Here is a 56,364-nt window from a genome sequence, read left to right as displayed (position 1 = left end):
GCCGAAGCGATCAACCGGGATCCGCGGGACACTGAACAGGTTTTGAGCGTCGAACGCGAGGTTCCGCCCAATCGGCTGCGCGTACTGCTGGGGCTGGACGAGAACGTGTCCGCGCTGCATCGGCGGGTTCTCGTCCACCACGAGGGGGAACCGCTGGAACTGCTCTCGACGTGGGTCCCGGTTGACTACGCGGCCGGTACCGACCTTGAGGCCCAAGAGCCGCTGAGTGAGAGTCTGCGCCGGCACCTGGAGACCAGACGAGGGGTCAAGTTCGACCACGTTGTGGAACAGATCACGGCGCGGAACCCGACCCCCGACGAGGCGCGAACGCTCACGATGCCCGCAGACGCCCCCGTGCTGGTGGTCTACGCCTCGTTCCGCGAACACTCAGGCCAGCCCGTCGCCGCCCTTTGCGTAGTGCTGCCCGCGGATCGTCACGAGTTGGAAGACGCGTACTCCCTGGCGTAGAGACGAACCCCAAGAACCCCGCTTGCTCACTTGACAGAGCAAGTGGGGTTTTTTACTGTGGAGCAACTTGGTCAGTCAGGTGACCAGGCAATTAAGTTATCTGGAGAGGATCACTAATGGCGATTCAGGGTGCGTTGCCGGTGGAGTTCGGCACGGTGTTCCCGCATGGGGCCTACGCCCTTGGGGTGGAGGCGATCACCGATTTTGAGACCAAGCGGCCCCAGATGGACAAGGAGACGGGCCTGCCGTTGTGGGCGGTGGATGTGATCGACGCCGACCCGGAAGCGCGCGGTAAGGCCAAGTCGGTGAAGGTCAAGGTGGCCGCTGAGGTGTGTCCGACCTTGCCCGATGAGGTGCCGGGGTTGCCGTTTCGCCCGATCGAGTTCGAGTCCATGTCGGTGATGCCCTATGTCGATGACAACGGGCGCCGCCCGAGGGTGGCCTACTCGCTGCGCGCCCGTGGGATCAAGGCTCCTGGCGGTGGTGGCTCGCGCAAGGCTGCGGCCGCCGCATCCGGTGCGGCCAAGGACGGTGCCTGATGGGTGGGCGCTGGACGGCTGCGGCTCCGGGCGGGCCGGAGGCCTCGCGGGGATCGCTGGGCTTGCGTGTCGCTCCGATGTGGCGGTCTACTGCCACACCTACGCCGACAGTAAGCCGATTTTGGCCCTGGCCTCGCGCGGGATCTATGTCTCGGTGACCTGCCGCGACCACGACGGCGCGGTGACAGCGGAGGATCTGGCGTTCGCTGGCGAGCTGGCCTCGCAGGCGAAGCACTTCCTGGCCGCGCTGGAAGAGCTGCACGCGCGCACCGCCGCCGAGGGAGATACCGGCGCGGCCTGACCGACTGACAGGCGGGGCGGCCTGGTGCGCCAACACCTTCGGCCGCCCCTTACCCCCTCCCGAACCTCGCTAAAGACCGTGGAAGAGGTGTGTTCAGCTTATGTTGCGTGACAGGAACGCCGGGGCCACTCAGGTGCAGCCCACCACTCCGGTTCCGGCGCAGAGCATCCGTTTCAGGACACCGGTCGTGGAGACGCCGGGCATTCTGATCCTTATCCGGTGGATCTACCGACTCCTGCGGCTGGTGGCGCTGCTGCCCTTCCGGTTCCCCATCGCGGTCGCCTCGGCGACATTGGCCGTGCTCGTCGCCTCCCATCTCGGCTGGGTGCCGCTGGCCATCCTGGCCACGCTGGCCGGTGCGGGGCTGATCGGGTGGCGGTGGCGCTGGCCGCACACGTTCCGGTCCCTGGTGGTGTTGCGGGTGTTGGCCGCCTGGCGGTGGTTCTGGAATTACCGGCGGCACTGGCAACCGGTGCTCGTCGTGGCGGGGTTGGCCGAGTCCTATCAGGAACGCCAATACCTGCCCCAGATCAGGAAGGTCACCTGCACCGAGTGGGCGGATCGGGTCCGGGTGAAGCTGGTGGCCGGTACCGCCCCGGCCGACTTTGAACAGCGGGTGGTCGAGCTGGCGCACGGCTTCGCCGCCCCGTCGTGCCGGGTGACGGTGCTGGGGCCGCGTGAGGTGGTGTTGGAGTTTCCTCGGCGTGACACCCTGGCCGACCCCCTCGATGCGCTGCCCGTGCCTGAGGAAGTGGATCTGACGGCGCTGCCGATGGGGCTGCGGGAAGACGGCCAGACGTGGCGGATGCGGCTGCACGGCACGCACGTGCTCACGGTCGGGGTGACCGGGGCCGGTAAGGGCTCGGTGATCTGGTCGGCGATTCGGGCGATGCTCCCGGCTCTGGCTGATGGGACGGCGCAGGTGTGGGCGATCGATCCCAAGCGCATGGAGCTGTCCTACGGCCGTTCCCTGTTCGCCCGCTATGCCGACACCGCTGAGGCGGCGGTGGCCCTGCTCGAAACCGCTGTAGCGGAGATGCAGGAGCGGGCCGCGCGCTACGCCGGGAAACAGCGCACGCACACTCCCACCACGGATGATCCGTTCGTGGCGGTGGTGCTCGATGAGGTGGCCTTCCTGACCGCCTACCACCCCGATCGCGACATCCGCCGCCGCGCGGAGAACGCCATCGCCACACTCACCTCTCAAGGCCGTTCGGTCGGGTTCGCGGTGCTGGCGGCGTTGCAGGATCCGCGCAAGGAGGTGATGAACCTGCGCAACCTCTTCCCCGACAAGGTAGCCCTTCGCCTGGACGAGGCTTCCCAGGTGGACATGGTGCTCGGCGAGGATGCGCGTGATCGCGGCGCCAACGCCCACCTGATCGCCCCTGAGGTTCCCGGTGTGGCCTTCGTGCGCCTGGAGGGATCCCCGGTGCCGGTGCGGGTACGCGCCGCCTACGTCGCCGATACCGACATCGAGGCGATGGCAGACGAGTACGGACCGCGCCGGCTGTGTTCGGTGTCGGGGGAGGGGGTTGCCTGATGCCCACCCCGACCGGCAAGAGCACCCGGGCCGAACGCCAGGCGCAACCCCTCGCCCGCGAGGTGGCCGAACAAGTGGCCACCGACAAGGGGGTGTGCATCCGGCCGGTGTCGCTGCGGCGCACCGACACCGAAACCGGGGCCTCCGAGATCGTGGACGTGCCGTGCGGCTCGACGCTGGAGTCGCGGTGTCCGGCCTGTGCCAAGCGTAAGCGCTCGATTCGGCGCAGCCAGTGCGAGGAGGGCTGGCACCTGGCCGAAGAACCGGTGAGCGAACCGGACGACCCCTCCGAGGTGCAGCGCTCCTGGGTGGAACAGCGCGCCATGGTCACCGCCCAACGCGACCAGCTCGCCGCCTCCGGTGCCGCTGACCCTGACCAGCTCGCGGCGCTGGATGCGGTCATTGCTGACCTGGACGAGGAGATCTCGGCCTCGGGGTTGCGCGGTTCGGTGGCTCCGGGCTCCTCCTCGGCGGGCTCGTCCAAGCCGCGGCGGGTGCGCTCCACCAAACGGCGCCAGGATGCCCCGGATCTTCCCAAACGACCCATGGTCCGGCGCACCGTGGGCCGCGCCTTCGAGGATCCCGCCTCGGGCAAGGTGTTCCGCCCTTCGCTGTTCCTCACGCTGACCCTGAACTCCTACGGGCGGGTGAAAAGCGATGGCACCCCGGTGGATCCGGCGACCTATGACTACCGGCGTGCCGCCCGGGATGCGCTGCACTTCGCCAAGCTGGTGGACCGGTTCGTGCAGAATTTGCGGCGGGTGGCCGGCTTCGACGTGCAGTACTTCGCCTCGGTGGAGCCGCAACGCCGGCTGGCCCCGCACCTGCACATGGCAACGAGGGGCACCCTCCCCCGGGCCGAACTCCGGCAGATCGCGGCGGCGACCTACCACCAGGTGTGGTGGCCCAAGGCGGAAGAGGTGAAGTACGAGGGTTCACACGTTCCGGTCTTTGATGAGGCAACGGGGAACTATGTCGACCCGGCAACCGGTGAGGTGTTGCCCACCTGGGATGAGGCCCTGGACGCCCTCGACGCCGATCCGGACGCCGAACCCATGCACGTGGTGCGCTTCGGACCCCAGGTGGACGCAAAGGGCGTCCTTGCGGGTTCGGAGGATGCGGACCGGTGTGTGCGCTACCTGGCGAAGTACCTGACCAAGGACATCGCCGAATGCCACGAGATCAAGACGAATGCCCAACAGCACCACGTGGACCGGCTGACCGAGGCGCTGCGGTTCGAACCCTGCTCGCCCCGGTGCTCCAACTGGCTGCGCTACGGCATCCAACCCCAAGAGCCCAAAGAGGGCCTGCGCCCCGGCTTCTGCCGCTCCAAAGCCCACAAACGCGAACACCTCGCTACGCCGGGCGCCGCGTGCTGGTCTCGCGCAAGTGGTCCAACAAAACCCTCGCCGACCACAAAGCCGACCGGCTGACCTGGGTTCTCGAACAACTCGGCGTCAACCCCGACGGCGACACCGAGCACGACCAGGACCAGGCCGCCGCCGTCCCTTTGCGCGTTCCGTCCGGCAATGAGGTCTGGGAGCTGGCTCGCCCCACGGATCCCGATGTGCCTCCCCGCGAGCAACGCCTACTACGCGCCGTGGGTGAGGCCTTACAACGGCGCGCGCAACTCGACACCGCTCGGCAACACCAACACTCGGCAATTGGAGAAGCAGCATGACCCCCTCACGACTGCTGTTGACCGTCCCGGAAGCAGCTCGGGCGCTGGCGATCTCCCGGAGCAAGCTCTATGAGCTGATCGCTGTCGGCGTCGTGCGTTCGCTGAAGATCGACGGCTCTCGACGTGTCCCGGTCGAAGCGCTGGATGTCTACATCTCCTCGCGCCTGGACGCTGAGGAGGTCGCGGCCTGATGGCGAAGACGGCGATCGCGACTCCGGACGGGCCGGAGGACAACGGAACCGGTAGCGGAAAGAAGCGGCCGAAGCTCCGCGACGGCGTGATGAAGAGGGGGAACACCTGGTCCTACGTCATCCGCGTCACCGACCCCGAAACCGGCGTGAGCAAGCCGAAGTGGGTCGGCGGGTTCCCCACGGAGGAGGAGGCCAAAGCGGCGCGCGACGAAGCCCGGGTCAAGGCCCGCCGGGGCGAGTACATCGACCGCAACCGCGTCACGGTGGCCGAATACCTCGAAGAGTGGATCGAGACACATGGGGTCGAGATCAAGCCGAAGACGCTGTACATGTACCGCTTCCTGATCAACCGGTACGTGCTTCCGCGTCTCGGTGAGCATCGGATCCAGGCGGTCCGTCCCGCCACCATCACGAAGTTCTACCGCGAGCTTTCGGCAACCGGTGGACGCGACGGTAAGGGGCTCTCACCGCGCACGGTGGAGTACGTTCACGCCGTGCTGCGCCGGGCGTTCCGGGACGCGGTTGAGGTCGAACAGCTCATCGCGTCCAATCCGGTCGAACGCGCGAAGCGTCCGCGCAAGCAGTCCAAAGAACCAGGATCGGTGTGGACACCGGCGCAGCTTCGGCAATTCCTCACCGAGGTGGCGAGCCGTCACCGGCTGCACGCTTTCTTCCACGTGGCCGCCTACACGGGGGCTCGCCGCGGCGAACTGCTCAACCTGCGCTGGTTCGATGTCGACCTGGAGGCGAGCGAGATCCGCATTACCGGAACGGCGTCGTTCATCGACGGCAAGCGGGTCGAGGGCACGACCAAGAGCGGCCGTTCCCGGGTGGTGAGCATCGACCCCGACACCGTGGCCGTGCTGAAGGCGCACCGGCAGCGGCAGATCGAGGACCGGCTGGCGGTGGGGGAGGAGTGGCGCGGGACAGAGGACTACGTGTTTACCACCGGGTGGGGCGAGCCGGTGCACCCGGACACGGTGTCCTCGCTCATGTCCACCATGCTCCGGCGCTACAACGAACCGGCCAAGGGGCCCAAGCCGGCCGAACCGCTTCCGCGTGCCCGGCTGCACGACCTTCGGCACATCCACGCGACCACGCTGCTCCTCGCCGGGGTTCCGGTCCACGTGGTGGCGGCCCGATTCGGGCACGGGGATCCGTCGATCACGCTGCGGGTCTACGCCCACGTGATCGACGAGCAGGCGGCGTCGGTGGCCGAGACCTTCGCGGGCATCCTCCGGAACGCCGGGTAGCGCGTGTTAGCAAGCCTGTTAGCAGAAAGCCCGGTTCCGCGATCGGGACCGGTCCACACAAGAAAAGGCCCGGCCTGTTTTCGCAGGTCGGGCCTTATCTTCGCTGTCTCAAGGCGGCGCGCTCGGGAGGATTCGAACCCCCAACCTTCTGATCCGTAGTCAGATGCTCTATCCATTGAGCTACGAGCGCTGGTTCGGTTGTCCGGCCTCGGGATGTGTGCCGCCCCCGCTGGCCGAGTAAGACTCTACCACGCAGAATGGAGCGCTTTCACCGTCTTATCCGGGCGGGGTGAGGGAGCCGACAGGGGCCGACAGGGCGGCGACGCGGCGACGCGGGCCCCCGCGCGGCCCCCTCGGTGGGCCGCTGTGACGGCCAATGGCCGCCCTGCCGGGCGGTATTCCTGTCAGGCCTCCTCGACGAGGACTTCGAGGGTGCGCGGGCCGTGTACGCCCTCCACCCGGTCCAGTTCGATGTCGCTGGTGGCCGACGGCCCGCTGATCCAGGTCAGCGGGCGCTGCGGATCGAGGCGGGAGATGGCCTCCGGGACGCCGTTGACGACCTGGTCGGCGCGTACGACGCACAGGTGGTAGTCGGGGACGAGTGAGATTGCGCGCCGGCCCTGCGCGGCACCGGCGTCCAGGACGATGGTCCCGGTTTCGGCGATGGCCACGGCGCAACCGGTGATGACGCCGTCGACCGAGTCGAGTTGGGGGATGCTCAACCCGTCGTCGCGCACGAGCGTCACCGGGGCTGATGCCGTCCACTCGGCGGGCAGGTCCGGCGGGACGGCGATCCGTTCGAGTGAGCGGCGCTTCAGGGCCGTGGCGATCGCGTCCGGCAGGTCGCCGGCCGAGACCTGGTGCACGACCGCCTTGTAGTCCTCAAGCCGGTCGGTCAGGAGCGGGATCGTGTCGTCGCTGTGCGAGGGGGCGTAACCGCGTGGCACGTCCACGTCTTCAGGCCGCTCCTCGCGCGGCACGTCGGCCAGCGCCGCACGGATCTTGCCCAGGACCTTCTCGCGCGAGCCGGTCATGGCCGCTCACCTCCCTTACCGTCGTCTCGCCGCTGTCTCTCCTTCTCCCGCGCCCGCCACCACTGGCGGAACGACTCCTTGGGGATGTCGGGCAGGTCGCGGGTATCGGTCCAGGCCGAGGCCGGGCCGGGCATCCGTTTGGGCGCCAGGGCGCGCGTCGCCGACAGCACCCGTTGGGCCAGGCCGAGCCGCCGGTCGCCGCCGAACATCCACCCGGTGGCGCTCATCGCGGCCTTCTCCGTTCGGTGTCCGGGCCCGGAGGCGACCTTCTCGCGCAGGTGCACCAGCACCTCCGGGATGTCGATGGCCACGGGGCACACCTCGTAGCAGGCCCCGCACAACGAGGACGCGTACGGCAGCGAGGCGTCCACCTCACCGGAGGTCCCGTGCAGTTGCGGGTTGAGGATGGCGCCGATAGGGCCGGGGTAGACCGAACCGTAGGCGTGGCCGCCGGTGCGCTCGTACACCGGGCAGATGTTCAGGCAGGCCGAGCAGCGGATACAGCGCAGCGCCTGGCGGCCCACCTTGTCGGCGAGGACGTCGCTGCGCCCGTTGTCCAGCAGGACGAGGTGGAACTCCTGTGGACCGTCACCCGGGGTGGGGCCGGTCCAGGTGGAGGTGTAGGGGTTCATCCGCTCGCCGGTGGAGGAGCGGGGCAGCAGTTGCAGGAACACCTCGAGATCCGACCAGGTGGGGACGATCTTCTCGATGCCGACCACGGAGATCAGCGTCTCGGGCAGGGTGAGGCACATCCGCCCGTTGCCCTCGGACTCCAGGACCACCAGGGTCCCGGTCTCGGCCACCGCGAAGTTCGCCCCGGAGATCGCCACCTTGGCGTCCAGGAACTTCTGGCGCAGGTGCACCCGTGCGGCCTCGGCCAGCGCGTCCGGCTGGTCGCTCAGGTTCTCGGGGGCGGGCACGCCCCACTCGCCCATCTTCCGCAGGAAGATCTCGCGGATCTCGGCCCGGTTGCGGTGGATGGCCGGGACCAGGATGTGGGACGGCAGGTCGTCGCCGAGCTGGACGATCAGCTCGGCGAGATCGGTCTCGTAGGCGCTGATCCCGGCCCGCTCCAGGGCGTTGTTCAGCTCGATCTCCTGGGTGGCCATCGACTTGACCTTGACCACCTCGCGCTCGCCCGTGTCCTGGATCAGGCCGGTGACGATGGCGTTGGCCTCCTCGGCGTCGGCGGCCCAGTGCACGGTTCCCCCGGCCGCGGTGACCGCCTCCTCCAGCCGTTCCAGGTACACGTCGAGGTGGCGCAGCGTGCGGTCCTTGATCGCCTTTCCGGCGGCGCGCATCTGCGCCCAGTCATCGAGCTCGCCTACGGCGCCGTCCCGCTTGTCGCGGATGGTGTGCGTGGCCTTGCGCAGGTTGTGCCGCAGTTGGGAGTCGCGGAGGGCGTCCGTGGCGGCGGCGGGGAAGGCGGGCATCCCGATAAAGGTTCTGCTCATATGCGTGCGGGCTCCTTCTCAGTGCTGGCCAGGATCTCGGCCAGGTGCATCGCGCGTACCCCGGAGTGCTGGCGGTTCAGTGTGCCGCCGATGTGCATCAGGCAGGAGTTGTCCACCGCGCACAGCACCTCCGCTCCGGTCTGGGCCACCTGTCGTGCCTTGTCCCATCCCATGGCGGACGACACGTCGGCGTTCTTCATCGCGAAGGTGCCGCCGAAGCCGCAGCACTCGGCCGCCCCGCCCAGCTCCAGCAGTTCCAGGCCCCGGACCGCCCGCAGCAGCCGGTAGGGGCGGTCCCCGAGGCCGAGCAGGCGCAGCCCGTGGCAGGTGGGGTGGTAGGTGACGGTGTGCGGGAAGTAGGCCCCGACATCGACCACCTCGAGTACGTCCACCAGTAGTTCCGAGAGGTCGTACACCCGCGGTACCAGCTCCGCGGTCTCGCGTTCCGGCAGGCTGCCCTCGGTGCCCAGCCGGGGGTAGTTGTCGCGCACCATCGCCGCGCACGACCCGGAGGGCACCAGTACCGCGTCGGCCTCCTCGAAGGTCTCGACGAACCGGGCCGCGAGGCGCTGGGCCTCCCGGCGGTAGCCGGTGTTGTAGTGCATCTGCCCGCAGCACGTCTGCGCGCGGGGGAAGACCACCTCGTGCCCCAGCCGCTCCAGCAGCCGCACCACCGCCCGCCCCGTGTCCGGGAACAGGGTGTCGTTGAGACAGGTGACGAACAGCGCGATGCGCATGCCCGGTCTCCCTTCCAGCCGGCGAGTTCGAGTGCGGTCCGGGAGAGTGATCCATCCTCGGGCCGCCTCGGTCCGGTAAACAGTTAACCGAAATCTGAGAACTGATCTCCGTTGACAAGTTCTAGCGTGGCACAGATCATACACACCCAGAGATAAATGACGAAGCGAAAGGTCGCGAGCATGCGACTCATTGGTCCGCAGCACTCCGAGCTATGGGCGGAGGTCTTCGCCGAGCTACGCAAGCTCATCGTGCTCGGCGAGCTGGTTCCCGGCCAGCGTCTGGTCGAGGCCGATCTCGCCCAGCGGTTGGGAGTGAGCCGTGGCCCCGTCCGGACGGCTCTGTCAGAGCTCGCGCGGGTGGGGCTCGTGGAACTGAGCTCCCGGCGCAGCGCCCGGGTCGTATCCCTCACGACCAAGGACGTAGCGGAGATCTACACGGTGCGTAGCGTGCTCGAACGGCTTTCGCTTCAGACCGCTGATCACGAGGACGTGCGCGCGATGCTTCCCGAGCTCAGCGAGGACCTCGACGCCCTTGAGATGGCTCTGGACGAGGGTGACCGTTCCTCGGCCACCGAAGCCGACCTGGCTTTCCATCGCAACATCGCCTCGATAGCGGGCAACGGTCGGCTGCTGGCCGCCTGGGACATGCAGGCCGACCAGGTCCGGCTGGTGATCGGCTGGGTGCAGCGGCACGATCCGACGGTCGCCGCGAAATCGGGCGAGCACCGGGCCGTGCTGGAAGCGCTGCAGAACGGCGACTGCGATCGTGCGTGCGCCGCGCTGGAAAAACACCTCGCCGCGTCCGAGGCGGTCATGCGTGCCGGAGCCGCCAGGTTGTGGTCGCAAAGCGGTCGATCCCCGACAGAAGAAGGACACCCGTGACGCGCTAGTGGTGGCGTGTCGCGCGCCCGGAGAGGAACACCATGCTGACCGACAATCTGGCGGTCCTGAGCCTATTGGCGCTGCTGCCGATCATCACGATCGGTGTGCTGCTGGTAGGCCTGCGATGGCCCGCGAAGTACGCAATGCCCGTGGGGTACGTCGTCGTCGTGCTCATCGCCGCCTTCGTCTGGCAGGTGGGGTGGCTGGAGATCGCGGCGTCGACCATCGAGGGCTTCATCATCGCCCTCGGTCTGCTCTACATCGTCTTCGGTGCACTACTGCTGCTGTCGACGCTGAACGCCAGCGGGGCGATCCGGTCGATCCGCGCGGCGTTCACGCGCATCAGCCCCGACCGCCGGGTGCAGGCGGTGATCATCGCCTGGCTGTTCGGCAGCTTCATCGAGGGCGCCTCGGGCTTCGGGACCCCGGCCGCCGTGGCCGCGCCGCTGCTGCTCGCCCTGGGCTTCCCCGCGATGGCCGCGGTGATGGTCGGTCTGATCATCCAGAGCACACCGGTGAGCTTCGGCGCGGTCGGGACCCCCATCCTGGTCGGGGTGCACGACGGCCTCGCGGGTGCGCCGAACGTCCAGCAGAGCCTGGATGCCGCGGGAACGGACCTGACCGCCTACGTCACCGGCGATGTCACGATCGCCGTCGCGGGCATGCACGCCACAGTGGGGACCCTGATCCCGCTGTTCATGGTCTGCATGCTCACCTTCTTCTTCGGGGAGCGGCGCAGCGTCGCCGACGGCCTGAAGGTCGCGCCGTTCGCGCTGTTCGCGGCGTTCGCCATGACGATCCCCTACGTGCTCGTCGCCTGGCTGCTGGGGCCGGAGTTCCCGGCGCTGCTCGGCGGTCTCATCGGGCTCATGGTCGTGGTGTTCGCTGCGCAGCGCGGGTTCCTCGTGCCCTCCCAGCCGTGGGACTTCGCCCCCCGCAAGAGCTGGGCGCCCGAGTGGATGGGCCGGCTGGTCCCGGACACCCGCGAGGTCACCAGCGAGGACATGGGGATCGTCCGGGCCTGGACCCCCTACGTGCTCGTCGCGGTACTGCTGCTCCTGACGCGCCTGCTGTTCGCCGAGCCGCTGCAGGCCGTGACGCTGGAGTGGGCCAACATCTTCGGCACGGACGCCGGCGCGGACTTCGCTCCGGTGTGGTCGCCCGGCTTCGTGTTCCTCGTGGCGGTCGTGCTGACCTACCTGATCCACCGCATGTCCCCGCGCCAGATCAGCCAGTCCCTCATGACGGCCGGCACGCAGATCGGGATCGCCGCCGTCGCGCTGCTCTGCGCCGTGCCGATGGTCCGGGTCTTCATCAACTCCGGTGCCAATTTCAACACCTCCGACCTGGAGAGCATGCCGCTGTCGCTGGCCGCGGGAGCGTCGGCGCTGGCAGGGGAGTCCTGGCCGGTGTTCGCCCCGTGGATCGGCGCCCTGGGGGCGTTCGCGGCCGGGAGCAACACCGTGAGCAACCTGATGTTCTCGCTGTTCCAGTTCTCCACGGCCGAGCAGATCGGCGCGCCGACCAACATCGTCGTGGGCGCGCAGGCGGTCGGCGGCGCGGCGGGCAATATGATCACCGTGCACAACGTCGTCGCGGCGTGCGCGACGGTCGGCCTGGTTGACCGCGAAGGCGCGCTCATCCGCAAGACCATCATCCCGATGGTCTACTACTGCCTGACCGCCGGCATGCTCGCTACGTGCTCAGCTTCGGGCTCGGCTTCAACGTCGGCTCGATCGGGCTGGCGACCGTGCTGGTGATCCTGCTGCTGCTCGCCGTCTACTTCTGGCGGCGCCGTGACGAGGTCCCGCAGTCGGTGACCTACACGGAGCGGTAGCCAGGGCGGCCGCTGAATGGCCCCGGCCGCCGCCTCCCCCCTTCCTCCCCGGGCGGCGGCGCGGAGCGCCGGGGGACACGCCGAACAGGGCGTGTCCCCCGGCGTCGTCAGTTGGTGGCCTCGGCGACGGCGTCCGACCAGAGTTCCAGGGCGGCGTCGATCTGCTCCGCTGTCACGATCAGCGGCGGGATCATCCGCACGATGTTGCCGTGCGGGCCGCAGGTGAGCAGGAGCAGCCCCATGTCCGCGGCGGCCTTGTGCGCGCGGGTGGCGGTGTCGACGTCGGGGGAGCCGTCGCGGGCGGTGAACTCGTTGCCGAGCATCAGGCCCAGCCCGCGCACGTCGCCGATCACCTCATGGGAGTCGGCGATCTGGCGCAGTCCCTTCTGCAGCCGTTCGCCCATCTGGGCCGCGTTCTCCACGAGGCCCTCCTCCTGGATGACGTCCAGGGTGGCCAGGGCGGCCGCGCAGGCGACGGCGTTGCCGCCGTAGGTGCCTCCCTGGGAGCCCGGCCACGCCTTCTCCATCAGCTCGTGCGGCGCGGCGATCGCCGACAGCGGGAATCCGCTGGCCAGGCCTTTGGCGGTGATCACGATGTCGGGCCGGATCCCGGCGTGGTCGTGGCCCCAGAACCTCCCGGTGCGGCCGAACCCGGTCTGCACCTCGTCCGCGACGAGCAGGATGCCGTGCTTGTCGGCGTGCTCGCGGAGTCCTTCGAGGAAGGCCGGCGGCGCGGGAACGTAGCCGCCCTCGCCGAGCACCGGTTCGATGAAGATCGCCGCGGTGTCCTTGGGGGAGCTGACGGTGGCCAGCAGGTAGTCCAGCTCCTGGAGGGCGTACCGGGTGGCCTCGGCCTCGGTCATGCCCAGCCGGTAGGCGTAGGGGAAGGGGGAGACCGCGACGCCGGGCATCAGCGGTCCGATGCCGGCGCGGATCTTCACCCCGGAGGTGGTCAGCGAGGCCGCCGCCATGGTCCGTCCATGGAACGACCCCTGGAACACGATGGCGTTCTGCCGTCCCGTGGCCTGGCGCGCGAGGCGCAGCGACGCCTCCACGGCCTCGCTTCCGGAGTTGACGTAGAAGAGCCGGTCGATCCCTTCGGGCAGCACCGATCCCAGTCGCTCGGTGAGTCGGAGCAGCGGCCGGTGCATCACGGTCGTGTACTGGCCGTGGACCAGCGTCCCGACCTGGCGCTGCGCCGCCTCGACCACTTTGGGGTGGCAGTGGCCCGTACTGGTGACGCCGATCCCAGCGGTGAAGTCGAGATAGCGGCGGTCCTCCTCGTCGTAGATGTAGACGCCCTCACCCCGAGCGGCGAGAACCGGCGTCGCCTGCTTCAGGATCGGGGAGAGCCCGGCCGGCTGCTCAGCCATTCTCTGACCTCATTCCGTAGGATTGTTGACAATCGACGGCGCTATGGAATCATCCGCCATGTGGCGGTGTCCATTGCCAGCTCGCATCCTTCCCCTGCTTACCCCGGGGACACCGTTAGCGAACGCCGAGATGGGGAAGGCGTACCAATGGGGTTCCGCTGTTCGGGCGCGCACGCGCGCGGGTGACCGAGGCAGGAACACCAGACGACGCTCCAGCCCGGAAGGGACGTGGAAGATCATGGTCTTGGCAGGTCACGAGGAACGAGTCGTCGAACAGGTCGCCAAGCGGCTGTTCATCGGGGGAGAATGGCGCGACGCCGCCTCCGGCGGGACGTTCAAGGTCGAGGACCCCTCTACCGGATCGGTGCTGTGCGAGGTCGCCAACGCCGGGACCGACGACGCCTTCGCTGCTCTGGACGCCGCGGTACGGATCCAGCCCACCTGGGCCAAGCACGCGCCGCGCGAACGCGGGGAGATCCTGCGGCGCGCCTATGAACTGCTGATGCAGCGCCAGGAGGACCTCGCCCTCCTCATGACGCTGGAAATGGGCAAACCGCTGGCCGAGGCGAAGGGGGAGATCGCCTACGCCGCCGACTTCCTGCGCTGGTTCTCCGAGGAGGCCGTGCGCATCGAAGGGGGCTTCTCCATCTCGCCCAACGGCCAGGCCCGGTTCCTCATCATGCAGCAGCCGGTGGGGCCGTCCATGCTCATCACGCCGTGGAACTTCCCCATGGCCATGGGCACGCGCAAGATCGGCCCGGCCATCGCCGCCGGCTGCACGTCGATCCTCAAACCGGCCCAGCAGACGCCTCTGTCGGCGCTCGCGCTGGCCGACATCCTGCGCGAGGCGGGACTGCCCGAGGGTGTGCTGAGCGTGCTCCCCACGACCGACGCCGGTGGTGTCACCGAGCCGCTGCTGCGGGACGGCCGGATCCGCAAGGTGTCCTTCACCGGATCCACGACGGTCGGCCGCAAGCTGTTGGAGCAGAGCGCCGACCAGGTGCTGCGGACGTCCATGGAACTGGGCGGGAACGCTCCGTTCCTGGTGTTCGACGACGCCGACCTGGACGCGGCGGTCGACGGCGCGATGCAGGCCAAGATGCGCAACATCGGTGAGGCGTGCACCGCGGCGAACCGGATCTATGTCCAGGCGGGCATCGCGCCCCGGTTCGCCGAACGGCTCAGCGAGCGGATGGGCGCGCTCACGGTCGGACGCGGCACCGAGGAGGGCGTCCAGGTCGGCCCGCTGATCGACGGCAAGGCGCGGGAGAAGGTGCAGCACCTGGTGGACGACGCCGTGAACCGGGGTGCCCGGGTCATGGTCGGCGGCGGACCCGACGAAGGCGCCGGGTACTTCTACCGCCCCACGGTGCTCGCCGACGTCCCGCAGGAGAGCGAGCTCTCCAGCACCGAGATCTTCGGACCGGTGGCGCCGATCATCACGTTCGAGACCGAGGAGGAGGCCCTCGCCGACGCCAACGACACCGAGTACGGCCTGGTCAGTTACGTGTACACGCGTGACCTGAACCGCGCGTTCCGGGTCTCGGAGGGACTGGAGACCGGGATGGTCGGGCTGAACCAGGGCATCGTCTCCAACCCGGCCGCACCGTTCGGCGGCGTCAAGCACTCGGGGCTCGGCCGCGAGGGCGGCCAGGTCGGCATCGACGAGTTCCTGGAGACCAAGTACGTCGGTATCGGCGGGGTCTGAGCCGTGCGGCCGCCGTCCCCGGGTGGAATGCCGGCATTCCACCCGGGGACGGCCGGTGCCTCTGCGCGGTTACGAGAGGCCGCTGATCCGGCCTTCGTCGTCGAGGTCGATGTGGAACGCGGCGGGCGACCCGCTCAGGCCGGGCATCGTCTGCATCGTCCCGCAGATCAGATACACGAATCCGGCGCCCGCTGACGCCCGGACCTCCCGGACCGGCAGCGTCCAGCCGGTCGGCGCCCCCCGGAGTTGCGGGTCCGCGGAGATCGACAGGTGGGTTTTGGCGATGCACACGGGAAGGGTGCCCAGGCCGTTGCGTTCGCAGGAGTCGATCTGCTGGGCGGCGAGCTTGCTGTACTCGACCCCGTCGGCTCCGTATACGTTGCGGGCCACCGACTCGACCTTCTCCCGCAGGGGCGCGTGGTCCGGGTAGAGCAGGGTGAAGTCGCTGGACTCCTCTGCCGCCTCGGCCACGGTCGCCGCCAACTCCTCCGCTCCCCGGCCGCCGTCGGGGACGTTCGTGCACACCGCGCTGCGGGCCCCCGCCTCGGTGGCGATCCGTCGCACCTCCTCAAGCTCCGAGGGGTGATCGGTGGGGAACGCGTTGACCGCGACCACCGGCGAGACCCCGTGCAGCCGGCAGTTCTCGATCTGCTTGCGCAGGTTGGCCGCGCCGGCCCGGACATCGTCGGGGTTCTCGGCGAGGATCTCCTCGGGGAGCGGGCGGCCCGCCACCACCTTGTGCCTGCCGGAGTGCGTCTTCAGCGCGCGCACGGTCGCCACGACGACGGCGGCGTCGGGCGCGTTGCCGGAGATCCGGCACTTGATGTTGAAGAAGCGCTCCGCACCCATGTCGGCGCCGAACCCGGCCTCGGTGACCAGGAAGTCCCCTGACCGCAGACCGATGAGGTCGGCGACCACGGAGGAGTTGCCGGTGGCGATGTTGCCGAACGGACCGGTGTGCACCAGTACCGGTGTGTGCTCCAGGGTCTGCAGCAGGTTCGGTTTGATCGCGTCGCGGAGCAGCGCCGCCATCGCACCGGCCGCGCCCAACTGCTCCGCGGTCACCGGCTTCCCGGAACGGGTGTTGCCGACGATGATCCGGCCGAGCCTGCTGCGCAGGTCGCGCAGTGATGTGCTCAGCGACAGCAGAGCCATCACCTCCGACGCCGCGGTGATGTCGAAGCCGGTCTGCCTCGGCGTTCCGTCGGTGCGTCCCCCCAGGCCGGTGATGATGTTGCGCAGTGAGCGGTCGTTGACGTCCAGCACCCGGCGCCACGTGATGCTGTGCGGGTCGATTTCGAGGGTGTTGCCCTGGTAGAGGTGGTTGTCCAGCATCGCGGCCAGCAGGTTGTGCGCGGCACCGACCGCGTGGATGTCCCCGGTGAGATGCAGGTTGAGTGTCTCCATGGGGACGACCTGGCTGTAGCCGCCCCCGGCCGCTCCGCCTTTGATGCCGAAGACCGGTCCCATGGAGGGTTGGCGGATCGCCACGGTGGTCTGCTTGCCGATGCGGTTGAGCCCGTCGCCGAGCCCCACCGTGGTCGTGGTCTTGCCCTCGCCGAGCGGGGTCGGGGTCACGGCGGTCACGACCACGTAGCGCGCCCGCGGCCGCTCGGCGAGTTCGTCGGCGGCCTCCAGCCGCACCTTCACCACGCTCTCGCCGTACTGCTCCAGGAGATCCGATCTGATGCCCATCCTCTCAGCAATGCTGGTGAGAGGCTTCAGTGCCGCCTCACGGGCGATCTCCAAGTCACTGGGAATTTGCATGCCACCACCCCTGGCGTGTCGCGTTCGGGGAACCCTCTGCGTGGAACGTGCCTATGGCTGTGGGAGGACCGTCAACGAGTGTGGCGGAGGAACTCCCACCTTCCATTGTCAGGGTGTGTTGGGTATTACGCAAAGGGTTGGGCATTACGCAATACTGTGGCGTGTCTTTCCGCTGTTCGGCCCCTCCCTGCGGGAGGCGGCCGGCCGGTGCCGTCCGGATCGTTGATCCGGGCGACCGTTTCGAGCATGTGCGACTCGATGAGGTGCAGCAGGAGTTTCTCGTCGCCGTCGGCGATGGCGTCGACCAGCTTCTGGTGCTCCTCCACGAGCTCGGTGGGCTCGGGATAGACCTCCTGCATGACCGTCAGGCACATGCGGGTCTCCACGAGCAGGGTCTGGGTCATGCGCTCCAGCCGGGAATTGCCCGAGCAGCTCACAAGGGCCTGGTGGAACGCCTGGTCGGCATCGCTCATCGCCACACGGTCGCGGGAGTCCGCCGCCCGCACCAGGTCCTGGAGCACGGCTGTCAGCCGGGCCAGTGCCTCTCCGCGGTTGCCGCGCATGATCAGTTCACATGCGGCGCGTTCGATGGCGAGCCGGGAGACGTAGATGTCGCGGACGTCCTCCGCTGTGAGTTCGCGGACGAACAGGCCTCGGTGCCGCTCGCTGCGCAGCAGGCCCTCCTGCACCAGCCGCTGCATGGCCTCCCGCAGGGGGCCGCGGCTCACTCCCAGTTGCCCGGCGAGGTCGGTTTCTCCCAGTTGGTCGCCCGGAGTCAGGGCGCCGTACATGATCGCGGACCGGAGCTGGTCGGCGATGACGGCGGCGGTGGATTTGCGGGGTACGGGTTCGAGCTGGCCTGGGATACTCATCGCATCCGCGCACCTCTCTGTCGAACGGACAGGGCGGCCAGGAGTGGGTTCTACTCCTGACCGCCCCATTTTCCCTTACTACTGTCAGTCATCGGCGGCGGTCGGCACCTCCGCGTCCGCGCGGAACAGGGAACCCAGGCCATCGCGGGGCGCGTCCGCCCTGGCCAGCCGGAGTCCTTCCCACACGCTCACCTGGTTGGCGGTCAGTACCGGTTTACCCAGTCGCCGCTCCAGATCATCCAGGATCCGCACGGTGTGCAGCGCGGTGTCGGGAACCAGAACCGCCTCGGCGTCCTCGTGGTCGTTGAGGGCCACGAAGTCCAGTACCTCGGCCGGGGCGAGCGTCCCCACCTCGGCCGCGGTGATGATGTCGCGGCTGGCGGTCGCCACCACCTCGATTCCGCCGTCGCGCAGGAACTCCACGAACCGCAGTGTCACGTCGTCCGGGTAGCTGGCGGCGATCGCCACGCGGCGCAGGCCCAGGTGCCGGACGGCGTTGACGAACGCGAACGACGTACTGGACGCCGGCACACCGGCGACGCCGTGCACCCCGTCGACCTGCTTCTTCGCGCCGTCCCAGCCGAACACGAAGCTGCCGCTGGTGCATGCCCACACGACTGATTCCACGCCGAGGCCGCGCAACTCGCGGGCGCCGTCAGCGAGGACGTCCGCGCCGCCGACGTCCAGCAGCGCGTCGACACGGTGCGCGTCCTCACGCATCAGGGTGTGCGCGACGTGCAGGGTGACGTCGGGGCCGAGCCGCTCCGAGAACACGGGGTAATCGTCTTCGGCACTGTATCCCGGGTACAGGAAGCCCGTGGTGGTCATTGGGCTTGGTCTCCCTTCGCGAATGTGCGGCCCGGTCTCATGCGGCTGTCAGGCCGGTGGTGTCGACGAGATGCTGCCCGTGGGCCACCGCCTGCCGTCCGATGGCGTGGAGCGCGGCCCACATGGTCACCTGGTTGGCGGCGATGACCGGCTTGCCGAGCATGCGCTCCAAGGGGGCGATGATGTCGTAGGTGAGCACGTTGGTGCAGCTGATGAAGATGGCTTCGGCCTCGGGGCGGTCGGCCTCGCGGACCGCCTGCACCACCTCGGAGTAGGCGACCTTCCAGATGTGGCTGAGTAGCCCCAGACCCACGCTCGAAACCGTCTCCACCTCGTGTTCGGCGAGGTAGCTGACCAGGCGCTCGGTGACGCTGTCGACGTAGGGGGTGACCACCGCGATCCGGCGCGCCTCTAGCGTGTCGAGCGCCCGGATGAGCGCACCGGAGGTGGTGACCGCGCTCGGCGCCCCCGCGTCGAGGATGCTCCGGCGCAGCCGATCCTCGCCCTCCAGCCCGTGCACGAAGCTGCCCGACGCGCATGCGTACCCGACCACCAGCGGTTCCGGCGCGAGCAGGTCGCGGGTCGCCCGCGCCACGTTCTCGGCGTCGCTGAGGGCCGAGGCCTGGTCCACGGTGACCGGGACCCGGACGAAGGGCAGCCTCGTGACGTACAGGGAGATGTCGTCGGGCGCCCAGCGCCACAGTTCGCGGTCGAGCGCGAAGTCGTAGGGCGCGACGATCCCCACGCCGGACTGCCACGGGGTCTCCTGCAGAGCCGAGATCTCGACGACGTTGTGCAGCGAATCCGCGGTGTCCTGTTCGGAATCCGTGGCGCGGTGGCCGTGCAGGGGCGTGGCCGCCCCCGTCTGGTCGAGGATGACCCGCTCTTCCTTTTCAGCACCGTGCGCCGCTTCACCGGCGAGCCGATCGGGCCGCATTGGTCATTCACCCCCTTCTCTTCTCGTCTTTTCCGGTCGTGTTTCCTGGCCGGTTCCCGCCCGGTCCCGCACCGGGGCCGGGCGGGGGAACCCGCGGTGCCCGCCGTTACTCCTTGCGCCGGTAGGTCAGGCGCTCGCCGATGCTCCCGGAACGCCAGACGTCGTTGCACGCCTCGGCCATGCGGTCGAGCCCCTCGACGATGGTGGCGTAGACGTTGCCAGGCACCCAGCCCACGTCACCGTTGAGGAGGAGGTTGTTGCGGCCGTAGAAGATGGCGAGGTCGATGACGCCGGGCAGGTGGTCGATGCTCTTCTCTTCCTTGAACCGGCGGTCGAGCATGCCGCCGTCGAAAGAGAAGTACACGACATCGCCGGGTATGGGGGTGACGGTGGGGTTCTCCCGCCCCGGCTCCTCAGCGGCGAACCGGGGCACCATCGCGTAGACCTCGTTGCGGGCGTATTTCGCGTGGTAGATGTCGCCGCCCTGCGGCAGTGCGTTCCAGACCACGTCACACGTGCGCGGCGCGTCCTTGTCGAGGAGCTCCGCCACGCAGGAAACACCGCGCTTCTCCAAGCTGATGGTCATGTACCTGGGCATCGTCGGCTCGGCCCTTTCGGTGTGGGGCTGGGGTGTTGGAGCGCGGCGACCGCTGCCCGCGGAGGCCCGCGCTCCCGGAGTCTTCGGAAGTCTGCGGATTCACCGGCCCGGTCGCGGTCCCTGGGCAGGACCGACCGGGCCCGGGTGAAGTGGACAATGTGCTGAGAACGGAGTTATCCGAGAACAGGGTTAACGATGTCGACTTCCTCCACGACAGACGCTGGGGTCGCGGATTGTTGACAATCATAGGAGCGCGTTGGCGGGCTCTTCAATGGCCCCCCGCCCCGCTCCGGATGCGGCGGCCTGCGGCGTATCCGACTCTGGGCTCAGAGTATGCGGGGTCGTTCTGCGGTCGGGCCGCCGTGAGGAGCGGCAACAAGGCCCGTGCTCTCGCTCGCCCTGAAGAGGGGGTTCTCCTCAAGTGAGATTGTTGACAATCCTACCAGTGCTCCCTAGCTTGGCATTGGCCATGGAGCCCCCGTTCGGTCATGGGGCTGTGACAGCCAGTGGGGGCGCCATGAGCGGCGATCCCGTCTTTGGAATCCCCGGTCGGTGCCCGTCGGCGGAGGAAAAACGCGGCGAGTGGATATGGCGACTCCAAGCAGGGGAAGCACCGACACGAGAACCCGACCACCCACGTTGTGCAGCAGGGAGCCGCCTCCGTGACCACCCAGCCGCAGCAGCCGCATCTTGTCGTCCTGCACGGGAAGGATCTTCCGCCCGGCCACGAGAGGATCGACGCCGACCCCCGGCTCGCGTCGGTCCGCTACGCCACGGCCGACCGGTTGCCCGAGGCGCTGCCCGGTGCGCAGGCGCTATTCGTCTGGGACCTGTTCTCTGAGGCGGTCGCCGCCGCGTGGCCGAAGGCCGACGCCCTGCGGTGGGTGCACGCCGCCACGGCCGGCGTCGACAACCTCATGTTCCGCGGCCTGGTGGACAGCGATGTCGCGGTCACCAACTCCCGCGGAGTCTTCGACCAGCCCATGGCCGAGTACGTGCTCGGCCTGGTGCTGAGCTTCGCCAAGGACTTCCCCGGAAGCCAGGAACTGCAGCGGAACAGGGTGTGGCGGCATCGCGAGACCGAACGTGTCGGCGGGCGGCACGCTCTCGTCATCGGCACCGGTCCCATTGGCCGCGCCATCGCCCGCCAGCTCAGCGCGATCGGGATGAGCGTCGAAGGGGCCGGCCGCACGGCGCGCGCGTCCGATACCGACTTCGGCGCCGTGGTCCAGGCCTCCCTGGACGCCGGGGCGGCCCCGGACCTGGGGGACGCGCTGCCCCGCGCCGACTATGTCGTCGTCGCCGCCCCGCTCACCGCCGCGACTCGCGGCCTGGTCGGAGCCGAAGCGCTGTCGCGGATGAAACCCACCGCCCGGCTGATCAACGTCGCCCGCGGACAGCTCGTCGTGGAGGACGACCTGGTGGAGGCCCTCCGGGAGGGCACGATCGCCGGTGCCGCGCTGGACGTCTTCGAGTCCGAGCCGCTGCCCGAGACGTCTCCGCTGTGGGACCTGCCCGGGGTGATCGTCTCGCCGCACATGTCGGGCGACGTCGTCGGCTGGCGCGCGTCGCTGGTCGACCTGTTCCGCGACAACCTCGATCGTTTCCTTGAAGGGCGCGAGCTGCGCAATGTCGTCGACAAGCGGCGCGGCTACGTCGCCGGATCCTGAGGCGTTCCTTCTCTCCTGGCCACCACCGAAGACCGGAAAAGAGGCGGAAAAGTTGAGTACCAAGTTCGAGGGGACGGACCGGGGGGACGAGCGGATGCCCGCACCGCGGCCGGGGTCTCCGGGAAGTGGGGCGGCCGACTCGCCCGCTACGTTGTCCGCGACCGAACTTCTCGCCGGCTACGCGCGCGGCGATCTGTCCCCGGTGGAGGCCACCGACGCCGTTCTGGAGCGCATCGAGCGGGAGAACCCCGCGCTCAACGCGTTCTGCTTGGTCGAGCCGGACGACGCGCGAAAGGCGGCGCGGGCCTCCGAGGAGCGCTGGCGGCGCGGCGAGCCCCAAGGGCGGCTCGACGGGATTCCCGCCTCCATCAAGGACATGATGCTCACGCAGGGCTGGCCCACACTGAAGGGCTCCCTCACGGCCGACCGGAACCAGCAGTGGCTGGAGGACTCTCCCGTGGTCGCCCGGCTGCGCGAACACGGATCGGTCTTCGTGGGCAAGACGACGACTCCCGAGTTCGCCTGGAAGGGCGTCACCGACAGCCCGCTCGCCGGGATCACCCGGAATCCGTGGGACCTGTCCAAGACGCCCGGCGGTTCCAGCGGCGGGGCGTCGGCCGCGGTCGCCGCGGGTATGGCCCCGTTGGCGACAGGGACCGATGCCGGCGGGTCCGTCCGGATCCCGGCCAGCTTCACCGGCATCTTCTCCATCAAGCCGACGTGGGGGCTGGTCCCGCACTATCCGGCGAGCGCGTTCGGGAGTCTGGCCCACTCCGGACCGATGACGCGCACCGTCGCCGATGCCGCGCTGATGCTCGACGTCATCACGGGAGCCGACCCGCGCGACTGGGGGGCGCTCGCGCCGCCGGCCGTCAGCTTCACCGAGGCGCTGGACCGGCCGGTCAAGGACCTGCGCATCGCCTTCAGCCCCACCCTTGGGCACGTATCGGTCGATCCGGAGGTGGCGCGCATCACCGCCGCCGCGGTGCGGGCCTTCGAGGAGCTCGGCGCGCACGTCGACGAGACCGATCCGGGGATCTTCGAGTGCCTGGAGGACTTCCACGTCCTCTGGTTCACCGGTGCCGCCAAGGCCACCGAGAAGCTCACCGGCGAGCAGCGGGAGCTGCTCGACCCCGGTCTGCGCGAGATCATCGAGGAGGGCCTGAGCTACTCCGCCCAGGACTACCTCACGGCTATGGCCACCCGCATGGAACTCGGTCTGCGCATGGGGCTGTTCCATCAGCAGTACGACCTCCTGCTCACCCCGGCCATGCCCATCCCGGCCTTCGAGGTCGGTCTGGAGGTGCCGCCGGACTCCACCGAGCGCCGCTGGACGAGCTGGGCCGGGTTCTGCTACCCGTTCAACATGACCCAGCAGCCGGCCGCCAGCGTGCCCTGCGGATTCACCGAGGCGGGGCTGCCCGTGGGGTTGCAGATCGTCGGCCCTCGGCACTCGGACGCCCTGGTCATGGCGGCGAGTCGCGCTTTCGAGCAGGTCCGGCCGTGGGCGCATATCTGGCCGTGACTCCGTTCCGGCCGCGACTCCGGCGTTCACCCTTCCACCGGAGTCCCGTGCGTCAATGAGCGGTTCCGGGCGTTAACGTCGTAAACGACACGTGCGACGTTACCCAAGGGAGCGCCGATGGCTGAGACGGCGGCACCGGACCAGATCTCCGTCTTCCTCCTGGACGACCACGAGGTCGTGCGGCGCGGAGTCGCCGCTCTCCTCGAAGGGGAGAGCGACATCCGGATCGTGGGCGAGGCGGGCACCGCGGAGCAGGCGCTCGCCCGCATCCCCACGGTCAGCCCGGACGTGGCGATCCTGGACGTCCGGCTGCCCGACGACTCCGGTGTCGCCGTGTGCCGGGAGGTCAGGTCGAAGCGGCCGGAGACGGCCTGCCTCATCCTGACCTCGTTCGCCGATGACGAAGCGCTCTACGACGCTGTCATGGCAGGGGCGGCCGGCTACGTCCTGAAGCAGATCCACGGGGCCGACCTGGTGAGCGCGGTCCGTACGGTGGCCACCGGCGGTTGGCTGCTGGACTCCGCCAACACCGGCCGGATGCTCGACCGGTTGCGCCAGGAATCCGCGGAGCCGGGGCCGCTGGCCGAACTGAGCCCGCAGGAGCGGCAGATCCTCGATCTCATCGGAGAAGGGCTCACCAACCGCCAAATCGGGGAGCGGCTGTACCTGGCGGAGAAGACGGTAAAGAACTACGTGTCGATTCTGCTGTCCAAGCTCGACCTGAAACGCCGGACGCAGGCGGCGGTCCTCGTCACCGAGCTGCGGAGCAAGGGCGTCAGGTGAGGTCGGCCCCGTGGCTCTGCTCCTCGTCGTCCCGGCGCAGCGGGACGCTCCAGCGGAGCACGGTACCGCCGGTGGCGCCGGGTTCCGCGGTGAACTCCCCGCCCAGGGCCTCCGCGCGCCCGGCCAGGTTCCGCAGTCCGCTGCTGCGGTGGTACCCGGCGATGCCGATCCCGTCGTCGGTGATGAGCAGCGTCAGCCGGGCGCCGGCGTACACCGAGACCTGCGCCTCCGACGCCTGAGCGTGCCGGGCGACGTTGGCCAGGCCCTCACCGAGGACAGCGAGGAGCTGGTCGCCGACCTCCTCTGGAACCGCGGCATCGATCGGGCCGTCGAGGCAGACCCTCGGCTGGAAGCCCAGGGCGTGTATCGCGCTCTCCACTGACGCCAGGACGCGCCCGCGCAGCGATGTGGAACCGGGGATGTTCGGGTGCTGCAGGGCGAACACCGTGGAGCGGATCTCCCGGATCGTGTCATCGAGGTCGTCGATGGTGCGCTGCACCCGTTCGCCCGCCTCAGCGCTGTCGATCAGCCGAAGCGTGCTCATCAGGGTCATGGCGGAGGCGAAGAGCCGCTGGATCACCACATCATGCAGATCTTTGGCGATGCGGTCGCGGTCTTCCAGCACCACCAGCCGCTCGGCGTCCTGCTGCGCCTCGGCCAGCTCCAGCGCCACCGCCGCCTGCCCCGAGAAGGCGTCGAGCATCCGCCGGGTGGCTTCGTTGAACGGGGAGCGTGCGCCGACCTTGCCCAGCAGCAGGACGCCGCGGGTGCGCGCGGGTGTCCCCAGCGGTACCAGCAGCCCCGGGCGGAACCCGTGGTGGCTGAGCATTGGGCAGTCGGCGTACCGGAGGTCGGGGATGCTCACGGCCTCACCGTTGCGGTACACCAGGCCGCACTGTGTCTCGGCGATGCTACCGGGGTCTTGATGACCTCCTTGGCCAGCGGGCCGTCGGCGATCTGGGCGATGAGCTCCCGGTTCTGTGGCTCGGGCAGCAGCACGACCGCGATATCGGCCTCCGCCATTTCCCGGGCCTGCTGCGCCAGGTATCCCAGGACCTCCTCGGCGGCGTCGCCGGACAGCAGCCGCGTGGTGATCTCGGTCGACGCGGCCAGCCAGCGTTCGCGCAGCCGGGTCTCCTCGTACAGCCGCGCGTTCTCGATCGCGACCCCGGCCGCCGTGGCCAGTGCGGTCACGGTGGTCTCGTCGTCCTCGTCGAAGTCCCCGCCGCCGTTCTTCTCGGTGAGGTAGAGGTTTCCGAAGACCTCGTCGCGCACCTGTATGGGTACCCCGAGGAACGTCTTCATCGGGGGATGGCCTTCGGGGAAGCCGTGGAAGCTGCAGTGGTTCTGCAGATCGTTCAGGCGCAGTGCGCGGCGCTCGCGTGAGGGGACCGCGAGCAGGCCTTTGCCGTACGGGAACTTCGCCAGTAGCCGCGCCTGCTCCTCGCTCAGCCCGACCGGGATGAACTCGGCGAACCGGTCGTTCTCGCCGATGACGCCGAGCCCGGCGTACCTGGCGTCAACGAGGTTCGCGGCCGCTTCGGCCAGCCGGCGCAGCACCGTCGCCAGGTCGAGGTCGCTGCCGATGGAGAGCACCGCATCGAGCAGCGAGTGCACGCGGTCGCGCGTCGACAGCGCTGCCTCCAGGCGGGCGTGGAGTTCGGAGAGAAGCTCGTCGAGCCGCATCTGGGGCAGTAGTGGGCGGTCGGGGAGATCGGGCACGTCTCGATACCTCCGCCGCACACGGTATCTCGGTGGGAACCGTTACGTGGTCGGAATCCGGACAACCCGCGGCCTCTCGACGTCTATACCCGTGCGGGGGCCGCATGTGATCCGGGCCCGCCGTTGAGGAGGGAGTGACGCGAGTGGAGCACACGGGAGTGCGCTATACGAGGTATGCGTTGTTTGCGAAGAACGCGACAAATATTGCCTGTTCCCCCGTTGACCTGCTGTTTCCTTCGAAAAGATCGAAAGATTCCCATGAATCATCAATGATCTCCTTGTCACCACGAATGAGCATGCTACGGTCGCCTCTGGATCGAGGGGACGGAAAAGGTTCCTCAGGAGCCGCGTCGCCCGCGCGATCGTCGCGCGGTTCCCCCTCCTATCTCCAAATCTTTTCGCCGTTGACGAGAGGAAGCCCCCGTGTTGCGTAGTGGCCGGGCGGGACGCGTCTCACGCGTCGCCTCGGCCGTGTGCGCCGTCGGGGGGAGTACGCTACGGCGCCTGCTGCTCATCGGCGGCTTCGTCGCGGCCGCGTGGGTGCTCGGCTCCGCTTCGGCGAGTGCCGAGGAGATCGGCGGTGCGGACGTCCCGGCGGCGGGTGAGGCGGTCGCCGAAAGCGCCGCGGACTCTGAGGCGGCAGAGACCGCCGATGTGGCCGGCGGCGATGACACCGCCTCGGCCGCCGATGCGGCTGAGCAGACGGAACAGCAGGTCGAGTCGGTCGGCCGTTCCGCTGCCGAAACCGTCGAACACACCGCGCCGGTCGGGCGCTCCGACTCCGGCGATTCCTCCGCCGCGGAGGCCGCCGAGCAGGTCCCCTCCAGGATCGGGGACGCTGAGACAGAGGGCCCCCGCCCCGAACTACCCTCGGCGGGGAACGCCGACGGCCGGAAGGCCGCCGATGTGTCCGAGGTCGTCGACAGGGTCGGCGACACGGGGACGAAGATCGCCCAGCAGGTCACCGGCTCCGTCGGCGGCGACCGCGCCGGATCCGACCGGGAGACGGTCGGCCGTGCGGACGTGGCGGAGGAGGCCGGTCCCCGGCCCGGCGGGCCTCTCACCGCGGAGCAGCGCTTCGAGGTGCGGCCCGCCGCCCAGGAGGAGAGCGCCGATGTGCCGGCCTGGGAGGTCGGCGGAACGCACGGTGCTCAGGAGTCCGAGGCGGACGCCCACTCCGAGGGCCCGGCGCAGGAGGACGGCACTCCGACCAACCTGCTGCTCAAATCCGCTGTGCAGTCGCATTCCTGCGCCGCCATGGCGGTGTACGCCGGCGACCTCCCGTCGACGTCGATCGTGCTGCCCATTCCCGGCCTGCACAACGCCGCCCGGCACGCGCTCGCCATAGTGCCGCAGAACCCCGTCGACGAGCCGACCTTCTCGCCCGACTAGCTCGTCGTCCTCTCCGGGAGATCACCCCTGTTCTGATCGGGGTGACGCCGGCCCCAGCCGGCCCGGCCCCGGACACCGGTGGCAGAACCGGACCCGATCCGCGGTTCCGCGCTCGTCACCCTCCCTCGCCGACCCCGAGCCCAGTGCCGGACCCAGCCCTGGGGGCTGACGTGGGTCCCGTGCCCCCGAATCACGGGGCCCACGTCAGCCGGGGGTTCGCCAAACTCTCCGACTGATCCCGGCATCCGCGGTCCGTGCCCGCCAAGCGCGGAGGCGGAGACGCCGGAGAACAACCGAAATCCGCGGAACGGTGCCTTTGGCCAGGGCGCCTCGTGGGAAGGAGCGGGCGATTCCGCCCCGCTCAAGACGACAATCGAGAAGCATACGATCCGGAAGGACGTTTCGATGTTCCAGTTCGCTCGCACCTCCGCCAAGGCCGTACTGGTGGCGGCCGGTACCGCCGGATTCGTCGCCCTCGGCGCGGGTGTCGCCTCGGCTGACGCCCTCGGCGCGACGAACGTGGTTAACCCGCCGTCCGCGGCCCCCACTGTTGCGGGTCTGACCGCCAAGGCGGACCAGGTGCAGCGGGACGCCGAGGCGCCGCACGTGGCGCACACGCTGCCGGCTCCCGCCAGCGCGGCGCACCTGACGTCGGAGGCCGAAAACACGCTCTACACCGTCCAGCGCACCGCTGAGCTGGATGATGAGGTGCAGCAGACCGCCGTTCCGAAGGCGCACGGTCTCGCCCACAAGACGGTGAACTCGGTGCCCAACGGGGTGCTGCCCGAGGGCACGAACGGCACCGTGCACAAGAGCCTGAACGAGGTGTCGAACGCCAAGGCCGGCGCGGGCGACCTCACTGCGCTGAACGACGAGGTCCCCCAGGCTGAGGTTCCCGAAGCCGAGATCCCCGAGGCCGGGGTTCCCGGGTCCGGGGTCCTCGATGCGCCCGAGTTCGCGCTGGCCGACCTGAAGGGCTCCGTCACCGGTGTCGCCGGGCCGCTGGTGCCCCAGACCGACGAGCTCGGCGGTGAGCTGCCCGAGGCCGGGGTTCCCGAGGCCGAGACCCCCGAGGCCGACACCGGCGCTGTCGAGAGCAAGGCGGATCAGGTCCAGGAGGACGCGGCCGTCGAGCTGCCCGAGGCCGACACCGGCGCCGTCGAGGGCGCGGCGGATCAGGTCCAGGAGGACGCGGCCGTCGAGCTGCCCGAGGCCGACACCGGCGCCGTCGAGGCGACCGAGGCCGTTGAGGATGTCGACGTCGAGGACGTCGACGCCGAGGACACCGTTGGCGACCTGCCCGAGGTCGACACCCCGTCGGTGCCCGTGCTGTAACGCACCATAGACCGTGCTCCCACTGGTCCGTCCGTGGTGGGGGTACGCCGGTCCTGGGCGGGGACGTTCCCGCCTCCGGAGAGCGGGGCGTTCTGGGAACTGTGGGGGTTCCCGGAGCGGAGATGAACCGGAGGCGGCCGTACCCCCGCCCAGGGCCTTGGGCCACACTCAGGGCGGAATCCGGGGATCCAGTACTCATTGCGGAGGAGAGCAGGGCCGAGACCAGAACGGTCCTTATCAGGGAGGGTCGGGGTTCGCACCGCGCGGTGCGAACCCCGACCCTTTCCCGCCGCGACGAGTCCGGCTCCCGCCGCTCACCGGGCCTTCTCCGAGACCTTCCGGGTCGTTTCCATCACCCGCCGAGGCGGGGACGGTGCGGACAACGGAGCCGATCCCACTCCGCGAGGATCATTTCGGTGGGGGAGCCTCAGCACGCTGGTACCGGAGGAGGACGATCCCGTTGCCGAAGGTCCGGGTCTCGGTGAGCCGGAGGCCGATCGTGGCCTCCGATGCCCGGAATCAGGGGCTTGCCCTGTCCGATGAGGACCGGATGGACATAGAGGCGGTACTCGTCGACCAGGTCGTGCCGCATGAAAGCCGCGGCGAGGTCGGCGCCGTCGAGCACCAGATCCCCGCCGGGCCGCGCCTTGAGCGCCATGATCTCCTCGGCGACGACGTCCCGCATGATGGTGGTGTTCCAGTCGGCCCGCTCCAGGGTCCGGGAGAACACGATCTTGGGCATCTCCCGCCAGATGCGGGCGAACTCCACCATGGATCCGGCACTTGAGGGGTCGGTGTCGGCGGTCGGCCAGACCCTGGCCATGAGCTCGTAGGCGACGCGTCCCTGCAGGAAGGCGCCCATCGCCCCGAGCTGCTCGTTGAAGTGGCTGTGCAGCTCGTCGTCGACCAGGTGCCAGTCGATCCGGCGGTCCGGCCCTTCGATGAACCAGTCAAGGGACACCGACATGAACAGGACGATCTTCCTCATCGCGGCCCTCGCCGAAGTCATCGGGGTTCACGATCCCCCGCTCGGATTGCGCGAGAGCCCTCGGGCCGGGTGGAGGCGGCCGGTGCCCGGCCGGAAGGGAACACGCTGGTCATAGCCGGGATGATACGCACCGCCGGCAGGACACATCCAGGAACGGATCCGGCGTGTGCACCCGGCGGCGAACCGCCGCTGAAAGGCGGCGCCGGCGCGCCTCGCAGCACTCCACCCTTGTCCTCAGCGGGCACCGAATCCCGCCGCTCACTTGTCGCCGGTGCCTTCGCCCAGGCCGTTGACGCAGGGGTCGCTCGTGGCGTCGCGCCCTTCGAGGCGCTCCGCGAGGGCGTCATCGCCCGCGCCGCCGTCCGGCGAGGGGCTGCTCCCGGGGGTGGCCTCGGGACTTTCCGACGCCTCGGGGCTTCCCGTCTCCAGTGCGCCGGCGCTCACCGGCGCACCGGAGTTGACCGCCTCGAAGAGCTCCCGGGCCTTCTCCTCGTCCCATATCACCCGGTTGGGATTGTAGGGGGCCTGGTGCCACGGCACGGTGTAGAAGGCGATCTCGTCCATATCGGCGTCCGCGAGCGTCGATCCGAGGGAGACCATGGTGTTCAGGTCGAACTCCTTGTCGGTGGCCGTGTGTTCGGAGATCGCGGTCAGCAGGCCGTCCATCCGGCCGGGACTGCTGAGGGTGTCGCTCGCGGTGACCTGGTCGGCGAGCGCGCCGAGGAACATCTGCTGCCGGTCGATGCGTCCGATGTCGCCGCCGTTGCCGATCTCGTAGCGGGCGCGCACGAAGGCGAGTGCCTCCTCGCCTTCGAGCGTCTGCTCGCCGGCCTCGAGGTCGAGCTTGGCACGTTCGTCGCGCAGCGGCTTGGGGATGCACATCTCCACCCCGCCGACGGCGTCCACCATGTCGCGGAAGCCGACGAAGCTGAGATGCGCGAAGTGGTCGACGCGGATCCCGGTGAGGGATTCGACCGTCTTGACCACGCAGGGCGGGCCGCCGTGGAACAGGGCGGAGTTGATCATCCCTTGGTAGCCGCCGGTGCCATCGGCCTTCCCATAGGGGGCGCACTCGGGCAGCCGGACCAGGGAGTCCCGGGGGAAGCTGATCACCGTCACGCTGCTGTCGGGGGAGATCCGCGCCAGCATCAGGGCATCGGAGCGTTCGCCTTCGAAGTCCCTGCCGCCGTACTTGGAGTTCCCCGCCTCCCTGCCGTCGGAGCCGATGAACAGGATGGTGACATCGTCTCCGATCTTGGGTGGGCGGTGCTTCTCCTCCAGCGCCGAATCGAGGTCGTGCTGCGCCATGTTCCCGCGCAGTGAGCGGTAATAGCCGTACGCGGTGCCGATCCCGATGATCAGTAGGGCGGCCACGATCACCGATAGCCATGCGGTCACACGTTTCCAGCGCCGTGAGGGAGCGGGGTGAGCCGAGGGTGAGCCGGTGTTCTCGGTGTCGGAGGAGGCAGGGGTGGCTTCAGGCATAGGTCGGCGTTTCTCGACGAGGAGGCATGCAGGGGCCGGCGCGGCCGACGTGTCGGCCGGAGAATCTCAAAAAAAGGGGGAGACGCGGTAGCGAGTGCTACCTGTCGGGATGTAAGGGGATCCTACGAGATTAACGACGAAATCGTGTGTCTGGGACGTTGGAAGATCACGATCTCGCCCGCTGTTCGGTGCCGGCGTGCAATACGGGGGCGCGGCTCCCGCCGGAATCCCCGCTGTGGGGGGGCGCGGATCCGCGAGTCGCGGCAGCCGGTCGCTCGCCGCTCCGCCGGCCCTTCCCGGATCGCCGGCGGGGTCGGCCGTGCTGGGTCCGTGGCCGGATCCGGCCACAGGAACGGCCGGACGGCGTGATCGCCGGATTACCGGTTGGTTGTTACCGGTCGGTAAAACGCGTCGTCGAAGCGGCAGCCGGCCGGTACCGGACCGGTCGTTCCCGTCCGCCCGCCGGATCCGATGTGCCGGGTGTCCGGAATTCGCTGTGTGTAACGGGTCTGTCGATTTCCGTTGGCTTCGCCTAAGGTTCCGAACCATTCATCCGCACGCCGGATGGATGCCGGCGATAGCGGGCCCACAAGGCCCGTGCCGTCGGGGCAACCGCCCGGGAAGCCATTCCGGGCGTCGCCGATCCCTTGTTCACCCCCGCTCAAGGAGCAAGGCATATGCGAATATCCCCCCGTATCCCCGCTGCCCCCCTCGTCCGAGCGTTGGGTGGCACCGCTCTGGCCGCGGCCCTGGTCGTGAGTGCCGCCCCCGCTGCTTCGGCCGACCCCGAACCGACGGACGCATCCCCCGAACAGTTGCAGGCGATGCAGCGCGACATCGGCCTGACGCAGGGCGAAGCCGTCCGGCTGCTCGAGCAGCAGGACGACGCCCGCACCACGGAATCGGAGCTTCGCGACACCCTCGGCGCGGACTTCGGCGGTGCGGTGTTCGACGCCGAGTCCGGCACCCTGATGGTCTCCGTCACCGACGCCGACGCTGCCGAAACCGTCCGCGAGGCCGGTGCGGAAGCCGAGGTCGTCACCTACGGCGAGGACACCCTCGACGATGTCGTGGCCGACCTGAACGACCACATCGGCGATGGTGTGGACGGTGTGACCGGCTGGTACGCCGACGTCGCGGACGACACGGTCGTGATGACCGTCGAGGAGGGCTCGACCGCGGTCGCGGAGGAGGTCGTCGCGGATGCCGGTGTCGACGCCGAGGCCGTGACCATCGAGGAGAGCGACGAATCACCGCGTACCTACGAGGACATCGTCGGCGGCGACCCCTACTTCATCAACGACCAGGCCCGCTGCTCGATCGGCTTCGGTGTCGAGGGCGGGTTCGTGACGGCCGGGCACTGCGGCTCCCAGGCGCGAGCGCCACGGGTCAAGGAGGCGGCAGCGGGACCTTCCTCGGTTCGATCTTCCCCGGCAGTGACATGGCCTACGTCGGCAACACCTCGAACTGGACCCCCACGCCGTACGTCCGCGGCAGCTCCCAGGCGGTCGCGGGCTCGAACGAGGCCAGCATCGGTTCCTCGGTCTGCCGTTCCGGCTCCACCACCGGGTGGCACTGCGGAACGATCGAGGCCAAGAACCAGTCCGTCACCTATCCCCAGGGCACCGTGCACGGCATGACCCGCACGACGGTCTGCGCCGAGCCGGGCGACTCCGGTGGCTCCTACATCACCGGTAACCAGGCCCAGGGCGTGACCTCCGGAGGCTCCGGCAACTGCTTCTTCGGCGGTACGACGTTCTACCAGCCGGTGAACCCGATCCTGGACCAGTGGAACCTGACCCTGCTCACCGGCTGACCGGGTGAGCGCCCTTTCCGGCGGCCGCACGGCACCGGAAGGGGCATGACCGAACGGACGGCCCCGGAGCGCTCTGCTCCGGGGCCGTCGCCTGCGTGCGTGGCGGCCGCCTCCTCCGTGTCGCGGGAGGTGCGCCTCAGTCCTTCCAGAAGCCGCTGTTCTCGATGGCCTCGTCCACCTCGTCCTTCTTGTCGGTGTTCTTGCCGTTGGTCTGGGTGGTCCGGGGCTTGCGCCGGGGCTTGCGGATGGGACTGGAGGAACTCGCGGAGGAATCCGCAGAGGAGCTGGAGGCCGCTGAGGAGTCCGACGTGTCGGCGCCGGTCGACTTCGAGGCACCGGTTGACTTCGAGGCGCCGCCGGCGTGGATGTTCAGCGCTTCGTCCTCGACATCGAGCATCTTCTGCACGGTCTCTGGAAGGGCGGGCACGCGCTCCGTGCGGAAGTGCGCGCCCAGCACCTCCAGAGCGTGGTCGCACAGCAGTTCCCGGGTGCGTTCCGCCTTCACTCCGCTCAACTGCTGGAGTTCCGGCAGCCGGAGTTCCCGGAGCAGCCGGACGAGGACGCGGATGCGTTCACGGGTGCGGCGGTCGGCGAGCGCGGCAGACAGCATCTCCGCCTCGGCGAGGTTCTGGGACGGTTCCTTCGCCGAGGGGTCGGTGTTGCTGTCGCGCTCGGCGATGAACACAGCGGTGAGCTGCCGGGTGGAATCCCGGGCCGAGGCACGCAGTTCGGTCCTTCGCAGGTTCCTGGCCTGCAACCATGTGACAGCTGTGCTGGTTACCAGGCTTATTCCGGCGCCCGTCAGGACGAGCAGGAAATCGTTCACTGGGGCCTCCTGATGGGGGAGATGGTCCGCGGGCCCAGCCTCTTCGCTGACCTCGCGAGCATTGGTGAATATCGGGTGAATTGTCAAGTTCGGCTGAGTATGCCCGGCCTCACGCGAGGGGATCGGGGCGTCCCGAATCCGGGTGCGCGTGGCCGGCTCTCCCCGACAGCGCGCCGCGGGCGGGCCCGGTTCCGCATGGGGGCGGGTCTCCGGTTGCCCCTGTTCACCACGGGCCTTAACATATCGAGCGGAATTGATATCAGTCTTCTTTGATGTCGCGGGGCGGGGTGATCCCTGCCCCACTCGTATGGGGAGGGTGCTTTCGTGGTGCCGGATACCGATACAGACGCGGCGAGGCCGGCCGCCGCGCGGCTGTCGACGCTGGACCGTTTCCTGCCGTTGTGGATCGGACTGGCCATGGCGGCCGGGCTGCTCCTGGGCCGCTGGGTTCCGGGGATGCAGTCGGCGCTGAACGCCGTCCAGGTCGACGGGGTGTCGCTGCCGATCGCACTCGGCCTGCTGCTGATGATGTATCCGGTGCTGGCCAAGGTGCGGTACGACCGGCTCGACACGGTGACCCGCGACTACCGGACCCTCGTCCCCTCGCTGGTGCTGAACTGGCTCGTGGGACCGGCGCTGATGTTCGCCCTGGCCTGGGTCTTCCTCGCCGACCTGCCAGAGTACCGCACCGGTCTGATCATCGTCGGGCTGGCCCGCTGTATCGCGATGGTCATCATCTGGAACGACCTCGCCTGCGGTGACCGCGAGGCCGCGGCCGTCCTCGTCGCGCTCAACTCCGTCTTCCAGGTGCTGCTGTTCGGCGCCCTGGGCTGGTTCTACCTCGACCTGCTCCCGGGATGGCTGGGGCTCGCCCGGTCCGGCATCGAGGTCTCCGCCTGGGAGATCGCCAAGAGTGTCCTGATCTTCCTCGGTATTCCGCTGGTCGCCGGGTACCTCACCCGTACCTTCGGCGAGCGCTCACGGGGGCGCGACTGGTACGAGAACCGCTTCCTGCCCAGGATCGGCCCGGTCGCTCTCTACGGACTGCTGTTCACCATCGTGATGCTGTTCGCGTTCCAGGGGGAGGCGATCACGTCGCAGCCGCTCGACGTGGCCCGCATCGCGATCCCGCTGCTGGTCTACTTCACCCTGATGTGGGGTCTGTCGATGCTGCTCGGCTGGGCCGTCAAGCTCAGCTACGAGCGTTCCACGACACTGGCGTTCACCGCCGCGGGCAACAACTTCGAGCTGGCGATCGCCGTCGCGATCGGGGTGTTCGGGGTGGCCTCCGGTCAGGCGCTCGCCGGGGTGGTCGGGCCGCTCATCGAGGTTCCGGTGCTGGTGGCGCTGGTCTACGTCTCGCTGTGGGCGCGCCGGTTCTTCGTCGGCCGCGAGCGCCCGGACGCGACCGGAGCGCGCCCGGCGGCCGAACGTATTGACCGACCCTGATTAGTATCGGTAACTGGTACTGCCAGCGCCGGTCCGTGTCCCTGCTGCGAAAGGTTCCCCATGACGGACAAGCCCAGCGTGCTCTTCGTGTGCGTGCACAACGCCGGCCGCTCCCAGATGGCGGCGGGTTTCCTCGCCCATCTCGGCGGGGGCGCCGTCGAGGTGCGCTCCGCCGGCTCCGCGCCGGGCGACGCGGTCAACCCGGTCGCCGTCGAGGCGATGCGGGAAGTGGGAATCGACATCTCCGGGGAGCAGCCCAAGATCCTCACCACCGACGCCGTCGAGAGCAGTGACGTCGTCATCACGATGGGGTGCGGCGACAGCTGCCCGGTCTTCCCCGGCAAGCGCTACCTGGACTGGGAGCTCGACGACCCCGCCGGCCAGTCCATCGACAATGTCCGCCTGGTGCGTGACGAGATCAGAGGCCGCGTCGAGGGACTGCTTCGGGAGCTGGAGGTGCCCGCGCGGGCCTGAGGGCGGCGCGCGGGCGGCCGGGCGCTCCGCCCGGAACGGCGCGAAAACGCGCCGGATGATTGACGGTCCCGTAGAGAAGTGGTGGTATCCAGCCATGCTGATGTCGTCCGAGGACTCCGTCGAGGGAGCCGCGGTCAAGCTCCTGGGGGATCCGCTGCGGGCCCGTATCGTCCGGCTGCTCGCGCGGGAGCAGATGTGCACCTGCCATCTCATCGACGAGACCGGGGCGCGCCAACCCACGATCAGCCACCACCTGAAGATTCTGCGCGAGGCGGGCTTTGTCGCCGCCGAGCCCTACGGGCGCTTCACCTACTACCGGCTGCGCCCGGAGAGACTCCGCGAGCTCGCCGAGGCCATCACGGGGCTGGCCGGTCAGGCCGACCAGGCCCAGCAGACCCGCCGCCCCTGCGACTAGGCCGGGCACGTCCCGCTCATGGCTTTCCCCGGGGCGCGGCGGTGGTCCTCCCGGGACCGCACCTCTCAGCCGCGCGGTTCAGATGACGGGGGCCTGGAGGAAACCGGTGATCAGCAGGTATCCGGGAAGCCAGGCCGTCAGGACCCCTATGACGAAGGTCAGGTATCCGGAGAACCTGGTGATGTTGAGCCCCACGGCCAGCAGCAGGAAGTACACGAACCAGAGAACGGCCCACGCCGCCCAGTTGAGCCCCAGCCACACCAGCCACGTGTCACCACCCGAATCGACCAGCGTGATTATGGCTGTGGGCGCAGCGGTGATGGCGACGAAGAGGCAGTACCACCCGAGCCCCCGGCCATCGGGGTTCAGGTAGCGGTTGATCGCCACCCAGAGGTAGGTGAACGCGAAGAGGAGGACGAAGGCTCCCAGCGCGACGAAGGTGAGTTCACCGCGGAGTACCCCCAGCGTCGCGGCGATTATCGCGGCGATGAACCCGACACCCCCGGTGAAGATGTTCATGACACCGATTTCCCGGTCTCCGATGTGCCCCAGGAGCCAGATTCCGTTGAGCACGAGGACGGCCCCGACGTAGAGCAGCACGAGCCCCAGCATGGCGTATCTCCTTCAGTCCGTCGTTGTTCACTACGTTCGTTGGCCGCCCTGCGACCGCCCAGGCGATCGTGCTGTTCGGCTCGCGGCGTGCGTCGGAACGCTGTGGCCGCCGGGACCGCCGGACGCTTCTCAGAGGCCCATGTGCCGTTCCGTACTCGTTGCCCCATAAGCGGAACAGTGAGAAGGGGGCACGGCGATGGTCCCTTCCCACTGTTTCCGCCCCTTCCTCCTCGTCTAGGAGGCCACCGCGGCCTGTCCGCGGTCCGCCTTCGTCGGGGCCTCCGCTCCCGGCCGGATGTCGAAGTCGAAGATCTCCGTCGGCAGGTACAGGGAGCAGCAGGCGTTCGGGATGTCGACGATGCCGCTGATACGGCCTTCGATCGGCGCTGAACCGAGCAGCAGGTACGCCTGCTCGCCCGTGTACCCGAACTGCTTCAGGTAGTCGATGGCGTTGAGGCAGGCGTTCCGGTAGGCGATTGTGGCGTCCATGTAGTAGTTGGTGTTCGCCTCGTGGTCCACCGAGACACCGATGAACGACATGAACTCCGAGTACCTGGGCTCGACATTGCCCGGCATGAACACGGGGTTCTTGGTGATCCCGTACTTCTGCATGCCGCCCTTGATGAGGTTGACGCCGAAGTCGATGTAGCCGCCCATCTCGATGGCGCCGCAGAACGTGATCTCGCCGTCGCCCTGGCTGAAGTGGAGATCACCTCCAGAGAAGTTCCCGCCGGGGACGAACACCGGGTAGAAGACCCTGCTCCCACGGGTGAAGTTCTTGATGTCGTGGTTTCCACCCTGCTCGCGGGCGGGAACGGTGCGGGCGCCCTCGTTCGCCACCCTGTCGAGCTCCGGCGATCCCTGGCTCAGTGTTCCGGCCAGGGCCTCGTTTGGGTTCGGTGGCAGAGCCAGCGGCGGCACGCGGTTCGGGTCGGTGGAGATGAGCGCGCGCTCCCGTTCGTTCCATCTTGAGAGGAGCTCAGCGGAGGGCGCCGTCCCGAACAGCCCCGGGTGTGTGATCCCGGTGTACCGGATCCCGGGCAGGTGGCGCGACGTGGCCTGCTGGCCGTGGAAGTCCCAGATCGCCTTCAACGAGTCGGGGAAGTAGTCGGTCAGGAAGCCGCCGCCGTTCTCTCGGGCGAAGACCCCGGTGTATCCCCAGCCCTGACCCGCTACGTCCCCCACCTCCTGGGGCACGGGGCCGAGGTCCAGGATGTCGATCACGAGCAGGTCGCCGGGCTCGGCTCCCCGGACCGCGATCGGCCCGCTGAGCACGTGGCAGCGATCGAGCACCACATCGCGGACGTCGTTGGCGGAGTCGTCGTTGCGGATCTGCCTGTCCGTCCACTCGAGGCATTCCACCCGGAACTCGTCGCCGGGCTGCACCTCGGTTACGGCGGGGATGTCGGGATGCCAGCGGTTGTGTCCGGGTACGTCCTGGTCCCACATCGACCGTGACTGGTCTACTTTGAATACGACATCAGGCATAGTGTCTCCAACCGTCGCTGGTGGTCTTTTCTGTCGGCTGCCGAGGTCTGCTGTCCCGACTAGTTGGCGGGCGCGGCCGGATGACGCGCTTCCCGGACGTTCTTCCAGGCCTTTTCGCCCACCAGTTTCTTGACTTCAGGGTTCACCGCGGGCCGTTGTTCACCCTGCTGAGTCCCGGAGGTGTCCCGCTTGACCACCTCCGGATCGTGGGCGCTTTTGTACGATTGTTCGAGTGCCGTCGCAACCGGACGCGACGTGCGGTTGAGGTAGGGTGGTGAATAAACCCTCCGCGCCTCTTTTCCGCAAGTCGGACATTTGTCCGTACCTGGGGCGGATCCGATCGGGTACCGCCTTTCGATGAGTGCGCATTTACTGCACTCGTATTCGTATATGGCATATGGTTGCCTGCTTTTGTTTCTGCTCGTCTGTAGTTCCTGTGATCCGGTGTTCTGTTAATTCGGCTCTGTGAACTGCGCTGATGGTGCATTTGTTGTGAAACTACTCTGATCGACAGTGGTCGTCAACGAGGTGTGGCGAGTCGGGTGGAGGGGGGTGAAGCGAAGGAGGTGAAAGTTAAAGTGGAACGCTGGGAATCGGAAAATTTTGGTTTAATATTTTATTTGTGTGATTCGCTGCGCCAAAGTGCTAAACGGGGCGGCCGTGTTCCTCGCGCGTTCTTGCGGAGGTCGGAGCACCCTGGGGAGTAGCCGGGGGCGCGCTGCAAGAGCTGGAACGCGCTACCAGACCACCATCGCGCCGCCCCCCTGCGGTGCGATTGAAGGCGCAATTCCGCTGACGCCCGATGCGGGCAGGAAAGTCGGCGGAGTTCTGGTCGGCGCATGCCTCCGCCGAGTGCCGCACAAAGTCGGGGGATCGTTGAACCAACGGTAAACTGCTTCGCCCCGAGGTAAAGGACCGGGACAGAATGTCTCCCGCTGGAGTAATCCGGAGGCGGCACGGCGTGGCGTGAGGAGTCACCCGCGGGAGGGCGGGTCCGCCCTTCCCGGAACGCCGGCGCGGAGAAGGGGGAGGCCGCTCGGAGCGGCCGGGTGCGCGTTCAGCGGAGACTCGCCGCGTGGCCGCCCTCCGCGATCATCCGGTTCACCGCTTCGGGGGCGAGGATCCGGTCGAGCACCATGACCGCGCAGCCCAGCGAGCCGGCGTTGTCCTTCAGGCCGTTCGGGACGATCCGGAGCTGCCGAGTGGCCAGCGCGGTGCAGCGCTGGAACACGACCTCGCGAACCCCCGCGACGAGATGGTCGTGGCCGCGGGCGAGGTCGCCGCCCAGGACGATGACTTCGGGGTTGAGCAGGTTGACCGCCCCGGCGAGTACTTCCCCGATTCGCCGGCCGGCATCCCTGACCAGGGTCACGGCAATGGGGTCGCCGTTCTGGACGAGGGAGACCAGTCCCTGCGGGTCCGCTACCTGCCGGCCTCGTTCGGCGAGCCGTTCGACGAGTGCCGTACCGCCCGCGACGGTCTCCAGGCAGTCGATGTTCCCGCACCTGCACGGGGTACCGCCTCCGTCGCGGACCGGAACATGTCCGATCTCTCCCGCGGCCCCCAGGGAGCCGCGCAGCAGCCTGCCCGCGGAGATGATGCCGGCGCCGATACCGGTCGACACCTTGACGAAGATCATGTCGTCGGTGACGCCGCGGTAGGAGGCCCAGTGCTCGCCCAAGGCCATGACGTTGACATCGTTGTCGAGGAGTACCGGAACGGGGAACCGCTCGGCGACGAGCGGCTGGATCTCCACCCCGCCCCAACTGGCGAGGACCGGCGGGCTCTCCGCGCGGCCGGCGGCGAACTCGACGGTGCCGGGAACACCGATCCCCACCCCGCGCACGGCGGTCGAGGTATGCCCCGCCTTGGCGAGCAGGTCCTCCCAGGTGTCGAGCAGCCAGGGCAGGGTGACGTCCGGCCCGGGTTCCATCCGCGGGGCGCCGGTGGTCTGCGCGAGGACGCGGCCCGCCAGGTCGTACACGGCGATCTGACTGCGCGAGATTCCCAGCGCGGCGGTGAGGACGACCCCGCCGGCCGCGTTGAACTCCAGCCGGCTCGGCGGGCGGCCACCGCTGGAAGGGCCGACCGAGCCCTCGGTGACCAGGCCGTGCTCCGCCAGTTCGGTGATGCGGAGCGCGACAGCGGGCCGGGACAGGCCGGTGAGGCGACCGATCTCGGTCCGGGTTGCCGCCTCCCCCGTGCGGATGAGCTGCAGCACGTGGCCGCTGGAAGCGCCGGGCGGGGACTGGGCCGTGCGTCGGGGCATGCTTCATTGAATCAGATTCTGCCGGGTTCGTGGGGCGAAGATGGGAACTTATGTAATATAAAGTTCATAAGTGTTATTGTTTGGCTTCTGAAGTTCTACTACGTTGGCTATGAATCCCCTTCTATGGCACGTGGAGCGAACCGATGCCTCAGCTTTCGGAGCCGCAGCCGACTGACATCATCGTGTTCGGTGGCACCGGTGACCTGGCCATGCGCAAGCTGCTCCCTGCGCTCAACCTGTGCGACCGCGACAACGGCCTTGCCGGCGACACCCGGATCATCGCGGTCTCGCGCGACGGTCTGGACGACGCCGACTACCGGGCCAAGGCCGAGTCGGCGATCCGCGAGCACCCCGCGTCGCGCGGCGCCGGCACTCCGGTCCCGACACAGGGGCGCTTCCTGTCCCGGCTGCACCACATCAGCCTCGACGTCGGCGAAGACGACCCCGGCTGGGAGGCGCTCGCCGCCATGCTGGCCGGCCGCGAGGAGCGCTCCCGGGTCTTCTACCTCGCTGTCCCGCCGATGATCTTCGGCCGCATCTGCCGCGGTCTCAGCACCGCCGGCCTGGTCACCGGCACCTCCCGGGTGGTTCTGGAGAAGCCCCTCGGCCGCGATCTGCCCTCGGCCGGCGCCATCAACGACGAGGTCGGGGAGATCTTCGACGAGGCGCAGATCTTCCGGATCGACCATTACCTGGGCAAGGAGACCGTGCAGAACCTGCTGGTGCTGCGCTTCGCCAACATGTTCCTCGAGCCGGTCTGGAACTCCCGGTGGGTGGACCACGTGCAGATCACGGCCGCCGAGACGGTCGGGGTGGGCGGGCGCCGCGACTACTACGACGGGTCGGGCGCGCTGCGCGACATGGTTCAGAACCACCTGCTGCAACTGCTCTGCCTCATCGCGATGGAACCCCCGGCGAGCTTCGGCCGCGAGGCGGTCCGTGACGAGAAGGTCAAGGTGCTGCAGGCGCTGCGGCCGCTGCGCGGGAACGAGGTGGCCGCCCGGACCGCCCGCGGGCAGTACACGGCGGGCCGAGTGGACGGTACGGAGGTCCCCGGATACCTCGACGAACCCGGCGGCAACGGGCCGAGCAGTACCGAGACCTTCGTCGCGCTGCAGGCCGAGGTCGCCAACTGGCGCTGGGGCGGCGTGCCGTTCTACCTGCGCACCGGCAAGCGGCTGGCCCGGCACGGTACGGAGATCGTGGTGCGGTTCCGCGACGTCCCCCACCCGATCTTCCCCGGTCAGTCGGTTGACCCGGTCTCGGCGCCGAACCAGATGGTGATCCGGCTGCAGCCGGAGGAGACCATCCACCTGCACATGCTGGCCAAGAAACCGGGAGCGGGGGAGCTGGAACTGCGGCCCGCACCGCTCCAGCTCAGCTTCGCCGAGACCTTCGCCGAGCGCTCTCCGGACGCCTACGAACGCTTGATCATGGACGTACTGGCGGGCAACCCGACCCTGTTCATGCGGCGCGACGAGGTCGAGGCCGCCTGGCGGTGGATCGACCCGATCATCGGGGTGTGGGATGCGTCGGGGCCGGCGCCCGAGCCCTATCCCGCAGGAAGCGCCGGCCCGGCCGGCGCCGACAGTCTCATCGGCCGTACCAGCCGGACCTGGCACGAGGAGGAGCTTCCCCGATGACGTTGCATTCGACCGTTGCCGAAGTCACCGAACGGATCGCGGCCCGCAGCGCGGAATCGCGGACCGCCTACCTCGCCCGGATCCGCGCCGCCGCGGCGGAGGGGCCGGCCCGCTCCGGCCTGGGGTGCACCAACCTGGCGCACGGGTTCGCGGCGTGCTCGGTGGCCGACAAGCTCTCGCTGCGTGAATCGGTCAAGCCCAATATCGCGATCGTTTCGGCCTACAACGACATGCTCTCGGCGCACCAGCCGCTGGAGTCCTATCCGGCACTGCTCAAGAAGGCGGTCGCCGGCGCGGGCGGGGTCGCCCAGTTCGCCGGCGGTGTCCCGGCGATGTGCGACGGCATCACCCAGGGGCGTGCCGGAATGGAGCTGTCCCTGTTCAGCAGGGACGTGATCGCGATGGCCACCGCCGTGGCGCTCTCCCACGACATGTTCGACGGCGCGCTGATGCTCGGCGTCTGCGACAAGATCGTCCCCGGCCTGCTGATCGGCTCGCTGTCGTTCGGGCACCTGCCGGTGGTGTTCGTCCCCGCCGGACCGATGCCCTCCGGGCTGCCCAACTCCGAGAAGGCGAAGGTCCGCCAGCTCTACACCGAGGGCAAGGCCGGGCGCAAGGAGCTCCTCCAGGCGGAGTCCGCGGCCTATCACTCCCCCGGCACCTGCACCTTCTACGGGACCGCCAACTCCAACCAGATGCTCATGGAGGTCATGGGGCTGCACCTGCCGGGTGCGAGCTTCGAGGCCCCCGGCACACCGATTCGGGACGCGCTCACCGCCGAGGCCGGGCGGGCGGTGACCGGCCTGACCGCGCTGGGTGAACGGTACACGCCCATCGGCGAGGCGATCGACGAGCGGGCGATCGCCAACGCCGTGGTGGCGCTGCTCGCCACGGGTGGCTCGACCAACCACACGCTGCACCTGGTCGCCATCGCCGCGGCCGCCGGGATCGAGCTGGCCTGGGACGACTTCGCTTCGCTGTCCGATGTGGTCCCGTCGCTCACCCGGATGTACCCGAACGGTTCGGCCGACGTGAACCAGTTCCACGAAGCCGGGGGGATGGCCTACCTCATCGGCGAGCTCCTCGACGCCGGCCTGCTGCACGAGGACGTGGCGACCGTGGCGGGCCCCGGTCTCGCCCGTTACCGCCGGCGGCCCGAACTGCGCGAGGACGGTGTCGTCTGGCAGGACGAGCCCGAGGAGAGCGGAGACAAGAGCGTGCTGCGGAGCGCAGCCGACCCCTTCGCCGCCGATGGCGGGCTGCGCATGGTGTCGGGCAACCTCGGCCGGTCGGTCATCAAGGTGTCGGCGGTGGCGTCCGAGCACCGCGTCGTCGAGGCGCCCGCCCGCGTCTTCGACGACCAGGCGGCGCTGCAGGACGCCTTCAAGGCGGGTGAGCTTGACGGTGACGTGGTCGCGATCGTCCGCTTCCAGGGGCCGAGGGCCAACGGCATGCCGGAGCTGCACAAGCTCACGCCCGCCCTCGGAGTGCTGCAGGACCGCGGCCACAAGGTCGCCCTCGTCACCGACGGCCGGATGTCCGGAGCCTCCGGGAAGGTGCCGGCCGCCATCCACGTCTCCCCGGAGGCGGCCGTCGGCGGGCCGCTGGCCCGGGTGGACGACGGCGACCCGGTGCGGCTCGACGCCGACGCGGGCACGCTCGACGTGCTCGTCCCGGACCTGATGGAGCGCGAGCCGGCCGCCGCGTCCGTCGACTCCACCACCGGGACCGGCCGCGAGCTCTTCGCGGCCTTCCGGAACGCGGCCGGCCCGGCAGAGCAGGGGGCAGGAGTATTCGGAGGGGTGCTGTGAGGACGGTTCCGCCGCCCGCGCCGGAGCGGCCGTGGCTGGTGGCGGACATCGGCGGGACCAACGCCCGCTTCGGTCTCGTCGAGGCTCCGGGCGCCCGGCCCGCGCACGTGCTGGGCCGCAACTGCGCCGACTATCCCGGTCTCGCGGCGGCCGCCGAGGACTACCTGCGGCAGGTCGACGGCGGGGTCCGGCCGGGCGCCGCCTGTGTGGCCATCGCCGGTCCGGTGACCGGTGACCGGATCCGGCTGACCAACGCGCGCTGGGACTGCTCCGCTTACGGCACCCGCGATCGCCTCGGCCTCGCCCATCTCGACGTCCTCAACGACTTCGCGGCTCTGGCCCTTGCGCTGCCGCGCCTCGGCGCGGACGACGTGCTCCACCTCGGCGGTCCCGCCCCGGGAGCCGACGGGCCCATGGCGGTGCTCGGCCCGGGGACCGGTCTGGGCGTGGCCGGGCTGCTGCCCACCCCCGTGGGATGGACACCCATCTCGGGCGAGGGCGGCCATGTCGACGTACCCGCCGCTGACGACCGCGAGTCCGACATCGTCCGGCTGCTCCAGGGGGAACAGGGGACGGTCAGCGCGGAGTGCCTCCTCTCGGGGCCGGGTCTCACCCGGCTGTACGGCGCCCTCGCGCGGCTGCGCGGGGTTCCGGGCGGCGGGCCGGCGGCGGCGGACATCTGCGCGGCGCAGGACGACCCCCTCTGCGCTGAGACGCTGGAGGTCTTCTGCGGGCTGCTCGGTGGGTTCGCCGGCAACGTGGCCCTCACCATGGGGGCGACCGGGGGCGTGTTCCTGGGCGGCGGCATCCTGCCGCGGATGAGAGGCACGCTGCTGCGCAGTGGCTTTCGCCGCCGTTTCGAAGAGAAGCACCGCATGATCGACTATGTGAAGGACATCGCCACGTCGCTCATCGTGGCGCCCACCCCCGCGCTGCTCGGCGCGGCGGCCCGGCTGGAGCAGCGTTTGGAGCAGGAATGAACGCCCTGGACAATGGTGCCACCCCCGGAATCCTCAGCGTGGCACCGGTCATTCCGGTTGTCGTGCTCTCCGATTCCGGTTCCGCGGTGCCCCTGGCCCGAGCCCTGGTGAAGGGCGGGCTGGCGGCCATCGAGATCACCCTGCGCACCGAAGCCGCCCTTCCGGCGATCGAACGGATCGCCGCCGAGGTCCCGGATGCCGTGGTCGGCGCCGGGACGGTCACCACTGCGGAACAGGCCCGCGATGCGGCACGGGCGGGGGCGGCTTTCCTGGTCAGTCCGGGATGCACCGAACGGCTGCACGGTGCGATGGCGGAGACCGGACTGCCCTACCTGCCCGGGGTCGCCACCGTGTCCGAGGCGCTCGCCATGCTCGAACGGGGGGTGACCGAACTGAAGTTCTTCCCCGCCTCCGCGGCGGGCGGCGCCGGCTACCTGAAGTCACTGGCGAGCCCGCTGCCGCGGGCACGGTTCTGCCCGACCGGGGGCATCACCGCCGCCAACGCTCCCGACTACCTGAGCCTGCCCAACGTCGGCTGCGTCGGCGGTTCGTGGCTTACGCCCGCCGACGCCGTCGAGACCGGTGACTGGGAGCGGATCAGCGCCCTCGCCGGCGAAGCCGCCGCCCTGCGCCCGAACGGCTGAGTGGCGGGGCTCGACCAGACGGGGTGGGGACGGCGACCGCCGTCCCCACCCCCGGGTACGGGCGCGTTCCGCGGCGCCGTGTGCTCCTTCGCGCCCGGTCGGAGAGGGGAGCGCCCCGGCCTCAGAAGGCCACGTGGTAGCTCCGGACCTCCTCGAAGGTGTGGTCCTTCGGGTACATGAGGGTCGCGGAACCCTTGCAGTCCGCCTCCGCGTACGCGTAGATGGGGCTGTTCGTCTCGTTGCGCAGGAGCCGCGCCGGCTCCTCGTCCTCCTGGGCGACGGTGTGGCAGCCCGCCTTGGGGCTGGGTTGGGTGAACCAGTGCTCGCCGTCGTGGGTCCAGTGGATGTGGCCCTGGGCGGCCGCGGCCGGGCCGGCGACACTGAGGGCCAGCGCGAAGGCGGTAGCGGCGATGGCTGCGTACTTCATGTACGACTCCAATCACTAGTAGTTACTTTTCGTTGCCGAACGTATCTAGAGCGAAATCCAACAGCCTCGCGACTAGGCCGAACGCCGACCTCGGGTGTGCGGAAACACCGAGTTCGCCCGGGTTCATGCGCCGGTTCCGGTCATCTCGAAAACCCGGAAAACGGTCGGACCATCGGCGTGCCTCACGACTCTCGTGTCGATCTTCGGTTCTTCCGGGCGCGGCCGGGCACCGGCGGATTAGTTTGGAGGGAATGACACAGCCACACTGCGACGACGTCACCAGCGCCTCCAACGACCTCGTTGTGCTGCTCGGTGCGGACCTCAGCCCGATCGGTACGGCGAACCGCCACGCGGTACACGGACCCGACACGCCCCTGCATCTCGCTTTCTCCTGCTACATCTTCGACGGGCGCGACCGTGTCCTCGTCACCAGGCGCGCCCTGTCCAAGACGACTTGGCCCGGTGTCTGGACGAACAGCTGCTGCGGCCATCCCCGACCGGGGGAGGACGCCCAGCAGGCGGTTCGCCGGCGGGTGCGCGAGGAGTTGGGGGTGAAGCTGCACGGCCTGGAGCCGGTACTTCCGGACTTCCGCTACCGGGCGCGATCGGCCGAGGGCATCGTGGAGAACGAGTTCTGCCCTGTGTACACGGCGGTGACGCATGACGACCCCGACCCCGACCCCTCCGAGATCGCCGAGTGGGAGTGGGCGCCGTGGAGCCGCTTCGTCGCCCTGGCGGACGCGGCGCCGTGGGCGATCAGCCCGTGGGCCGCACAGCAGGTGCCGCTGCTCGAAGCGCAGGGGGTGGGAGCGGGGACGCCCTCGTGACCGGTGACGGGCCCGCCGGCGCTTGCGCGGCGCTCAGCACCTGGCGCTGTCCGTCTCCGCGGGGACCTGGGCGGTGCGCAGCGCCTCCGCCAGCCGGCTGTCGCCGCGCACCTCCATTGCGCCGTCCTTGACGGCCTCGGCCGGTGAGATCCGCCCGGAGACGAGCGAGGAAGCCGTCGCGGCGTCCATGCTCACCTTGGCGGAGGGCACCTCCGCCGGGTCGTCGGTGTGCGCGGGCCCGCCCGAGGGGTCGAGGCGCAGCCGGAACGTGCCGTCGTTGATCCGCACCTCGACGATCCCGGCCACCGTACCGGCGCATCGCCCGAGCACGGCCATCAGCGGGATCGCGAACCAGTGGGCGCGGAACGCGTCGTTGGGGCGGCGCTCCTCCAGAGAGTCTCCGGCCCATTCGGCCAGCGCGGACAGCACCGGGAGCAGACCGCGCCCGTGCCGGGTGAGTTCGTAGACGCTGCCGGTGGCGGGACGGGGCAGCCGTCGGCGCTCGACCAGTCCGTCGCCCTCCATCTCCTTGAGCCGCGCGGCGAGGACGTCGGTACTCACGCCCGGAAGGTCGGCGTGCAGATCGGTGTATCGGCGGGGGCCCGCGAGCAGCTCCCGGACGATGAGGAGAGTCCAGCGCTCCCCCACGGCGTCCAGGGCGCGGGCCACAGCGCAGAACTGGTCGTAGCTTCGTCGCGGCATACCGAAAGTTTAACCACCTTGTTGGACTTTCCAAGTGCCTACTTGGTAGAACCAAGTACCATCGCCGTGAAGGTGGAACGACCCGGGGAAGGCGTCTGATGGAGTTCAAGCAGTCGAGCAAGCTGTCGGGAGTCTGCTACGAGATCCGCGGGCCCGTGATCGAGCACGCCAACGCCCTGGAGGAGGCCGGTCACAGTGTGCTGCGCCTCAACACCGGCAACCCCGCGATGTTCGGCTTCGACGCTCCCGAGGAGATCCTGCAGGACGTCATCCGAAATCTTCCCCAGGCGCACGGGTACAGCGACGCGCGCGGCATCCTCCCGGCCCGGCGAGCGGTCGCCCAGCACTACCGCAGCCAGGGGATCGACGCCGACGTGGACGACGTCTTCCTTGGCAACGGGGTTTCCGAACTCGTCACGATGGCGGTCCAGGCCCTGGTCGACGACGGTGACGAGATACTGATCCCCGCGCCCGACTTCCCGCTGTGGAGCGCGGTCACCACGCTCGCGGGGGGAACGGCCGTGCACTACACGTGCGACGAGTCCGCCGACTGGCAGCCCGACCTGGACGACATCACCGCCAAGACGACCGACCGCACCAAGGCGATCGTCATCGTCAACCCGAACAACCCCACGGGTGCCGTCTACTCGCGCGAGGTGCTTGAAGGGATCCTGGACCATGCGCGCCGGCACAACCTGGTGGTCTTCGCCGACGAGATCTACGACCGGATCCTCTATGACGGCGAGGTCCACCACAACGCCGCTGTGCTCGCCCCCGACGTGCTGTGCCTGACGTTCAGCGGCCTGTCGAAGGCCTACCGCATCGCCGGCTTCCGCTCCGGCTGGCTCGTCGTGTCAGGCCCGAAGAAGCACGCCGCCGGCTACCTCGAAGGGCTGACCATGCTGGCGGGCATGCGGCTGTGCCCCAACGTTCCGGCCCAGTACGCGATCCAGGCCGCCCTGGGCGGGCGGCAGAGCATCGAGGACCTGGTCCTGCCGGGCGGGCGGCTCACCGCGCAGCGCGACCTCGCATGGGAGGCGCTGAACGCGATCCCGGGCGTCTCCTGCGTCAAGCCGAAGGGGGCCCTGTACGCGTTCGCGCGTCTGGACCCCGCGGTGCACCGCATCCACGACGACGAGAAGTTCGTCCTGGACCTGCTGCTACAGGAGAAGATCCACATCGTCCAAGGTACCGGCTTCAACTGGCCGCGTCCGGACCACTTCCGGATTCTCACGCTCCCGCACGCCGACGAACTGGAAACGGCGATCCACCGCATCGGCCGCTTCCTGAACGGCTACCGGCAGTAGCGTGATCGCGCTCTTCCCAATGAGCGTGGCCGCCCCCCGGTCCGGGCGTCGGTGGACCGGGGGACGGCCGTCTGGTGCGGTCGATGACCGGGCGGCCCCTGGGAACCGGCCGGTTGTCGCGCGGACGAGGAGGGGGAGAAGAGGAAAGGCGGCCGATTACTCGACGGTGACGGTCTCCTCCATGTCCGGGCGGTGGCCGGGAACCGAGCAGTAGAGTGTGTACTCGCCCGGTTCCAGCTCGACCACGCCGGCGTCGGACCCGCCGCCGTCGCTCTCGACGACCTGCATGTTGTCGAGTTCCTCGATCACGATGTCGTGCTGCATATTGCCAACGTTCTCGAACTGGATCTCGATCGTGCCGGCCGGCAGCGTGTCGGGGATTCCCTCGAAGTAGTTGTCACCGGCCTCGACGCTGATCGTCTCGTCGGCGGTCTCGGCGGCATCGCCGTTCTCTTCCGCGGCCCCGTTCTCCTCGGCAGGGGCTTCCTCAACGGGCTCACTGTTGTCGGTCGAGGCCTCGTCCGGACCGCACGCGGCCAAGCCGAGAACGCCGGCGCAGGTCAGGGCGACGAGGGCAAGACGTGACATGGGGGGTCTCCAGCTTCTATGCGCGGGTCGGTGGTCGAAGCGACTCACGTGCCTCGTGAGCGCCGTGTGAACCGCTGCACGGCGCACTGTAGTCGTCGGTCAGATCACGGTTCAGCGTTTTCGCTGGTAGAGCGGTGCAACTACCGGAAACACGTATGCCGGTCCGCCCCGGTTCATCCGAAGCGCCTACGACACCGGGACCTTCGTCCCCTTCAACGGGCCCATTCCCCGTTCCTACGCTGCTGGGTAGGGGCGAAGACGGCTATGCGCATGGAGGGGCACCGTGTCAACAGAATCCGATTTTCCCCGGCTCAGTCGATTGCTCGACAGCCACCCGCCGGCGTCGACCGCTCTCGTGTACGAGGGTCGGCGCTGGACCTACGCCGAGCTGGCCGGCCCCGCCGGTGCTCTGGCGGCGGAGATGACCGGGATGGCCGGCGAGCGCGTGGCCTTCATGCTGCCGAACTGCCCGGAGGCGGTGCTGACCTATCTGGCCTGCTTCCGTTCGGGCGCGATGGCCGTGCCGCTGAACACCCGTTACGCGCCGCCGGAGGTCGAGCGGGCCCTGCGGCGTGCGCGACCCCGCTGGCTGGTCGTCCACGCGAGCCGGTTGGAGCGGCTCGACGGTGTCGACCCGGTGGTTCTGGACGGAGTCCGTGTTCTGACCGTAGGCCGCAGTGACCGCTTCGAGCCGTTCGCGCCCCTCCTGACCTCCCATGCCGAATCTCCCATGATCCCGCCCGACCCGGACCGGCCGGCCGTCATGTTCTTCACCTCGGGGTCCACCGGGATCCCCAAGGGCGTGCTGCACACCCAGCGTTCCGCCCTGGCCATGCTGACCAGCACGTCCGAGGCGCTCGGCACCGTCGGGCCCGGTGACGTGGTGCAGGTGTGCGATCCGCTGGTCCATGTCAGCGGCTTCATCGAGACGCTGACCACCTTGATGGCCGGCGGAACGGTCGCCCTGTACGACGGGTTCGACCTGAAGGAGTACGTCACGGGACTGCTCAAGCACCGGCCGACGCTGGTCTGCACCCACATCGACGTCCTGGCCGAGCTCGCCCGGGAACCGGGGGCCAGGCGCGAGTGGTTCTCGTCCCTGCGCGGCGTCTACACCGGCGGTGACACGGTGCCCGCCGCATTGCAGCGCGACTTCATGAACATCGCGGGCAGGCCCATCGGCGTCGGATACGGCATGACCGAGGCCATCTGGCTCACGGTGAACCGCGAGGCCCGGCTCGAACGGGACGGCTGCCTGGGCACGATCGTCGACAGCGCCGAGGTGCGCGCGGACGAGGATACCGGTGAGCTGCTGGTGCGCGGCCCCATGCTGATGGCGGGGTACTGGGAGGACGAGGCGCTCACCCGGGACTCGATGACCAGGGGATGGCTGCGAACCGGTGACCTGGGTTCGCAGGACGCCGATGGGGTCTGGTGGTTCGAGGGCCGCATCAAGGACCTGATCGTGCGGCGCACGTCGAAGATCACCCCGGGAGAGGTGGAGGCGGCGATCGACCGGCATCCCGCCGTGGCCAACTCGGCGGTCGTGGCCGCCTCCGACCCGAAGGAAGGGCAGGTCCCGGTGGCCTTCGTGGTCCTGCGGCAGGGGCAGGAGCTCTCGACCGAGGAGCTGATGGCGTTCCTGCGCGGGCGCATCGCCGAGTACAAGCTGCCCAGCCGCGTCCACTTCATCAACGCGCTGCCGCTCACCCCCAGTGGGAAGATCGCGCACCACGAACTGCAGGAGACCGCCTGACAGTGAACGCGGGCCGACCAGCGCCGCGGATGCGCCGGTAGTGGCGACGCGGTCGTTGCGGCTGCCGTCTCACCCCTGAGAGCAGGGCGAAAGACGCTTGCCACACGTGACGGAGGGCTCGGTAAGTAGAAAAATTTCCAACTCAAGAGTATCACTGCAGGAAACCGCATTAATCCGTCGTAGCAGGTGATAGGCGCGAGAGTGGGCCGGGTGCGGCGATCACGCCTCGTATTTGGGTCTTCACCTGCCACATGGGGACCGCGTACCTTCCGGAACGCCCTGCACTCCCGCTACGACGAAACGACCGCCTGGCCCCACCATGCACACCTCCATGCCGCTTGACACCAAACGACATTGGGTGTCTGACCTGGCCCTGTCGGGCGGGCGGCCGTTGCACGGGCGAAGAGGAGAAGCGGCCGGTTACGCAACGGTGACGGTCTTCTCCATGTCCGGGCGGTGGCCGGGAATCGAGCAGTAGAAGAGGTACTCGCCCGGTTCCAGCTCGACCAGGCCGGAGTCGGATCCGCCGCCGTCGCTCACGACGACCTGCAGCCTGCCGCCTTCGCTTGCGACGACCTGCAGGGTGCCGAGTTCCCCGATCACGATGTCGTGCTGCGCGTCACCAACGTTCTCGAACTGGATCTCGGTCGTGCCGGCCGGCAGCGTGTCGGGGATTCCCTCGAAGTAGTTGTCACCGGCCTCGACGCTGATCGTCTCGTCGGCGGTCCCGACGGCCTCATCGTTCTCTTCCGCGGGCCCTTCGTCCTCGACCGGGACTTCCACCTGCCCCTCCTCGGCGGGCTCACTGCTCTCGGTCGAGGCCTCGTCCTGACCGCACGCGGCCAAGCCGAGGACGCCGGCGCAGGTCAGGGCAACGAGGACAAGACGTGACATGGGGTCTCCAGCTCCTATGCGCGGGTCGGTGGTCGAAGCGACTTACGTGCCTCGTGAGCGCTGTGAACCGCTGCACGGCGCACTGTGTAATCGTCGGTCAGATCACAGTTCAGCGTTTTCGCTGGTAGAGCGGTGTAACTACTGGAAACACGTATGCCGGTCCGCCCCGGTTCATCCAAAGCGCCTAAGGCACCGGGACCTTCGTCCCCTTAAGCGGGCCCATTCCCCGTTCCTACGCTGCCGGATAAGGGTGAAGAGGGCTACGCACATGGAGGGGGCACCGTGCCGACCAGCACCCCACCGTAGCCAACTCCGCGGTCGTGGCCGCTTCCGACGCGGAGGAAGGCCAGGTCCCGGGTGCCGTGCGGGACGGCGTACCGGGGCGCAGACCAAAGTGAGGTCCGCCTGGACCGGTTCCGGGGCGGAAGGCTCCCGCACTGGGGCGCCCGTCGGGTCTCCGCGAGCGAACTCTGCGGCCCCGCACGATGGAGAGCTAACGGGCCGCCGGAGAAGACCGGCGGCCCGTGGTCGGGGACTCTGTCGCACCCGGTGCGCTCCGGCGCTCGCCGCCGCGCGGCCCCGGGATCAATGGGCGCCGGTAAGGGTGCCCGACAGCTCTTTGTGCAGCTCGGCGCTGGAGTCGTTGAGCCCGGTGATCTCGACCTCAACGCTGTGTTTGCGGAAGTGTTCGGACACGTGGTCCAGGGCCGCCACCGCCGAGGAGTCCCACACGTGCGCCTCGGACATGTCGATCACGACCTTCTCCACTCCCTCCTCGGCGTAGTCGAACCGGCCGACCAGCTCGTTGGAGGAGGCGAAGAAGAACTCGCCGTGCACCGAGTACACCCGCGTTCCGCCCTCGGGGTCGAGCACGCTCGTGATGTCGGCGGCCGCCGAGGCCTTCTGCGCGAAGATCACCATCGAGACGATCACACCGACGATCACGCCGAGCGCCAGGTTGTGCGTGTAGACCACCACGGCGACCGTGACGGCCATGACCAGGGTCTCCGACCAGGGCATGCGCTTGAGCGTCTTCGGGGCGATGCTGTGCCAGTCGAAGGTGACGATCGACACGAAGACCATCACCGCGACGAGGGCGGCGATCGGGATCATGCCGACGACGTCGCCCAGCACGACCACCAGGACCAGCAGGAACACACCGGCCAGGAAGGTGGACAGCCGGGTGCGGCCGCCGGACTTGACGTTGATCATCGTCTGGCCGACCATCGCGCAGGAGGCCATCCCGCCGAAGAGGCCGACCAGGACGTTGGCGATGCCCTGGCCCCGTGCCTCCCGGCCGTGCGCCGAGGACGTCTCGGTGATGTCGTCGACGACCTTGGCGGTCATCAGCGACTCCATCAGCCCGACCAGCGCCAGGGTGATCGAGTACGGCGCGATCAGGGCCAGTGTCTCCAGGTTCGGTGGAACATCGGGCAGGAACGGGACCGGGACGCTGGTGGGCAGCTCGCCCATGTCCCCAACGGTGCGGGCGGGGACGTCCATCATGACCGCCGCGGCCGTGAGCACCACGATCGCCACCAGTGGAGCGGGAACCGCCCGGGTCAGCAGCGGCAGGCCGAAGATGATGCCCAGCCCGACCGCGACCATCACATAGATCGGCACGCCGGCCCCGGCCAGGTGGGGCAGCTGGGCCAGGAAGATGAGAATGGCCAGGGCGTTGATGAAGCCGGTCATCACGCTGGGCGGCACGAACCGCATCAGCCTGGCGACTCCGGCCAGGCCCAGGGCGATCTGGATCAGCCCGGCCAGGATGGTGGCGGCGATCAGGTAGTCGACACCGTACTCCTTCGACAGGGGAGCCATGACCAGGGCCATCGCCCCGGTGGCCGCGGAGATCATGGCGGGGCGTCCGCCCAGGAAGGCGATGGAGACGGCCATGACGAAGGAGGCGTACAGCCCGATCCGGGGGTCGACCCCGGCGACGATCGAGAAGGCGATCGCCTCGGGAATCAGGGCGAGCGCGACGACCAGTCCGGCCATGACCTCGGCACGCAGTTGCGCGGCGCTCGGGACGGCGGGAAGCCGGCGTCTGAAACGGGTTGTCACTGGGGTGCTCATGGAATCCGTCCGGTCTCGGGCAGCCTCCGTCCGCGGGGCTGCTCATGGTCAGGTCTGGTGATCGGCGACGGCGTGCGGACACGGGAGGGGGTGCCCCTGTGGTCGGGCCGGCGCCCGTCGCGGCTTCATCGCCGCCTGCCTGACCGCGTCCCATGGAACGGCCAGGAAGACCGAGAGGAGTCGGTGGACTCAGTGAGGATCTCAACCGGTGAACAAATCAAGATATTACCGATTAGTCAGAGTTGCTGTCACGGTGTGCGATTGAGGTGACTCTCACAAAGATCAGAGAATCGCCTTTTCACCAGATAACAGTGCTTGATCTCGGTGGCGGCGTCACTTCGGGTTGACTAACACAGCGTGATTATTTGTGATCATGATTTCACTGTGTTCACGTGTGCTGAAAATGTGGAAACTTTTCGCACAAAAGTGCGCAGGGGAATTGTGAAAGAAAGCGATGTTTTCCGCTTCGCGTCGCACTGGTCTGCCCTTGGCCCCACTGGCCTTGAGAAAATCAGCCCCATCGCGCGCTTAGTGCTCCAGCGGGAGCTCGTGATGTTCGCGGCTGCTCCCACTCGTACTCGGCCGACTGGTTGAACATCCTGCACGAGCACTGCTTCGCCCACATCGACCCCCGCGTCTATCCAGCCCCTGCACCGGATCTACTGGGAGCCCTCATCGTCACCGCGCGTCGTCCCTGACCGGTTCCGGAGCCTGGTCGCCCGGCCCGCAGCGGGGTACGCTTGCGGCGGGATCTGTTCAGGTAAACAGCAGTGAAGGCCCCCGGTGTTACACCGGGGGCCTTCACTGTGGGTGGGCTATAGGCGGCCGCTCTTTACGTCGGCCAGGAACGCGCGCCACTCGGCGGAGCCGAAGTCGATATGGCCGAGCTCGCGGTTCTGGTTGTCGCGCACAGCCGCGCCAGCGCCAGTGTCAGCAACCTCAACGCAGTTCTGTCCCTTGCCGCTGCTGTAGGAGCTCTTACGGAAGATCAGAGGGCGCTGTTCAGGCATGATGCGGTCTCCTACGGGGATCTGTTCAGGTTCTCTTCCAAGAATGCCACCGAATCGGCAGCAGACAGGGCGGCACCCTCCACAGCCGTGAAGACTTGCTCATAGTGGGTCAGATCCCGCTCTTCTTCCAAGAAGAGCCCGCTTACGGACTGTTCCAGGTAGACCACTGGTGGATCGTGCGGGAACTCCATCAGCACAAAGCTGCCGTTCATCGCCGGGTGCGGCCCTGAAGAGTCCAGAACGACACGTATTCGCAGGTTAGAGCGTTGCATAGCGATGAGGTGCCGCAACTGGTCAGCAAGTACCGCGTCTGGGATCTTTCGGAGCGCAGCCTCGTCGATCAACGCGGTCAGTTGTGGGGAGTCGGGACGCTCCATGATCTGCCGGCGCATCATCCGTGCCTCAACGCGCCGAGCAATCTCGTGCTCGTCGGTCACACCGCTACCGCGGATGATCGCCTCCGCATAACCCGGTGTCTGCAGCAGGCCAGGAACATACAGCGCCTCGTAGGTGCGAAGTCGAATCGCCTCGGTCTCCAGGTCGATGTAGGCGCCAGAGCCGAGCACGTCTCGGTAACCGAACCACCAGCCGCTCTGGCTGGCTTCCTTGGCCAACTTGACGTAGGCGGCGCGCTCCTCGGTGCCGTCTACGCCGTAAACGTCCAGCAGCGTGAGGAGATCGACCTCGCGGAGATGCTGAAGCTGGCGGTTCTCGATTCTGGTGACCTTAGCTGCTGACCAGGGACGAGACGGCGACCGCTTCTTCGCCTCTTTTCCGACGGCGTCCACGGTCATCCCTTTGTTCGCGCGCAGCTTCAGCAACTGCCGGGCAAGCCGACGGCGGCGGAGTGTGGGGCTGGCTGCCAACTCGGTGTTCCTTGCTGAACGGGATCGGTTCCGGTGGCGCGATTCTACGCGTCGGGGTGATTTCTCTGACATTTAGTGCACCGTTCAGTTCGCATTGAGCTAATCAGAGATGATTGATTCACTCGATCAAGAGTGAATATTGCAATATCTATCGCACTGCGGCACGATGGCGGTACCTGAACAGACCTGCCGGACCTCCCATCCGGCCCCGACCCCTGAGGGGTTTCCATGAGATTGCTGTGTCTGCTGCTGCTTCCGTTTGTGGCGCTGGTGGTGCCGTCCCGGCTTGGGCGTCATGGGCGCGGCCGGATGGCCGGGTCGCGGCGCGTTTCGGCTCGGTTGGCGCGTCTGGTAGTGGGGCTTCCCGCGCGGCCGTTGTGGCCGGAGTTGGCCGTCTATGGGCCGCATGCTCCGGTGTTCGCTGCTGGGGCGGTGCTGGTGCGTCCCTACGTTCTCGGTGCTGCGCATCGCGCGCACCGGGGAGCCGTTGAGATCGGGGAGCTCCGCCACGGCGATGGTCTTGACGATCTGCGCGCCGAGTTGGCGCCGCTGGTGCGCGACCTGCTGGCCCGGCGCGAGGT

The 56,364-nt window shown here is 68.7% G+C and carries 48 protein-coding genes, 1 tRNA gene and 4 pseudogenes (1 of these 53 only partly in view); 28 read left to right on the top strand and 25 right to left on the bottom strand.

Features of this window, described 5'->3' with window-relative positions:
• From VS93_RS04715 to VS93_RS31035, 7 genes and pseudogenes are all read left to right on the top strand, one after another.
• Window positions 1-468 carry the 3' portion of a GntR family transcriptional regulator gene (locus VS93_RS04715; RefSeq protein ID WP_046468784.1) on the top strand. 264 nt of this gene lie to the left of the window's left edge, so only the last 468 of its 732 coding nucleotides appear in the window; its start codon lies off the left edge, out of view; it ends in the stop codon at window positions 466-468.
• 116 nt (window positions 469-584) lie between these two features.
• Entirely contained in the window at window positions 585-1,007 is a 423-nt protein-coding gene (locus VS93_RS04710; protein ID WP_046468783.1) for a hypothetical protein, read from the top strand.
• Window positions 1,000-1,308 (top strand): hypothetical protein, encoded by a 309-nt coding sequence (locus VS93_RS04705; RefSeq protein ID WP_156184674.1) that lies wholly within the window; start codon window positions 1,000-1,002, stop codon window positions 1,306-1,308. Before VS93_RS04710 ends, VS93_RS04705 begins: the two co-directional genes overlap by 8 nt.
• Before the next feature lie 100 nt (window positions 1,309-1,408).
• Window positions 1,409-2,848 carry an FtsK/SpoIIIE domain-containing protein gene (locus tag VS93_RS04700; RefSeq protein WP_046468781.1) on the top strand — a complete coding sequence of 480 codons (1,440 nt, stop codon included), beginning with the start codon at window positions 1,409-1,411 and terminating at the stop codon, window positions 2,846-2,848.
• Window positions 2,848-4,529, top strand: a pseudogene (locus VS93_RS04695) (replication initiator). The gene VS93_RS04700 and the pseudogene VS93_RS04695 overlap by 1 nt, the downstream one beginning before the upstream one ends.
• Complete coding sequence (locus VS93_RS04690; protein ID WP_046468780.1) at window positions 4,526-4,720, top strand: helix-turn-helix domain-containing protein; 195 nt, start codon at window positions 4,526-4,528, stop codon at window positions 4,718-4,720. The pseudogene VS93_RS04695 and the gene VS93_RS04690 overlap by 4 nt, the downstream one beginning before the upstream one ends.
• Window positions 4,720-5,973, top strand: a complete 1,254-nt coding sequence (locus VS93_RS31035) for a tyrosine-type recombinase/integrase (protein ID WP_236700342.1) — start codon at window positions 4,720-4,722, stop codon at window positions 5,971-5,973. The genes VS93_RS04690 and VS93_RS31035 overlap by 1 nt, the downstream gene beginning before the upstream one ends.
• A gap of 117 nt (window positions 5,974-6,090) precedes the next feature.
• Here the strand turns inward: VS93_RS31035 and VS93_RS04675 are convergent.
• The 4 genes from VS93_RS04675 to VS93_RS04660 form a co-directional block, all read right to left on the bottom strand.
• Window positions 6,091-6,163, bottom strand: a tRNA-Arg gene (locus VS93_RS04675).
• A gap of 214 nt (window positions 6,164-6,377) precedes the next feature.
• Window positions 6,378-7,007, bottom strand: coding sequence for a LutC/YkgG family protein (locus VS93_RS04670; RefSeq protein ID WP_046468778.1), 630 nt, complete (start codon window positions 7,005-7,007; stop codon window positions 6,378-6,380).
• Window positions 7,004-8,461 (bottom strand): LutB/LldF family L-lactate oxidation iron-sulfur protein, encoded by a 1,458-nt coding sequence (locus tag VS93_RS04665; protein WP_046468777.1) that lies wholly within the window; start codon window positions 8,459-8,461, stop codon window positions 7,004-7,006. The genes VS93_RS04670 and VS93_RS04665 overlap by 4 nt, the downstream gene beginning before the upstream one ends.
• A complete protein-coding gene (locus VS93_RS04660; protein ID WP_046468776.1) occupies window positions 8,458-9,198 on the bottom strand; it encodes a (Fe-S)-binding protein in 741 nt (246 codons plus the stop codon). The genes VS93_RS04665 and VS93_RS04660 overlap by 4 nt, the downstream gene beginning before the upstream one ends.
• Before the next feature lie 180 nt (window positions 9,199-9,378).
• On the opposite strand from VS93_RS04660, the gene VS93_RS04655 reads away from it, so the two are divergent.
• Together VS93_RS04655 and VS93_RS04650 are read left to right on the top strand one after the other, a co-directional pair.
• Window positions 9,379-10,080, top strand: coding sequence for a GntR family transcriptional regulator (locus tag VS93_RS04655; RefSeq protein WP_052745530.1), 702 nt, complete (start codon window positions 9,379-9,381; stop codon window positions 10,078-10,080).
• 41 nt (window positions 10,081-10,121) lie between these two features.
• Window positions 10,122-11,917 (top strand): annotated as a pseudogene (locus VS93_RS04650) (L-lactate permease).
• A 107-nt stretch (window positions 11,918-12,024) separates the two neighbouring features.
• Here VS93_RS04650 and VS93_RS04645 read toward each other — a convergent pair.
• Window positions 12,025-13,290 (bottom strand): aspartate aminotransferase family protein, encoded by a 1,266-nt coding sequence (locus VS93_RS04645; RefSeq protein WP_046468775.1) that lies wholly within the window; start codon window positions 13,288-13,290, stop codon window positions 12,025-12,027.
• A gap of 238 nt (window positions 13,291-13,528) precedes the next feature.
• On the opposite strand from VS93_RS04645, the gene VS93_RS04640 reads away from it, so the two are divergent.
• Window positions 13,529-14,998, top strand: a complete 1,470-nt coding sequence (locus VS93_RS04640) for an NAD-dependent succinate-semialdehyde dehydrogenase (RefSeq protein ID WP_394298791.1) — start codon at window positions 13,529-13,531, stop codon at window positions 14,996-14,998.
• 69 nt (window positions 14,999-15,067) lie between these two features.
• Here the strand turns inward: VS93_RS04640 and VS93_RS04635 are convergent, their stop codons facing one another.
• The 5 genes from VS93_RS04635 to VS93_RS04615 all read right to left on the bottom strand — a co-directional run bounded on the left by VS93_RS04635 (window position 15,068) and on the right by VS93_RS04615 (window position 19,988).
• A complete protein-coding gene (locus VS93_RS04635; RefSeq protein WP_046468774.1) occupies window positions 15,068-16,765 on the bottom strand; it encodes a formate--tetrahydrofolate ligase in 1,698 nt (565 codons plus the stop codon).
• Window positions 16,766-16,890: 125 nt separating this feature from the next.
• Window positions 16,891-17,637, bottom strand: coding sequence for a GntR family transcriptional regulator (locus tag VS93_RS04630; RefSeq protein ID WP_082126623.1), 747 nt, complete (start codon window positions 17,635-17,637; stop codon window positions 16,891-16,893).
• A gap of 84 nt (window positions 17,638-17,721) precedes the next feature.
• A complete protein-coding gene (locus tag VS93_RS04625) occupies window positions 17,722-18,465 on the bottom strand; it encodes a maleate cis-trans isomerase family protein (protein WP_046468773.1) in 744 nt (247 codons plus the stop codon).
• Window positions 18,466-18,502: 37 nt separating this feature from the next.
• Window positions 18,503-19,402, bottom strand: a complete 900-nt coding sequence (locus tag VS93_RS04620; RefSeq protein ID WP_162231640.1) for a maleate cis-trans isomerase family protein — start codon at window positions 19,400-19,402, stop codon at window positions 18,503-18,505.
• Window positions 19,403-19,508: 106 nt separating this feature from the next.
• Window positions 19,509-19,988 (bottom strand): DUF3830 family protein, encoded by a 480-nt coding sequence (locus VS93_RS04615; protein WP_046468772.1) that lies wholly within the window; start codon window positions 19,986-19,988, stop codon window positions 19,509-19,511.
• Between the two features lie 674 nt (window positions 19,989-20,662).
• Here VS93_RS04615 and VS93_RS04610 point away from each other — a divergent pair.
• The 3 genes from VS93_RS04610 (at window position 20,663) to VS93_RS04600 (ending at window position 23,978) form a co-directional block, all read left to right on the top strand.
• Window positions 20,663-21,670: a D-2-hydroxyacid dehydrogenase gene (locus tag VS93_RS04610; RefSeq protein ID WP_236700341.1), complete on the top strand. Its 1,008-nt coding sequence runs from the start codon at window positions 20,663-20,665 to the stop codon at window positions 21,668-21,670.
• A gap of 94 nt (window positions 21,671-21,764) precedes the next feature.
• A complete protein-coding gene (locus tag VS93_RS04605; protein ID WP_046468820.1) occupies window positions 21,765-23,195 on the top strand; it encodes an amidase in 1,431 nt (476 codons plus the stop codon).
• A 117-nt stretch (window positions 23,196-23,312) separates the two neighbouring features.
• Window positions 23,313-23,978, top strand: a complete 666-nt coding sequence (locus VS93_RS04600; protein WP_046468770.1) for a response regulator — start codon at window positions 23,313-23,315, stop codon at window positions 23,976-23,978.
• Here the strand turns inward: VS93_RS04600 and VS93_RS04595 are convergent.
• Window positions 23,971-25,700 (bottom strand): annotated as a pseudogene (locus VS93_RS04595) (GAF domain-containing protein). The gene VS93_RS04600 and the pseudogene VS93_RS04595 overlap by 8 nt on opposite strands.
• A 423-nt stretch (window positions 25,701-26,123) precedes the next feature.
• Here VS93_RS04595 and VS93_RS04590 point away from each other — a divergent pair.
• A complete protein-coding gene (locus tag VS93_RS04590; protein ID WP_046468769.1) occupies window positions 26,124-27,092 on the top strand; it encodes a hypothetical protein in 969 nt (322 codons plus the stop codon).
• Window positions 27,093-27,497: 405 nt separating this feature from the next.
• Window positions 27,498-28,427 (top strand): hypothetical protein, encoded by a 930-nt coding sequence (locus tag VS93_RS04585; protein ID WP_046468768.1) that lies wholly within the window; start codon window positions 27,498-27,500, stop codon window positions 28,425-28,427.
• A gap of 427 nt (window positions 28,428-28,854) precedes the next feature.
• Here VS93_RS04585 and VS93_RS04580 read toward each other — a convergent pair whose 3' ends face one another.
• Entirely contained in the window at window positions 28,855-29,415 is a 561-nt protein-coding gene (locus VS93_RS04580; RefSeq protein WP_236700340.1) for a dihydrofolate reductase family protein, read from the bottom strand.
• 258 nt (window positions 29,416-29,673) lie between these two features.
• Window positions 29,674-30,813 (bottom strand): LCP family protein, encoded by a 1,140-nt coding sequence (locus tag VS93_RS04575; RefSeq protein ID WP_338022672.1) that lies wholly within the window; start codon window positions 30,811-30,813, stop codon window positions 29,674-29,676.
• Window positions 30,814-31,577: 764 nt separating this feature from the next.
• On the opposite strand from VS93_RS04575, the pseudogene VS93_RS33685 reads away from it, so the two are divergent.
• Both VS93_RS33685 and VS93_RS33680 read left to right on the top strand, forming a co-directional pair.
• Window positions 31,578-32,060 (top strand): annotated as a pseudogene (locus tag VS93_RS33685) (S1 family peptidase); the annotation flags it as partial.
• Between the two features lie 281 nt (window positions 32,061-32,341).
• On the top strand, window positions 32,342-32,716 hold the full coding sequence (locus VS93_RS33680) for a S1 family peptidase (RefSeq protein ID WP_338022671.1): 375 nt from the start codon (window positions 32,342-32,344) through the stop codon (window positions 32,714-32,716).
• A 136-nt stretch (window positions 32,717-32,852) separates the two neighbouring features.
• On the opposite strand, the gene VS93_RS04565 is transcribed toward VS93_RS33680, so the two are convergent.
• Window positions 32,853-33,542, bottom strand: coding sequence for a hypothetical protein (locus tag VS93_RS04565; protein ID WP_046468766.1), 690 nt, complete (start codon window positions 33,540-33,542; stop codon window positions 32,853-32,855).
• A gap of 327 nt (window positions 33,543-33,869) precedes the next feature.
• On the opposite strand from VS93_RS04565, the gene arsB reads away from it, so the two are divergent.
• From arsB to VS93_RS04550, 3 genes are all read left to right on the top strand, one after another.
• Window positions 33,870-34,991 (top strand): ACR3 family arsenite efflux transporter, encoded by a 1,122-nt coding sequence (gene arsB / locus VS93_RS04560; RefSeq protein ID WP_269082802.1) that lies wholly within the window; start codon window positions 33,870-33,872, stop codon window positions 34,989-34,991.
• Between the two features lie 60 nt (window positions 34,992-35,051).
• Window positions 35,052-35,465 (top strand): arsenate reductase ArsC, encoded by a 414-nt coding sequence (locus VS93_RS04555; RefSeq protein WP_046468764.1) that lies wholly within the window; start codon window positions 35,052-35,054, stop codon window positions 35,463-35,465.
• Window positions 35,466-35,559: 94 nt separating this feature from the next.
• Window positions 35,560-35,880 (top strand): ArsR/SmtB family transcription factor, encoded by a 321-nt coding sequence (locus VS93_RS04550; RefSeq protein WP_046468763.1) that lies wholly within the window; start codon window positions 35,560-35,562, stop codon window positions 35,878-35,880.
• Window positions 35,881-35,958: 78 nt separating this feature from the next.
• On the opposite strand, the gene VS93_RS04545 is transcribed toward VS93_RS04550, so the two are convergent.
• From VS93_RS04545 to VS93_RS04535, 4 genes are all read right to left on the bottom strand, one after another.
• Window positions 35,959-36,492 carry an AmiS/UreI family transporter gene (locus VS93_RS04545; protein ID WP_046468762.1) on the bottom strand — a complete coding sequence of 178 codons (534 nt, stop codon included), beginning with the start codon at window positions 36,490-36,492 and terminating at the stop codon, window positions 35,959-35,961.
• A gap of 234 nt (window positions 36,493-36,726) precedes the next feature.
• A complete protein-coding gene (fmdA, locus tag VS93_RS04540; protein ID WP_046468761.1) occupies window positions 36,727-37,980 on the bottom strand; it encodes a formamidase in 1,254 nt (417 codons plus the stop codon).
• A 59-nt stretch (window positions 37,981-38,039) separates the two neighbouring features.
• A complete protein-coding gene (locus VS93_RS33250; protein WP_156184684.1) occupies window positions 38,040-38,372 on the bottom strand; it encodes an FmdB family zinc ribbon protein in 333 nt (110 codons plus the stop codon).
• Window positions 38,373-39,037: 665 nt separating this feature from the next.
• Window positions 39,038-40,249 carry an ROK family transcriptional regulator gene (locus VS93_RS04535; protein ID WP_046468760.1) on the bottom strand — a complete coding sequence of 404 codons (1,212 nt, stop codon included), beginning with the start codon at window positions 40,247-40,249 and terminating at the stop codon, window positions 39,038-39,040.
• Window positions 40,250-40,392: 143 nt separating this feature from the next.
• On the opposite strand from VS93_RS04535, the gene zwf reads away from it, so the two are divergent.
• Genes zwf through eda form a run of 4 tightly spaced genes read left to right on the top strand, consistent with a single transcriptional unit; the run spans window position 40,393 to window position 45,327 of the window.
• Window positions 40,393-41,892, top strand: a complete 1,500-nt coding sequence (gene zwf, locus VS93_RS04530; RefSeq protein ID WP_046468759.1) for a glucose-6-phosphate dehydrogenase — start codon at window positions 40,393-40,395, stop codon at window positions 41,890-41,892.
• The gene (gene edd / locus VS93_RS04525; protein ID WP_046468758.1) at window positions 41,889-43,703 is read left to right on the top strand and encodes a phosphogluconate dehydratase; all 1,815 of its coding nucleotides are present in this window, start codon (window positions 41,889-41,891) and stop codon (window positions 43,701-43,703) included. Before zwf ends, edd begins: the two co-directional genes overlap by 4 nt.
• Window positions 43,700-44,683, top strand: coding sequence for a glucokinase (gene glk, locus VS93_RS04520; RefSeq protein WP_046468757.1), 984 nt, complete (start codon window positions 43,700-43,702; stop codon window positions 44,681-44,683). Before edd ends, glk begins: the two co-directional genes overlap by 4 nt.
• Window positions 44,680-45,327: a bifunctional 4-hydroxy-2-oxoglutarate aldolase/2-dehydro-3-deoxy-phosphogluconate aldolase gene (gene eda, locus VS93_RS04515; RefSeq protein WP_046468756.1), complete on the top strand. Its 648-nt coding sequence runs from the start codon at window positions 44,680-44,682 to the stop codon at window positions 45,325-45,327. The genes glk and eda overlap by 4 nt, the downstream gene beginning before the upstream one ends.
• 121 nt (window positions 45,328-45,448) lie before the next feature.
• Here the strand turns inward: eda and VS93_RS04510 are convergent, their stop codons facing one another.
• A complete protein-coding gene (locus VS93_RS04510; RefSeq protein ID WP_052745529.1) occupies window positions 45,449-45,754 on the bottom strand; it encodes a hypothetical protein in 306 nt (101 codons plus the stop codon).
• A gap of 251 nt (window positions 45,755-46,005) precedes the next feature.
• Between VS93_RS04510 and idi the strand changes: the two genes are divergently transcribed.
• Window positions 46,006-46,581: an isopentenyl-diphosphate Delta-isomerase gene (gene idi / locus VS93_RS04505; RefSeq protein WP_046468755.1), complete on the top strand. Its 576-nt coding sequence runs from the start codon at window positions 46,006-46,008 to the stop codon at window positions 46,579-46,581.
• Window positions 46,582-46,614: 33 nt separating this feature from the next.
• Here idi and VS93_RS04500 read toward each other — a convergent pair whose 3' ends face one another.
• Window positions 46,615-47,283, bottom strand: coding sequence for a winged helix-turn-helix transcriptional regulator (locus VS93_RS04500; protein ID WP_046468754.1), 669 nt, complete (start codon window positions 47,281-47,283; stop codon window positions 46,615-46,617).
• A 98-nt stretch (window positions 47,284-47,381) separates the two neighbouring features.
• On the opposite strand from VS93_RS04500, the gene VS93_RS04495 reads away from it, so the two are divergent.
• On the top strand, window positions 47,382-48,590 hold the full coding sequence (locus tag VS93_RS04495; RefSeq protein ID WP_046468753.1) for a pyridoxal phosphate-dependent aminotransferase: 1,209 nt from the start codon (window positions 47,382-47,384) through the stop codon (window positions 48,588-48,590).
• A 156-nt stretch (window positions 48,591-48,746) separates the two neighbouring features.
• Here the strand turns inward: VS93_RS04495 and VS93_RS04490 are convergent, their stop codons facing one another.
• Window positions 48,747-49,178: a cupredoxin domain-containing protein gene (locus tag VS93_RS04490; protein WP_046468752.1), complete on the bottom strand. Its 432-nt coding sequence runs from the start codon at window positions 49,176-49,178 to the stop codon at window positions 48,747-48,749.
• A gap of 283 nt (window positions 49,179-49,461) precedes the next feature.
• Here VS93_RS04490 and VS93_RS04485 point away from each other — a divergent pair, with 283 nt between their 5' ends.
• The gene (locus VS93_RS04485; RefSeq protein ID WP_046468751.1) at window positions 49,462-50,934 is read left to right on the top strand and encodes a class I adenylate-forming enzyme family protein; all 1,473 of its coding nucleotides are present in this window, start codon (window positions 49,462-49,464) and stop codon (window positions 50,932-50,934) included.
• A gap of 420 nt (window positions 50,935-51,354) precedes the next feature.
• On the opposite strand, the gene VS93_RS04480 is transcribed toward VS93_RS04485, so the two are convergent.
• From VS93_RS04480 to VS93_RS04465, 4 genes are all read right to left on the bottom strand, one after another.
• Window positions 51,355-51,828, bottom strand: coding sequence for a cupredoxin domain-containing protein (locus VS93_RS04480; protein ID WP_046468750.1), 474 nt, complete (start codon window positions 51,826-51,828; stop codon window positions 51,355-51,357).
• Window positions 51,829-52,413: 585 nt separating this feature from the next.
• The gene (locus tag VS93_RS04475; protein WP_046468749.1) at window positions 52,414-53,907 is read right to left on the bottom strand and encodes a SulP family inorganic anion transporter; all 1,494 of its coding nucleotides are present in this window, start codon (window positions 53,905-53,907) and stop codon (window positions 52,414-52,416) included.
• Window positions 53,908-54,722: 815 nt separating this feature from the next.
• On the bottom strand, window positions 54,723-54,917 hold the full coding sequence (locus VS93_RS04470) for a DUF397 domain-containing protein (protein WP_046468748.1): 195 nt from the start codon (window positions 54,915-54,917) through the stop codon (window positions 54,723-54,725).
• 11 nt (window positions 54,918-54,928) lie between these two features.
• Window positions 54,929-55,783 carry a helix-turn-helix domain-containing protein gene (locus VS93_RS04465; RefSeq protein ID WP_046468747.1) on the bottom strand — a complete coding sequence of 285 codons (855 nt, stop codon included), beginning with the start codon at window positions 55,781-55,783 and terminating at the stop codon, window positions 54,929-54,931.
• A gap of 228 nt (window positions 55,784-56,011) precedes the next feature.
• Between VS93_RS04465 and VS93_RS28900 the strand changes: the two genes are divergently transcribed.
• Window positions 56,012-56,364, top strand: a 353-nt coding sequence (locus VS93_RS28900; protein ID WP_156184673.1) for a hypothetical protein, incomplete at its 3' end; no start/stop codon positions are given.

This window comes from Allosalinactinospora lopnorensis (assembly GCF_000981225.1).
GTDB classification, from domain to species: Bacteria; Actinomycetota; Actinomycetes; order Streptosporangiales; family Streptosporangiaceae; genus Allosalinactinospora; species Allosalinactinospora lopnorensis.
Note: the sequence above shows the minus strand (reverse complement) of the source record. Positions and strands in the feature narration are given on the sequence as shown.

Excerpts from the sequence above, each read along its gene's own strand:
- VS93_RS04710 (WP_046468783.1), top strand. The coding sequence starts at position 585 with ATGGCGATTCAGGGTGCGTTGCCGGTGGAGTTCGGCACGGTGTTCCCG.
- VS93_RS04700 (WP_046468781.1), top strand. The coding sequence starts at position 1,409 with ATGTTGCGTGACAGGAACGCCGGGGCCACTCAGGTGCAGCCCACCACT.
- VS93_RS04690 (WP_046468780.1), top strand. The coding sequence starts at position 4,526 with ATGACCCCCTCACGACTGCTGTTGACCGTCCCGGAAGCAGCTCGGGCG.
- VS93_RS31035 (WP_236700342.1), top strand. The coding sequence starts at position 4,720 with ATGGCGAAGACGGCGATCGCGACTCCGGACGGGCCGGAGGACAACGGA.
- VS93_RS04670 (WP_046468778.1), bottom strand. The coding sequence starts at position 7,007 with ATGACCGGCTCGCGCGAGAAGGTCCTGGGCAAGATCCGTGCGGCGCTG.
- VS93_RS04665 (WP_046468777.1), bottom strand. The coding sequence starts at position 8,461 with ATGAGCAGAACCTTTATCGGGATGCCCGCCTTCCCCGCCGCCGCCACG.
- VS93_RS04660 (WP_046468776.1), bottom strand. The coding sequence starts at position 9,198 with ATGCGCATCGCGCTGTTCGTCACCTGTCTCAACGACACCCTGTTCCCG.
- VS93_RS04655 (WP_052745530.1), top strand. The coding sequence starts at position 9,379 with ATGCGACTCATTGGTCCGCAGCACTCCGAGCTATGGGCGGAGGTCTTC.
- VS93_RS04645 (WP_046468775.1), bottom strand. The coding sequence starts at position 13,290 with ATGGCTGAGCAGCCGGCCGGGCTCTCCCCGATCCTGAAGCAGGCGACG.
- VS93_RS04640 (WP_394298791.1), top strand. The coding sequence starts at position 13,529 with ATGGTCTTGGCAGGTCACGAGGAACGAGTCGTCGAACAGGTCGCCAAG.
- VS93_RS04635 (WP_046468774.1), bottom strand. The coding sequence starts at position 16,765 with ATGCAAATTCCCAGTGACTTGGAGATCGCCCGTGAGGCGGCACTGAAG.
- VS93_RS04630 (WP_082126623.1), bottom strand. The coding sequence starts at position 17,637 with ATGAGTATCCCAGGCCAGCTCGAACCCGTACCCCGCAAATCCACCGCC.
- VS93_RS04625 (WP_046468773.1), bottom strand. The coding sequence starts at position 18,465 with ATGACCACCACGGGCTTCCTGTACCCGGGATACAGTGCCGAAGACGAT.
- VS93_RS04620 (WP_162231640.1), bottom strand. The coding sequence starts at position 19,402 with ATGCGGCCCGATCGGCTCGCCGGTGAAGCGGCGCACGGTGCTGAAAAG.
- VS93_RS04615 (WP_046468772.1), bottom strand. The coding sequence starts at position 19,988 with ATGACCATCAGCTTGGAGAAGCGCGGTGTTTCCTGCGTGGCGGAGCTC.
- VS93_RS04605 (WP_046468820.1), top strand. The coding sequence starts at position 21,765 with ATGCCCGCACCGCGGCCGGGGTCTCCGGGAAGTGGGGCGGCCGACTCG.
- VS93_RS04600 (WP_046468770.1), top strand. The coding sequence starts at position 23,313 with ATGGCTGAGACGGCGGCACCGGACCAGATCTCCGTCTTCCTCCTGGAC.
- VS93_RS04585 (WP_046468768.1), top strand. The coding sequence starts at position 27,498 with ATGTTCCAGTTCGCTCGCACCTCCGCCAAGGCCGTACTGGTGGCGGCC.
- VS93_RS04580 (WP_236700340.1), bottom strand. The coding sequence starts at position 29,415 with ATGAGGAAGATCGTCCTGTTCATGTCGGTGTCCCTTGACTGGTTCATC.
- VS93_RS33680 (WP_338022671.1), top strand. The coding sequence starts at position 32,342 with ATGGCCTACGTCGGCAACACCTCGAACTGGACCCCCACGCCGTACGTC.
- VS93_RS04555 (WP_046468764.1), top strand. The coding sequence starts at position 35,052 with ATGACGGACAAGCCCAGCGTGCTCTTCGTGTGCGTGCACAACGCCGGC.
- VS93_RS04550 (WP_046468763.1), top strand. The coding sequence starts at position 35,560 with ATGCTGATGTCGTCCGAGGACTCCGTCGAGGGAGCCGCGGTCAAGCTC.
- VS93_RS04545 (WP_046468762.1), bottom strand. The coding sequence starts at position 36,492 with ATGCTGGGGCTCGTGCTGCTCTACGTCGGGGCCGTCCTCGTGCTCAAC.
- fmdA (WP_046468761.1), bottom strand. The coding sequence starts at position 37,980 with ATGCCTGATGTCGTATTCAAAGTAGACCAGTCACGGTCGATGTGGGAC.
- VS93_RS04535 (WP_046468760.1), bottom strand. The coding sequence starts at position 40,249 with ATGCCCCGACGCACGGCCCAGTCCCCGCCCGGCGCTTCCAGCGGCCAC.
- zwf (WP_046468759.1), top strand. The coding sequence starts at position 40,393 with ATGCCTCAGCTTTCGGAGCCGCAGCCGACTGACATCATCGTGTTCGGT.
- edd (WP_046468758.1), top strand. The coding sequence starts at position 41,889 with ATGACGTTGCATTCGACCGTTGCCGAAGTCACCGAACGGATCGCGGCC.
- eda (WP_046468756.1), top strand. The coding sequence starts at position 44,680 with ATGAACGCCCTGGACAATGGTGCCACCCCCGGAATCCTCAGCGTGGCA.
- VS93_RS04510 (WP_052745529.1), bottom strand. The coding sequence starts at position 45,754 with ATGAAGTACGCAGCCATCGCCGCTACCGCCTTCGCGCTGGCCCTCAGT.
- idi (WP_046468755.1), top strand. The coding sequence starts at position 46,006 with ATGACACAGCCACACTGCGACGACGTCACCAGCGCCTCCAACGACCTC.
- VS93_RS04500 (WP_046468754.1), bottom strand. The coding sequence starts at position 47,283 with ATGCCGCGACGAAGCTACGACCAGTTCTGCGCTGTGGCCCGCGCCCTG.
- VS93_RS04495 (WP_046468753.1), top strand. The coding sequence starts at position 47,382 with ATGGAGTTCAAGCAGTCGAGCAAGCTGTCGGGAGTCTGCTACGAGATC.
- VS93_RS04490 (WP_046468752.1), bottom strand. The coding sequence starts at position 49,178 with ATGTCACGTCTTGCCCTCGTCGCCCTGACCTGCGCCGGCGTTCTCGGC.
- VS93_RS04480 (WP_046468750.1), bottom strand. The coding sequence starts at position 51,828 with ATGTCACGTCTTGTCCTCGTTGCCCTGACCTGCGCCGGCGTCCTCGGC.
- VS93_RS04475 (WP_046468749.1), bottom strand. The coding sequence starts at position 53,907 with ATGAGCACCCCAGTGACAACCCGTTTCAGACGCCGGCTTCCCGCCGTC.
- VS93_RS04470 (WP_046468748.1), bottom strand. The coding sequence starts at position 54,917 with ATGCCTGAACAGCGCCCTCTGATCTTCCGTAAGAGCTCCTACAGCAGC.